Source organism: uncultured Microbacterium sp., assembly GCF_945952435.1.
In the GTDB taxonomy this organism is placed as follows: Bacteria; Actinomycetota; Actinomycetes; order Actinomycetales; family Microbacteriaceae; genus Microbacterium.
In genome coordinates this window covers 57,092-99,747 of the sequence record NZ_CAMFHZ010000012.1, presented here as the reverse complement: position 1 = coordinate 99,747, position 42,656 = coordinate 57,092, and the positions used below count along the sequence as shown (strand labels likewise).

Sequence of the window (42,656 nt, the reverse complement as noted above, 5' to 3'; positions counted from 1 at the left end):
GTTATTTGGCATTTGACAAGTGCACGCTGTTGAGTTCTCAAGGATCGGATGCTCCCGACCCCTGGTCTCGCGACCAGGCCCTTCGGGGCAACTTCTCTATCTTACCCGTCCCGATCCAGGATGTCAAGTCGACATGCCGTGAGGAACGAATCCGGATTTGTTTCCTCGTTTCCGAGGCAACTTCTCTAGCTTAGCCCTCCCGGCCAGACTGTCAAATCGACGATTCCGGCGGGCGGACACCCCGAGCGCACGCGCTCGCCCTTCGCAGGGAGAACCTGCAAAGAAGGAAACCTCGTTCCGAGGAAGCAAGGAGGGTGTTTGTTCGCCGCTTGGGGAGTCAGGCCTTCCGGCCCTTCGCTCTACCGCTTGGGGCGAACAAGTAATAAGTTACGCGGATCCCCGGGATCAGGCAAATCACCCCCACCCCCGGGCGTGTCGCGCGGCGCTCTCTCAGGGACTCCCTGCCGCTCGCCGGGGTCGCGCGCGTACGATGCGGGCATGACAGCGGCAACGGCACGATCAACGCTGGCGCGGTTCCAGGCGGCGCTGGGCGAAGATCCCGCGGCGAGCGCGGACCTCTCCTTCTCCGAGGTGCCTCTTCCCGCCCGGCTCCCCGTCGGCGAGCTCGCATGGGCCGGGGTGCAGGCGGCCTCCCTCGCCCTTGCGGCGCTCTCCGGATCCGCCCCGGTCCCCCTCGACCCGTCCCGGATCGCCGCGGCCTACCGCAGCGAACGGCATCTGCGCATCGACGGCGGAGCCCCGGCCGCCTGGTCCCCTCTGTCGGGGTTCTGGAGGACCTCGGACGGCTGGGTGCGCACGCACGGCAACTATCCCGCCCACGCACGGGCGCTGCGGCGCGCCCTCGCGCTGCACGACGGCGACGTCGACGCCGTCCGTGCGCGTCTGGCCGGGCTCGACACGGACACCGCGGTCGCGGCGATCGCCCTCCAGGGCGGCCTGTGCGTCCCCGTCCGGGAGGAGCGCGCGGGCGACGACTCAACCCTCCGCGTGGATCCGGTCGTCCGATGGGATCGAGCGACGGCGTCGCCGAGGCGCACGCTGCCCGAGTCCCGGCCGGACGCGCCGCTCGCCGGGGTGCGGATCCTGGACCTCACGCGCGTCATCGCCGGCCCCGTCTGCACCCGCACCCTCGCCCTGGCCGGGGCCGAGGTGCTGCGCATCGACCCGCCGCACCTCGCGGAGTTCCCCTGGCAGCACCTGGACACGGGGCACGGCAAGCGCAGCGCCGTGCTCGACGCAGGATCGCAGCGCGACCGGCTGGACGCGCTGCTGTCCTCGGCGGACGTGGTCGTCCTCGGCTACCGTCCCGACGGTCTCGCGAAGCTCGGCCTTTCTCCGGCCGCGCTGCTCGACGCGTACCCCCATCTGGTCGTCGCCCGGCTCTCGGCCTGGGGCGTCGACGATCGTCGCGGCTTCGACAGTCTCGTGCAGGCGGCGTCCGGGATCGCCCTGATCGAGCGCGCGTCCGGCGACGAGACGCCCGGCGCTCTTCCCGCCCAGGCGCTCGACCACACCGCCGGCTACCTGCTGGCCGCCGCGATCGCGACCGCGCTGCGGCGCCGCGCGGACGAGGGAGGAGGCTGGATCGTCGAGACGTCGCTGCGCCGCGTCGCCGCGGAACTGCTCTCCCTCCCCCGCGCCGACGAGGGGCTCGTCGCCGCGCCACCCGCGGAGCCGGAGACGCAGGAGTTCGACGTCGACGGCGTCACGGTCCGCACGGTCGTCCCCGCCGTCGCCTGGGCCGACGGCCCTGCGCTCTTCGCCCCTCCCCGGACGTGGGGGACCGATCAGGCCGCCTGGCGCTGAGGGCCGCGGAAACGGGCGATCGACAGAACGATCGCGAGGACGAGCGTGAGCGCGGCCCACACGCCGCACGCGAGAGGCAGCGTCCGGTACGCGAGGTGCTGAACCGTGAAGTCCGTCGTGATCGGACCGTAGACGGCGAGCCCGATAAGCACGGCGATCACGAGCGTCGCCGGCAACGACAGCCACCACACCACCCGGAGCGGAAGCGGCGCAGGAGTCACCGGCGAGGGCGTGCGAGCGCGGAGCCAGACGATCCCCGCGACCGCCAGGACGATCAGCCCGCCGATGCTCGACCCGTGCTGCAGCCACTTGTACCCCGGCAGCGGACCCCAGGCGCGATCCAGCGCGGGGATCAGCGCCGTGCCCAGGCGCCCCTCATGCGTGAACACGTCCCAGAGGAGGTGACTCGCAACCCCCAGCGCGAGCGCGAGGACGAGCAGCAGCACCCGCCCGGTCGATCCGAACGTCTCCCGCAGTACGGCGGCGGGTCCGCGCCCCCACTCCGCCGGAAGCCGCGCACCGAGGGCGCGCGGCGCGAGCAGCGGGCACGCGGGGCGCAGCACCATGCGCCAGACGAGCAGGAGTGCGAGCGCGAGCGCCGTGGTGAGCGGGATCGCCCGCGCGTCGTGCGTGAGGCCGTAGTCCACCACGAGTCCGCGGGTGAACAACGGCAGGTCCGGGGTCATCGCCCCGACGGCGACCGCCGCCGGAACCAGCGGGGTCCGCGCGAACGGAAGCGCGACGACCGCATGGCTCGGAGTGAACGGCATGACACCGACCCTACGGCCCGTCCGCCGGGGATCCGCCGCGCGAGGTGACGGGGCGGCGACGCATCACCCGTCGCCGCCCCGTCAGCTCCCGCAGGAGTCTGGAGGCCTCAGCGAGCGGCGAGCGGCCGGTCGGGCTCCGCCTCGCCTCCTGCGGGGACGGCCTCGGAGTCGACCGCGGGAGCGACGATGAGGTCGAGCGGCATGGTCCTCGTGTCGAGGTACGGGTTCTCGTCCTGATGGGCGACGAGCGCCTTCGCCTCCTGCTCGGTCTCGACCGTCGGGAAGGAGCCGAGAAGAGGACGCTTCGCCGTCTCGCGCATCGTCAGCAGTGCCACCCCGCCGAGAGCGGCGAAGAACATGATGTAGAACGCCGGCATGTAGGTGTTCCCCGTGAGCTGGATCAGCGCCTGGCTGAAGAGCGGGGTCGTGCCGCCGAACAGCGACACGGACACGTTGAACGCGAGGGCCATCGCCCCGAACCGCGAGGCGGTGGGGAAGAGCGCCGGCAGCGCGGAGGCGGAGATCGCCGCGAAGAAGGCGACCGGGATCGCGACCATCGCGAGAGCGACGAGCACCGCCCACTCCTGCCCGATCTGCATCACCGCGAAGGCCGGCACCATGAGCACCATCGTCGCGGCGACCGCGATCGCGTAGACCGGCTTGCGCCCGATCCGGTCGGAGAGCTTGCCGATCACGGGGAGGAACGCGCTCATGATGAGAAGGACCGGGACGGTCGCGATCGCCGCCATGACGTTCGAGACGCCCACCTCGGTCTCCAAGTACGTCGGCATGTAGCTCGTGAGGGCATACCCGGCGGTCTGCGTGGCGGCGACCAGGGCGACGCCGATCAGCACCTCGCGCCAGTGGTGACGCAGGATGCCGACCAGGCCGTGCCGCGCGTACGGATCGTCGGCGTCCGTCGGCGTCGCCTCGGAGGTCTGCTCGGCCTCGTAGGCCGGCGTCTCGGGGATCTTGGCACGGAACCAGATCGCGACCACGCCGAGGGGGATCGCGATCAGGAACGGGATCCGCCAGCCGAACTCCACCATCGCGTCCTCCCCGGCCACGGACTGCGTGATCCAGGTGGTCAGACCGACCACCGTCGCGCCCGCGGCGAAGCCCACGTACGAGCCGACGTCGAGGAAGGACGACCAGTAGCCGCGCGATCGGTCCGGCGAGAACTCGGACACGTACGTGGTCGCGCCGGCGTACTCTCCGCCCGTCGAGAAGCCCTGCACCATCTTCAGGAAGTACAGCGGGATGATCGCCCACAGCCCGATCGACGCCGAGGTCGGCAGCACGCCGATGAGCGCGGTCGCGATCGCCATCATCGTCATCGTCAGGAAGAGGACCTTCTGCCGGCCGATCCGGTCGCCGAGCGGCCCGAGCACGAGCCCGCCGATCGGACGGACGAGGAACGAGATCGCGAATCCGAGCAGGGTCACCAGGAGTCCGAGACCGCCCGGCAGGCTTCCGGTGAAGACCGCGCTCAGGGTGACGGCCAGGTAGCCGTACACGCCGAAGTCGAACCACTCCATGAAGTTGCCGACGACGGTTCCCGTGATCGCGGTGCGCAGGCGCGACTTCTTGACGACGATGACGTCGTCGACGCGCATGCGCCGGGTCCGTCGCCGCTTCTCTGATCTGCTCATGAGGCTCACTCCTCGAGCGATGTCGCGCCCTCACCGGCGGCGAAGGCGCTCACGCTCAGCCGGGTCAGCGAACGAGGATACGCCCGAGGCGGTGCGGAGGAAGGGGGGTTGCGCTCCTGTGGTAAAGCGCCCTCTGCCGCGGATCCGCGGTCCCGGAGGCCCGCCCTCGCCGTGCCGACACGCCCGAGGTCGTCCGGGCGTGTCGGCGGGAGGCTCAGGCGGGAAGCAGTCCCGCGAGCGTCTTCTTGCCGCGACGGAGCACGGATACGCCGCCCGGGAGGCCGAGCGGGACGATCGCGTCGTCCGTCTCGACCCGGGCGCCGTCGATCGAGACACCGCCCTGGGCGATCGCCCTGCGCGCCTCCGAGGCGCTCGAGACGAGCCCGGTGGCGACGAGCGCGTCGACCACGGAGGATCCGGCGACGACCGCGGCGTGCGGGAGCTCCTCGAGCGCCGAGCGCAACGTCGTGGCGTCGAGCGCGGCGAGATCGCCCTGGCCGAACAGCGCGTCGGAGGCGGCGATCACGGCGGCCGCCGCGTCGACACCGTGCACCGTGGCGACGACCTCGAGCGCGAGACGCTTCTGCGCGGCCCGACGGAAGGGCTCCGCCTCGACGAGTGCGGCGTACTCCTCGATCTCGGCGCGCGACAGGAAGGTGAACACCTTCAGCCGTTCGACGACGTCGGCGTCGGCGGTGCCGAGCCAGAACTGGTACATCCGGTACGGGCTGCACATTTCGGCGTCGAGCCAGATCGCGTTGCCCTCGCTCTTGCCGAACTTGGTGCCGTCGCTGTTGGTGATGAGCGGCGTGCCGATCGCGTGCGCCGAGACGCCCTCCACGCGGTGGATGAGGTCCGTGCCGCTGGTGAGGTTGCCCCACTGGTCGGATCCGCCCGTCTGCAGCACGCAGTCGTACTGGCGGTAGAGCTCCAGGAAGTCCATGCCCTGCAGGATCTGGTAGCTGAACTCGGTGTAGCTGATGCCGGCGTCCGAGTTCAGGCGAGCCGCGACCGCGTCCTTCTTCAGCATGGTCCCGACGCGGTAGTGCTTGCCGATCTCACGGAGGAAGTCGATCGCCGACAGCGGTGCGGTCCAGTCCAGGTTGTTCACCAGGCGCGCCGCGTTGTCCCCCTCGAAGCTGAGGTAGCGCTCGACCTGACTGCGCAGCCGGCCGACCCACTCGCTGACCGTCTCGGGGGTGTTCAGCGTGCGCTCCGCCGTGGGGCGGGGATCGCCGATGAGACCGGTCGATCCTCCGACGAGGCCGAGCGGCTTGTGCCCGGCCAGCTGGATGCGTCGCAGCGTGAGCAGCTGCACGAGATTGCCCAGGTGCAGGCTGGGCGCGGTCGGGTCGAAGCCGCAGTAATACGTGATCGGATCCCCGGCGAGAAGGGCGCGCAACGCCTCCTGGTCGGTGGACACGTGGACGAGACCGCGCCAGACCAGCTCGTCCCACACGTTCTCGAACGTGGGGTCGATGGCCGGCGGAGCCGTCGTCAGTTCAGGGTTCGACACCGCAAAAGGCTATCAGCGAGGGGACGCCCCCTTCCCTGTGCCCACAGGCCGCAGAACGGGGGCATCCCCGCGTCCGGGTAGGCTGAGCGGGTGCTGGGAACGCGCGCGGGTCGCACGTACCGGGGCCTCGTCGGCGCCCTGGTCGCGACGTTCGTCGCCTCCGTGTCCCACTCGGTCGCCGATGGCGCACCGGCGCCCCTCATCGGGATCGTGCTCGCGCTGCTCGTCGCCGCTCCGGTGTGCATCGCCCTCGCCGGGCGACGGCTCTCCTGGATCCGCCTCTCCGCCGCGGTGCTGCTGAGCCAGTTCGCGTTCCACGGCCTGCTGCTCGTCGGCCTCGGATCCGGATCGGGATCCTTCTCCGCGTCCGGCGGGCATCTGCACGGTGCCGCGCTGGTGCAGGCGTTCGGCGCGACGTCCGTGGACGGCTCGGGTATGGACCACGCACAACCCGCGATGTGGGTCGCGCACGGGGTCGCGGCGATATTGACGGTGCTCGCCCTCGGGCGGGGCGAGCAGGCCGTGCGCACGCTGCTCGCACTGGCGGGGCGGCGCGTCTTCGCGCTCGTCCTGGACTGGCGCCCGATCCCGGCGCACCGCGCCCGGCTCATCTCGCGGACGGCTCCTCGCGCCTTCCGCTCCCGTTTCGCGCTGACGGTCGTGCAGCGGAGGGGACCGCCGCTCGCGGCATGATCCCCGCTCCGCGCCCCGCGCGGAGGACGCACCGACGGCGCCCGCCGCACGGTGCCCTCACACGACCTCAGAAAGACATCTCATGCGAAACACCACCCTCTCCCGCGTCCTCACCGGAATCGCCGCGGGCGCCGTGCTCGCCCTCGCCGTCCCGCTGGCCGCGTCCGCGCACGTCACCGCGACGCCCAACCAGGCCTCCGCCGGATCGTGGACCTACGTCACCTTCCGGGTGCCGAACGAGTCCTCGACCGCCAGCACGGTGAAGCTCGACATCCACCTCCCCTCCGACACCCCGTTCACCAGCGTGAGCTATCAGCCGACCGCGGGCTGGACCGGCACCGCCACGAAGACGACGCTGCCGAAGCCGATCACGGTCGAGGGCAACACGATCAGCGAGGCGACGACCGAGGTCACGTTCACGGCCGACGCGGGCGGAGTCGCCCCCGGCCAGTTCCAGACGTTCACGCTCTCCCTCGGTCCGGTGCCTGACACCGGTCACATCGTGATCCCCGCCACCCAGACCTACTCCGACGGGAAGGTCGTGGAGTGGTCGGCGACTCCCGAAGAGGTGAAGAAGGACGACACGCTCGAACCGGCGCCCGTGCTGTGGGTCAACGACGCACCGCCCGCCGATCACCACGGCGGCGCGGCGGCGACGGCGACCCCGGCCGCGGACGCGCACGACCACGACACCGCCTCCGCGGGCGGATCGGAAGGTCTCGCCCTCGGTCTCAGCATCGCCGCGCTCGTGATCGCCGCGGGCGGGGCGCTGCTCGGCGCGCTCGCCCTCGGTCGCAAGCGGCGCGACGCGTGAGCATCCGCGGTCGGCTGCTCGCCGCGCTCGCCGCGGGAGGCCTCGGCGCCGTGCTGGCGGTGGCGGGAGCCTCTGCGGCGAGCGCGCACGACACCCTGGAGCAGACGGATCCGGCGTCGGGGGCGACCGTGAAGACGCTCAGCGCCGTCACCCTCACCTTCAACGCGGATCCGCTCGGCACCGACGGCGCCACCGTCGTCCAGGTCGTCGGCCCGGACCGGAAGTACTACGAGACCGCGTGCCCCGACCTCAACGGCACCGACGTGGTCTCTCCCGCGGCCCTCGGCCCGAGCGGGACCTACGAGGTGCTGTGGCGGGTCGTGTCGTCGGACGGCCACCCGATCTCCGGCAGCTACACGTTCTCGTACGCCCCGGACGGGTCCGCCTCGCCCGCGGCCCACGGCTCCGCGACCCCGAAGTGCGGGCCGAAGGCGGCGTCGAGCACTGCGCCCGACGCCGCGGCGCCGGCGGAGGGCGCCGACCCCGGCGTGTGGATCGGGCTCGGCATCGGAGCCGTCGTGCTCGTCGGCGTCGGCGTCGGCGCGTGGGCCCTGGCCCGCGGCCGGCGGGAGTAAACCCGGGAGCGAAAACGCGGATCGGTCGGAGCGCGGTGCATCCTCGGGAGCACCGCGCTCCGTCGTTCCGCTCTCGGCCGACACCGTGATCCGTCCGCCCAGCCCAGACCAGATCCACAGCCGCCACCGTCTCCGCGGCGCCGGCGACGTGCACGAGGAATCCGCACCGGGCCGGCCTCCGCAGATCAGGGCCCCGATCAGCGGCATTCGCAGGATTCGCCGTGGGAACGGCTTGCGGATCGTGGTGAAGGTCGCGAGGATTATCCACATTGACCGGATTAACCGAGATCTACCGAGGGGCCGCGATGCAGAACCCTTTCCGCCCGACCGCAGGGGCGACCCCGCCGATCGTCGTCAGCCGCGAAGGGCTCCTCCAGGAGTTCGAGTACGGGTTGCGCATCGGATCCGGTGCTCCCGGGCTGCTCACCATCTTCACGGGGGCCAGGGGCGTCGGAAAGACGGTCATGCTCGGCGCCGCGGAGGATCTCGCGCGCGCCCAGGGGTGGGTGGTGATCTCGGAGACGGCGACGCCCGGCTTCACGGCACGCATCGGCGAGGCGATGCGCGCCGCGGAGACCGAGCTCGGCGACGGACCGGTCCACCGGCGGATCGTGGGCATCACCGCCGCCGGCTTCGGAGTGACAACTCAGCTGACGCCGCAGCAGCAGATCGGCTGGCGCGAGCTCGGGCAACGGCTGCTGGCTCTGCTCGCCCAGCAGCACACGGGCCTGCTCATCACCGTCGACGAGATCCACGCCGCCGAGCGGACCGAGCTCGCGGCGCTCGCCGCGAACATCCAGCACTTCATCCGCGAGGGGCTCCCGATCGCCCTGATCGTCGCCGGCCTCCCGGCCGCCGTCTCCGATCTCCTCAACGAGGGCGTCGCCACCTTCCTGCGCCGAGCGGACCGGATCGACCTGCACTCCGCATCGATCGAGGAGACCGCGCAGTCCTACTCCGACCTCTTCGCCCAGGGCGGCCATCCGATCTCGCCCGAGCTGGCGCGACGCGCCGCCGAGGGCACCGGCGGCTACCCGTTCCTCATACAGCTCGTGGGCTACAGCCTGTGGCGGGAGGCGGAGTCCAGGGACGAGCCGATCGATGAGAGCGCCGTGGCGGAGGCCGTCGCCGCGGCACGCCGCCGTAACGAGCAGACAGTCATCGGCGCCGCGCTCGCGGTGGTCTCCGCACGGGACATGGACTTCCTCCTCGCGATGACCGTCGACGAGGACATCACCGATGTCGGCGACATCGGGCGCCGGATGACGGCCACCCCGAGCCTGGTGGGCAAGTACCGCGCGCGCCTCATCGACGCCGGCCTCGTCGAGTCCGCCGGCTACGGTCGCGTCGCCTTCGCGATCCCGGGCCTGCGGGAGTATCTGCGGGCGCAGTCCCGGCGCTGACGGCCGCGGGGCGGGATGTCCGCGAACGTCCCGCCCCGCAGCTCTGATGGATCCCTCTACGCGGAGAAGTCCTCCGGCACCTCGAGCGGGCGACGTCGGAAGTACGCGTCCCTCGCCTTGCGGTAGAAGAGGATCATCGGGACCACGCCGATCACGAGCAGCCCGATGCCGAGGTAGTTCACGACGGGCTCGTTGTTCGGGATCGACGCGAAGAAGATGTACATCATGAATACCGCCCCGGCGGCGGGCCACAGGCCGATGAAGAAGAAGTTCTTCACCGAGCGGAAGATCACGCGGCGGAATCCCACGACGACCGCCAGGCCCGCGAGCGAGTAGTAGAACGCGATCTGCAGTCCGATCGACGAGACCGCCCAGCCGAGGATCTGGCCAACGCTGTCGCCGAAGACGTTCGCGAGCACGAACAGCAGCAGCGAGACGGCGACCACGACGAGCGTCGCGAAGACCGGGGTCTTCCACCGGCGGTTGATCTTGCCGAAGGCGAAGGGGATCGTGCGGTCCCGACCCATCGCGAACAGCGTGCGGCTCACCTGAACGAGCGTCGTCTCGAGCGTCGCGATCGTGGAGAGCGCGACGGCGATGATGAGGATCTTCCCCCCGATACCGGGCATGATCGCGTCGCCGAGCACCGTGAGGACGTTGGCGCTGTTCTCCTCGATCGTCTTGCCCGGCAGCATGACGAGCGTCGTGGTCGTGTAGACCTCGAACAGGATGAAGACGATCACGATGCCGAGGATGCCGGCGAGTCCTGTCGTCTTGTGCGCGTTCTTCGTCTCCTCGCCGAGATTGGCGGTGACGTCCCAGCCCCAGTAGTAGAACGCGGCGATGAGCGCGGCGGCCACGAACACGCCCGCCCCGGTGAGATGCCCGAATCCGAACCAGTCCCACGAGAACGTCTCGCCGTGATGGTAGGTGGTGATCGCCCGCGGGATCGCGATGACGGCGAACACGACGAGGATGCCGACCTCGACGACCGACATGATCCACTGCGCCCGCTCGGTCGTATGCACGCCGAAGATCACCGCGGCGGCCATCACGAGGAACCAGAGTGATCCGACGAACGTGACCAGGAGCGTGTCGCCCGCGAGCTTCGGCGCGAACAGCGACACGGTCATCTGGCCGGCGGGGAGGGCGCCGGCGACCATGAACACCGTGGCCGAGATGACCAGCGCCCAGCCCGCGAAGAAGCCGAGCAGGGGATGCAGGCCGCGCGCGACCCAGGAGAACGACGCCCCGGCGTGGCTGTCCACGCGGGCGAGATGGCTGAAGGCGAAGGCGATCCCGAGCATCGGGATGCCGCACCACAGCAGCGCCGCCGGGGCGCCGACGCCGGCCGCGCCGATCAGGAGGGCCGTGCTGGCAGCGATCGAGTAGGCGGGCGCGCTGCCGGCGACCGCCATGAGCGTCGAGCCCGCCTTGCTCACGCCGCCCGCCTGCAGCGCGTGCTCCTGGTACTCGATCGCCCTCTGGAGAGACGTGTCCGTCTCGCGCGCATCGAAAGTCATTCGTGCCCCTGTCTCATCGTTCGGGTAGGTGGGGATGACAGACGGAAAGTAGCACCGGCGAACACCCCCTGCATAGGGCGGATTCCGATGAATCCCGGATGAGTTCGAACATGAGCGCATCCGGATGAATCCTCCCTATTTCGTGGAGATGGCTCCTACCCGTCCTGCCTTTCGTCGGCAAACCACGAGAACACGACGGATTCCGCAGGGGGCTTTCGAGCCCTCCAGAGTCGTCTTTCCGAGCTCCGAGGGATGGTCGGGACGGGCGTCGCAGCCGCGCGCCGACGCGTCCCGAGAGCCCTTCCCCCGTTCCTCCGACGGCGCACATGACGTCTCCCGCGGGCCGACATTGCCCGCACGTTAACGTCACCTTAGGCTTGTTCCGGATACTGCAATCGAATTGCACCATACGCAACAAGGAGCGGCGTCGATGAACCTTCTGCCCCAGCCCGCGCACCTCCGATCCGGCCGGGGCGGGTTCCCGTTGACCGCGACGACGGAGATCCACGCCGACGCGGCCCTGGAGGACGCGGCCCGACGGCTGCAGGAGCGTCTGCGTGCGACCTCGGGACTCCCGCTCCCGATCCGACCCGCGGCGTCCCTCCCGGACCGGGACGGCGCCGACGCGGCGCACGCCGGGACAGCGCCTGCTCGGACAACGCAGGGCGGGATCCGGTTCGTCGTGGACGCGACCCTCGGCGGCGAGGCTTACACGCTCGACGTGGACTCCGAGGGGATCCGCATCGGGGCGGGCGGCCCCCGCGGCGCCCAGTGGGCGGCGCAGACCCTCCTCCAGCTGCTGCCCGATGCCGTGCACCGGCGGGCGGGCGCGCCCGCCGCCGGAGGATCCTCCCCGCTCGTGGTGCCGTCCGTGCGGATCGAGGACGCCCCGCGCTTCGGCTGGCGCGGCCTCATGCTCGATGTCGTCCGGCACTTCTTCCCCGTGCGCGAGGTGCTGCGCCTGATCGACCTGCTCGCGATGCACCGGCTCAACGTGCTGCAGCTGCACCTCACCGACGACCAGGGCTGGCGGGTCGAGATCCATCGTCACCCGCGGCTCACCGAGGTCGGCGGCTGGCGTTCGTCCTCGCAGCTCGGCGCGGGACCGGACGCGACGGACGACGGACGACCCCACGGGGGCTTCTACACGCAGGACGATCTCCGCGAGATCGTCGCGTACGCCGCCGCACGCGGAGTGAGCGTCGTTCCCGAGATCGAGCTTCCCGGGCATGTGCAGGCCGCGATCGCCGCCTATCCGGAGCTCGGACTCGCTGCGGAGCCGCTCTCCCCGTGGACGCGCTGGGGGATCAATCCGCACGCGCTCAACGTCGAGGAGTCGACGATCGCCTTCTTCTGCGACGTGCTGGACGAGATCATCGAGATCTTCCCCTCCCCCGTGATCGGGATCGGCGGCGACGAGTGCCGCAAGGACGAGTGGCGCGCCGATGCGCGCACGCAGGAGCGCATGCGGGAGCTCGGTCTCGCCACGGAGGACGAGCTGCAGAGCTGGTTCATCGCGCGGATCGACGCCCACGTGCGCTCGCGGGGCCGCACCCTCTACGGTTTCGACGAGATCCTGGAGGGCGGCCTCCTCGACCGGCCGACCGTGGCGTCCTGGCGCGGCAGCACGGGCGCCGTGCTCGCCGCGCGACGCGGATCCGACGTGGTCATGTGCCCCGAGGACACCGTCTACCTCGACTACCGCCAGTCCGACGCTCCGGACGAGCCGATCCCCGTCGGCGTCGTCACGACGGTCGCCGACGTGCGGGCCTTCGATCCGATCCCCGCGGCCCTCGAGGAGGAGCACCGCGAGCGGATCCTCGGCGGGCAGGGGAACCTGTGGACCGAGCACGTCGACTCGGCCCGTCGGATCGACTACCAGGTGTTCCCGCGTGCCTGCGCTCTCGCCGAGGCGCTCTGGAGCGGTCAGGAGGACGCCGACGTGGCCTCGTTCCCGGAACGGCTGCGGGCGCATCTGCGCCGCCTGGACGCCGCGGGCGTCGAGTACCGGCCGGCCGACGGGCCGCGCCCGTGGCAGCGCATCCCCGGCGTTCCCGGCAAGCCCTTCGACCGCGCGGCACGGGCGGCCCACATCGCGGAGATCACCGCGAACCTCGTCTGATCCGGCGTCGGACCGTCCGTCTCAGCCGCGAGCGGCGACGACGAAGGCTCTGGCCCGGGCGGACACCCGCTCCCAGTCGTTCGCGGCGACGTCGGCGGCGGAGACGACGCTCGATCCTGCGGTCACCGCGAGGGCTCCCGCGCGGCGGTACTCGGCCGCGTTGCCGTCGTGCAGTCCGCCCGATGCCACCAGGGGCATGTCCGGGAACGGCCCGGACAGGTGCCGGAAGTACGCGGCCCCCACGGTCTCCGCGGGGAAGATCTTCACGGCCGCCGCGCCCAGCCGCACGGCGGCGAGCGCCTCCGTCGGCGTCAGCGCACCCATCACGACGGGCACGTCGTGCGCGCCGGCGATGGCCGCCACCTCGTCCACCACGCCCGGCGTGACGAGGAACGAGGCCCCCGCCGCGATCGCGTCCCTGGCCTGCGCCGCCGTGGTCACCGTGCCCGCGCCGACGCGGACGCCTGCCACCTCGGATCCCGCCTCGATGAGCGCGGTCACCCGCGGCGTCGTGAACGCGAACTCCACGACGCGGATCCCGCCCGCGGCGAGCGCGTGCAGGAGCGGGAGCGGATCCGGGATCGAGGCCAGGCGCGGAAGGGCGAGAGCCCCGTCCTCGCGCAGCAGGTCCATCACTCCGGCGGTCATGCGTGCTCCTCTCGCGCGGCGGTCGCTGCCGCCGTCGTTCCGCCCGCGCGCAGGCAGGTCCCGGTCAGGCTGTCGGTGCGCACGCCGTCGCGCAGGGCACGCGCACCGGCCACCCACACGCCCGCGATGCCCTCGGCGGCCTGCCGCGGCTGCGCGAAGGTCGCGCGGTCCTGGATCCGATCCGGATCGAAGAGCACGAGGTCGGCGGCGTACCCCTCGCGGATCAGGCCCCGATCCGCGAGCCGCAGCCGGCGGGCCGGGGTCGCGCTGAGGTGCCGGACCGCCTCTTCGAGCGTGAGCACCCCCTGCTCCCGCACGTAGCGGGCGAGGTAGCGGGGGAACGTGCCCCAGGATCGGGGATGCGGGCGGTCCCCGACGAGGATCCCGTCGCTGCCGCCCGTGTGCACCGGGTGGCGCATGATCGCCTGGACGTTCTCCTCGTGGCCGATGTGCATGAGCACCCCCGTCGCGAAATCGTCCGCGAGGAGGATGCGGATCATCGCATCGACCGGCGCCTCGCCCGTCCCAGCGGCGATCTCCGCGATCGTGCGACCGACGAGGGCGGACAGCGCGGGATCGCCCACCCCGGAGACCTGGATCGTGGTCCAGTCGGCCGGCTCGCCATGGAACCCGTCGCAACCGTCGACGTCGAGGGCCTGCACGAGCGCGTCCCGTTCCTCGCCGGAGAGCAGTCGTTCCCGCAGCGCGTCGAGCCCGCCGGCCGCGATCCAGCTCGGCAGCAGCGCGACCAGCGTCGTCGCCCCGGGCAGATACGGATAGGTGTCCATCGTGAGGTCGACGCCCTCGGCGAGCGCGGCGTCGATCATGTCGAGGAACCGTGGAGCGGCGCCCGCGTTCGGCGCGAAGTTCAGGGTCGCGTGGGCGAGGTGCAGTCCGCAGCCGGTCTCCCGGGCGATGCCGATGACCTCCGCGTAGGCGTCGAGCGCTCCGCGTCCGTACGAGCGCGTGTGCGGGGCGTAGAACCCGCCGTGCGCGGCCACGACCTCGCAGAGGGCCGTGAGCTCGGCCGTGTCAGCGTACATCCCTGGCACGTAGGTGAGCCCGCTGGACAGGCCGACCGCACCGGCGGCGAGGGAGTCGTCGAGGATCCCGCGCATCCGGTCGATCTCCGCCGCGGTCGCGGGACGGTTCCCCGACCCGACCGTGAGCAGGCGCAGGTTGCCCTGGGGCACGAGCACGGCCGTGTTCGTGGCGGTGCCCCGGCCGAGCCGATCGAGGTAGCCGGCCATGTCTCGCCAGTCGACGTCGAGGTCGGCATGGCCGTTCCATCCCGCGATCTGCCGGCGGATCCCGCCGAGCACGGCGTCGTCGACCGGTGCATAGCCGATCCCGTCCTGGCCGATGACCTCGGTCGTGACGCCCTGCGCCACCTTCGCCAGATGCACGGGATCGGCGAGCACGGCGAGATCGGAGTGGGCGTGCATGTCGATGAAGCCCGGCGCGAGGACGAGGCCCTCCGCCGGAACCTCCTGCGCGACGTCCGCGGCCGCGACGGCGAGCGACCCCGCGGGCGCGATCCGCTCGATCCGGTCCCCGCGCACGAGGACGTCCGCGGTGCGTCGCGGGTCGCCGGTGCCGTCGACGACCGTGGCAGAGCGGAAGAGCGTGTCCGGCATGCTCAGAACCAGGTCTCGACCGCGTCCACGACGCGGGGATCGGCGGCGTCCGCGTCCGCGACGACCGGGATCAGGCGCCACTTGTCCAGGGCGGTGCAGGGGTGGGACAGACCGAGGCGCACGACATCGCCCACCCGCAGGCGCTCCGCGTCCCCGGAGGCCACGACGTCGTCGCCGAGGCGGAGGAAGAGGTGCTGGTCATTGAGGGCGGTCACCGTGCTTCCACGCAGGGCGGCGGCGTTCTCGGAGCGTCCGGCGATGCGCTGCGCGACGGGCAGCCCCTCGTCGAACGACGCGTCGCGCCGGCCCGCGTCGAGCAGCGCGAGCCCGGGCTCCGGGCGCGACAGCACGCGGGCCCAGAGGTGCATGGCGGAGCGGAAGGGCGCGGATCCGACCACGCGGCCCATGGGCGAGATCCCCGCGTAGAACCCGTCGTCGTGGATCTGGAAGGCCCCGGATCGCACCACGACGTCGGCATCGGCGCACCGCGGCGGCAGCACGACGCCGACGCGGTCGAAGTAGGCGCTTCCCCCGGCCGTGACGACCGGAGTCCTCCCCTCCGGATAGAGACCGGCGTCCGCGATTTCCCGGTGCAGGGCGGAGAGGTCGGCGAGGTAGCCGTCGACGCGGGCGACCGAGGCGGGCTCGCGGTCGTGCGCGAGCGCCCCCTCGTACCCTCCGACGCCCGCGAGCACGAGCGCCGGCGCGGCGGCGATCGCCTCGGCGACGGCCCGGGCGGTCGCGCGGTCCCTGGCGCCCGTCCGGCCGCCCGTTCCGCCGAGCTCGACGAGCACGGGAAGCGGCCGATCCGGCTCGCCGAGCGCGGCCGACATCGCCTGCACGGTGGCGACGTCGTCCGCCCAGCACAGGATCTCGGCCTCGGGATCCGCGGCGAGGGAGGCGGCGATGCCCTGCAGCGCGACCGGGTCGACCATTTCGTTGGCGATGAGGATCCGGCGCACGCCGTTCGCCCGCGCGGCCTGCGCCTGCCAGGCGGTCGCGAAGGTGAGCCCCCAGACGCCGGCGTCGATCAGCTCGTTCCACAGCACCGGGGACATGGTCGTCTTTCCGTGCGGCGCGAGGAGCACGCCGGCCTCCTCCGCCCAGGCGGTCATGGCCTCGACGTTGTGGGCCAGGGCCGAGGCGTCGAGCGTGAGCAGGGGCGTCGCGAAGTCCGAGCGCACCGGCTCGCCGTCGAGGAAGTCCTCGAGCGTCCGCCCGTAGGCGGCCGGAGGGAACGACTTGTCGCGTGCGGAGAGCTCGCGGCGGGACGACGACGGGGCAGCACTCGATGAAGCATCCACGCATCCATCTTGACACGTGTTGCGCTGGTTGCAATCTCGGTTGCATCGGGTTGCAGCCCTGATCTACGCTTCAGAGCATGGCCCCGTCTGCAACCGCGCGATCGACCCCGACCGCCGTGACGTTCGGCGAGGCCCTCGTCGTGCTCGTCCAGGACCGGCCGGGCGCCCTCGAGCGCTCCCCCGGCTTCACCCGCTCGCTCGGTGGCGCGGAGACCAACGTCGCCGTCGGCCTCGCGGCGCTCGGCGTCCCCGTCACCGCGATCACCCGCGTGGGCGACGACGGGTTCGGTCGGTTCATCCGGGAGGAGCTCGACCGTCTCGGCGTCGACACGCGCGCGATCGCCGTCGACCCGGCGCACCGCACCGGCGTCTACGTGAAGGAGGTCGGTGGGGACGGATCCGCACCCACCGACCTCGGCGCAGGGCGCAGCCGCATGCACTACTACCGGACCGGATCCGCGGGCGCCCACCTGCGTCCCGCCGTCCTCGACGAGCCGGCCGTGGCCGCGGCGCTCGCGGAGGCGTCGCTCGTGCACACGACGGGCATCACTCCTGCGCTCTCCGACGACGCGGCCGCCGCACAGCGCGCGCTCGTCTCGGCGATGCGCGGGCGGGTGCCGATCTCGTTCGACCTGAACTGGCGCCCCGCGCTGTGGTCCGACCGCGAAGAGCACGGGCGAACCCTGCTGAGCGGCTTCCTGCGCAGCGCCGACATCGCGTTGACGGGTCTGGACGAGGCGGAGGAGGTGTTCGGGATCCGCACCGCGGAGGAACTGCGTCGCGCCTTCCCCGAGCCGCGCCGTCTGATCGTGAAGGACAACGGCGGAGCGGTCGTGGCCTTCGACGGCGAGGATCGCGTCGTCGTGCCGACCCCCGCGCGCGTGGACGTCGTCGAGGCGATCGGCGCCGGCGACGCCTTCGCCTCGGGGCTGCTCGCGGGGATCCTCGACGGGCTGCCGCTCGACGAGGCCGTGGAGGGCGGACACCGCGCCGCCGCGCGCGCCCTGGCCTCCACGACCGACCACGTCGCCGCGGGAGCAGACCGATGAACCAGACCGTGACCCGCGCCCTCGACCTGCTCGCCGCCCTGCAGGGAGATGCGCAGACCCTCGACCAGTGCGCGGAGCGCCTCGGCGTGCACAAGTCGACCGTTCTGCGCCTGCTGCAGACGCTCGAGGCCCAGCGCTTCGTCACCCACGACGCGCAGCACCGCTATCGGCTCGGCAGCCGCCTGTTCGAGCTCGCCGGCGCCGCCCTCGCCCAGCGCGACGTGAGGGAGGTCGCCCGCCCGCACCTGGAGCGCCTCAACGAGCAGACGGGGCAGACCGTGCATCTCGCGGCCTACGAATCGGGCGACGTCGTCTACATCGACAAGCTCGAGGCGCGCAGCGGGATCCGGATGTACTCCCGCGTGGGGCTGCGTGCGCCGCTGCACTGCACGGCCGTCGCGAAGGTGCTGCTCGCCGACCTCCCCCTCGCAGCCCGCCGAGAGATCGCCGAGGGCATCGACTACGAGCCGTTCACGGATCGCACGATCCGCACGCCCGCCGAGTTCCTGGCCGAGCTGGACAGGGTCCGCGCCGACGGCTTCGCCCGGGACAGCGCCGAGCACGAGACGTTCATCAACTGCATCGCGGCGCCCATCCGGGACGGCGCCGGCACGGTCGTCGCCGCCGCGTCGGTCTCGGTGCCGACCCTGTCGCTGCCCGCGCACGAGGTGCTGGCCCTCCTGCCGCAGCTCATGACGGCGACGGGCGGGGCGTCCGCAGACCTGGGCTGGGCAGAGCGTCCGGCCGCCGACCGAGAGGATCGACCATGACCGACAAGACCCGCATCTCCACCACCGACGCCCCGCCGCCCGCGCACGTGTTCTCGCAGGGCGTGCGCAAGGGTCCGATCGTGCAGGTCTCCGGCCAGGGCCCTGTCGACCCGGCGACCAGCGAGTACCTGCACCGGGGCGACGTCGCCGCGCAGACGACCCGCACGCTCGAGAACGTGCGGGCGATCGTCGAGGCGTCCGGCGCGTCCTTCGACGACGTGGTCATGCTGCGCGTGTACCTCACGAAGCGCGAGGACTTCCCGATCATGAACGAGGCCTACGGCGCCTTCGTGACCGCGCACACGCCGAGCGGCGTGCTCCCGGCGCGTACGACGGTCTTCACGGGCCTTCCCCGGGAGGAGATGCTCGTCGAGATCGACGCGCTCGCCGTCGTCTGAGCCCGCACGCCTCAGAGCTCGATCTGCGAGCCCATGACGATCACGCGGTCGCGCGGCAGGCCGAAGTGGTCGCTCGCGTCCGAGGTGATGTGCGACGCGGCGAGGAAGAGCCGCTTCCGCCAGCGGGCCATGCCACCGGCCCGGCCCTCCCGCAGCTCGATCTTCGAGAGGAAGTACGTGGCGCGGTCCAGATCGATCCAGCCCTGCGTCTTCTCCGGCGGGATCGAGCGGAGCGCGCGGGGCAGGTCCGGCTTCTCCGCGTAGCCGAACCGCGCCTCGACGGCGATGATCCCGTCCGTGGGATCGCCGAGATCGTCGACCACGCACCGCTGCGCCGCGGAGACCCGTGGGACGTTCTGCACGTCGACGGACAGGATGATCACGCGCGCGTGCCGGACGTGGTTGTGCTCGACGTTCGCACGCAGCGCGAGCGGCGTCGTACGCCCGCGCGGGTTGAGGAAGATCGCGGTGCCCGGCACGCGGTCGACCAGCTTCGGGTGGGTGCGCAGGTTCGCCACGAAGTCGGTGAGCGACCCCTCCGCCTCGGTGCGACGGGCGGTGATGAGCTGCCGTCCGCGCTGCCAGGTCGTCATCACGGTGAACGCCAGGAGCCCGATCGCGAGCGGCAGCCACGCGCCGTGCACGAACTTGGTCAGGTTCACGACGAAGAAGAGCAGATCGACCGTGAGCAGCACCGCGGCGCCGATCGCGAGGATCCAGATCGGCGTGCCCCAGCGTCGCCGTGCGAGGTAGAAGAACAGGATCGTCGTGATCGTGATGGTGCCGGTCACCGCCATCCCGTACGCGAACGCGAGCGAGGCCGAGCTGCGGAACGCGAACACGAGGGTGATCACCGAGACCATGAGCAACCAGTTGATCCACGGGACGTAGATCTGCCCGTGCGATTCGGCCGACGTGTGGGTGACGCGGAGCCGCGGGAGGTAGCCGAGCCCCGAGGCCTGGGCGGCGACCGAGAACGCACCGGAGATCACGGCTTGTGAGGCGATGACCGTCGCCGCGGTCGCCAGGACCACGAGCGCGATCCGCCCCCACTCGGGGGCGAGCAGGAAGAACGGGGCGGACATGTTGGCGTGGTCCTCGAGGAGCAGAGCGCCCTGCCCGAGGTAGGTGAGCGCGCACGCCGGGAAGACGACGAACAGCCAGGCGAGGGAGATCGGCTTGCGTCCGAAATGCCCCATATCCGCGTAGAGCGCCTCCGCGCCGGTCACCGACAGCACGACCGCGGCGAGCGCGAAGAAGGCGATGTCGAAGTGGCCGACCATGAACCCCAGCGCGTAGGTCGGGGACAGCGCCAGCAGGATCTGCGGCTGATGGGCGATCCCGCCGATCCCGAGCACGCCGACGACGACGAACCAGACCGCCATGACGGGTCCGAACAGCCGCCCCACGACGCCGCTGCCGAGCTTCTGGATGAGGAAGAGGGCGAGCAGGATCGTCGCAGTGATCGGCACGATCCAGTCCGCGAGCTCCGGATCGACCGTCTTGAGCCCCTCGACCGCCGAGAGCACCGAGACGGCCGGCGTGATCATGCTGTCGCCGAGGAACAGCGCGGCGCCCAGCACGGCGAGGCCCGAGAGCACCGCGACCGTGCGCGTGCGTCCCGCCGGTGCCCAGCGCCGGACGAGCGTGAGCAGCGCCATGATGCCGCCCTCGCCGTCGTTGTCCATCCGCATGGCGAGCAGCACGTAGGTCACCGTCACGATGAGGATGACCGACCACACGATGAGCGAGACCACGCCGTACAGGTTCTCGGTGGTGAGCGGCACCGGATGCGGATCGTGCGGGTCGAAGACCGTCTGCAGGGTGTAGATCGGGCTGGTGCCGATGTCGCCGAACACGACGCCGAGCGCTCCGACGATGAGGGCGAGCCGGAGCGGATGCGGGGCGGCGGCGCGAGTGGTCACAGTCGAAGACTAGGGCGCGGATCCCGCACGATCGCGGCGCCCTCACGGAATCCTCACGCCCGTTCCGGACGGAATCCTCACGCTCGCGGGCGGTGGCCGCTGCCCTCCCCGCCGGTCTACGCTGGCGCTGATCGGCCCTCGAGGGACAGGCGGCAGCGGTGAGCGACTATCTGGACGGCTGGAACGACTTCGACGTCGCGATGGTCGGCGCGACCTCCGCGCTCGCGGGCCTCGTGATCGTCGCGGCGAGCGTCAACATCGAGGTCATCATCCAGGCCCGCTTCCTCACCGCACGTCTCGCCTCCGGGATCGTCGGCCTCGCGCTGGCCCTGACCGGATCGGCGCTGGGCCTGGTCCCGCATCTCGCGCCCGCCGCGTACGGCGCGATCATGATCGTCGCGGGTGCGATCGGCGGCGCGGTCGGCGGCGTCGCGACGCGCGCCATCTACGCGAACCCCAGCCCCGAGAACAGGCTGAGGCCGGTGAAGGCGGCGATCGGGTTCGTCGCGCCGCTCGCGTACCTCGTCGGCGGGATCCTGCTCCTGGCCGGACAGCCGAGCGCCCTCGGCTGGTTCGCCGCCGGGGCGATCGGCGCGATCGCGGCGTCCCTGCTCATCTCCTGGATCGCGCTGGTCGAGGTGCTGCGCTGATCGGGCATACGTCGGGCACGGCACGACCGCGGCATCGTCGCGGCTCAGTCGAACTCGGCGGCGACGGCGTTGCGGTGGTACTCGAAGATGATGCTCGTGCGGGTGGACGCGACGCTCTGCCTCGTCGAGAGCTGATCGAGCACGAAGGCGCGGACGGCGGAGGATCCGCTCACCGCGAGGTGGACGAGGAAGTCGTCCGTGCCCCCGACGAAGAAGATCTGGATCACGTCGGGGTGGTTGCCGATCTCCCGCGCGAACTCGCGGATGCTCCCCTCGCGCTGCCCTCCGCGCAGGGTGACGCCGATGATCGCCTGGAGGCCACGGCCTAGACGGGCCTGATCTACGGCCGCGTGGAAGCCGGTGATGACGCCGTCGTCGACCAGCCCGCGCAGTCGTGCATGCGTCGTGGAGGGAGCCACCCCCAGGGACTCCGCGAGAGCCGCGTTCGTCGCGCGCCCGTCGGCCGAGAGCTCCTCGATGAGCCTGCGGTCCAGCCGATCGATCTGTTCCGGCATCCGAATCTCCTTCGCCTCCGGGCCCTTTGCGCGGTCCGTCGATGAACATTCTCCTCCACGAGCGAAGCAGGGGAAAGGATCTGCGCTGCTCTCGGCGCGCAAGGAGGGAATCTGCGAATCTGAGCGCACATCGATGAAGGAGTCGTGAATGCGCGTCGCAGTGCCCGCAGAAGTCAAGAACAACGAGAACCGCGTCGCGCTGACGCCCGCCGGCGCCGATGCGCTGGTCCAGCGCGGCCACGAGGTGCTCATCCAGAGCGGTGCCGGCCTCGGGGCCGGATTCGCCGACGAGGACTACCGCGCCGTGGGTGCGGAGATCGTCGACGGCGCGGAGGAGACCTGGGCGCGCGCCGAGCTGCTCGTCAAGGTGAAGGAGCCGATCGCGTCGGAGTACGGGTACCTCCGTCCCGATCTGACCCTCTTCACCTACCTGCACCTGGCGGCCGACCGGCCGCTCACCGACGCGCTCGTCGCCGCCGGCACGACGGCCGTCGCCTATGAGACTGTGCAGCTTCCGGATCGGTCGCTCCCGCTCCTCGCCCCGATGAGCGAAGTCGCCGGACGGCTCTCGATCGTCGTCGGCGCCGCCACGCTGCTGAGCGCCGCGGGCGGACGCGGCGTGATGCTCGGCGGCGTCCCGGCCACGCGCAAGGCCAAGGTCGTCGTGATCGGCGGGGGCGTCGCCGGCGAGCACGCGGCGGCCAACGCGCTCGGCCTGGGCGCCGACGTGACGGTGATCGACATCTCCCTGCCGCGACTGCGCGCTCTCGAGGTGCGCTTCGACGGCGCGATCCAGACCCGCGTCTCGACCCGCTACGAGATCGCGGAGCAGCTGCGCGACGCGGATCTCGTCATCGGCTCCGTGCTGATCCCCGGTGCCGCGGCGCCCAAGCTCGTGACCGACGACATGGTCGCGACGATGAAGCCCGGATCCGTGCTCGTCGACATCGCGATCGACCAGGGCGGCTGCTTCGAGGGCTCCCACCCCACGACGCACGATCAGCCCACGTTCCCGGTGCACCAGTCCCTGTACTACTGCGTGGCGAACATGCCGGGCGCGGTGCCGCACACCTCCACGCAGGCGCTCAGCAACGCGACGCTCCCCTACGTCCTGAGGATCGCCGCCGAGGGCTGGGACGCGGCGGCCGCCGCCGACCCGGCGCTGGCAGCGGGCCTGAACGTGCGCGACGGGGTCGTGGTCAACGCGGGCGTGCGGGCCGCGTTCGGCCTCTGACGGCTCGACCGTCGCAGCGGTCCCCCTGACACGCGAAGGCCCCGGATCCGCTCTCGGATCCGGGGCTTTCGCCGTCGCGCTCGGCGCGCTCAGCCGGCGGTGCAGACCGCCTGCAGCTTCTTGGACTCATCCGTGAGCTTGGTCATCGCGGCCTGGCTCTTGGTGGTGATCTCCTGGGCCTTGGTCTGGGCCTCCTCGACCTTCTGCATCGCGTTCGGGTCGGAGGCGTCGAGGTTCTTCAGATCGGGCATCTCGAAGCCGTCGAAGACCTTGACGAAGCTCTTGTACTCGTCCGCGAACGCGGTGAGCGGCTCCTTGACCTTCTCGTTCGTGACCTTCTTCTCCGCGGAGGACAGACCGTCCAGGACCGGCTGGAAGAGCGCCGCGAAATCGACCTTGTCGCCCTGCGCCGCCTGCTGCAGCGAGGAGTTCAGGTCGCTCGACGCGCTCGACGACGCCTTCGAGATCTCCTGCTGGGCGATCTTGCAGGCGTCAGCGACGCTCTGTCCGCCGGCGGAGCAGGCGCTCATGGTGGCGGCGACGACGAGCGCCGCCGCGGCGCCGCCGATTCGGGTCAGGGTGATGTTTTTCATGGACTCTCCGGTCTCCTGTCAACGAGGTGAGCACGTCCCCGGATCGCCGTCCGGCGAGGAGGCACGCCCTCCGACCCTATGCGTCAGCCGTGAACGCAGCGAAAACGAGCGGGGCGGCCGGACGGATCGTGACCGCATCGAGACGGCGTAGATCGCCCTGTGCGAAAGCGCGTCCTCGTGCCAGGATGCCGGGAGAGGCACGGCAGACCGCGACGACCGGCAGGATCGACCCGGAACGAGGAATCTCATGGGGGACACCGCATCGCACGCAGCGGGGTGGCCGCGACTGCGCGTCGACGACTGGACGCCCACGCGCGAGACGCTGCATCTGTGGCTGCAGATCGTCGGCAAGATCGAGATGGCGTCGACGCCCCTGCTCAACCACTGGTGGAACGTCACGTACGAGGTCACTCCGCGCGGACTGCGCACGCGTTCGCTCCTGCGCCGCGGCGCGGAGGCGTTCGAGGCCGAGTTCGACTTCGCCGACAGCGTCCTCGTGCTGCGGTCCAGCACGGGCGCGAGCGAGACGGTCGCCCTGCGCCCCCGCTCGGTCGCCGACTTCTTCTCCGCCGTGGAGCACGCCTGCCGCACGCTCGGGATCGAGTGCGCGATCTGGGCCGCACCCAACGAGCTCGAGACGGCCATCCCCTTCGCCGAGGACACCGCGGACCGCCCGTACGATCCGCACGCCGTCCGCCTCTTCTGGCGGCAGCTCCTGCAGATCGACGCGGTGTTCGAGCAGTGGCGCGCGGGCTTCGCGGGCAAGGCCAGCCCCGTCCAGCTCTTCTGGGGCTCGATGGATCTTTCCAGCACCCGGTACTCCGGGCGGGGTGCGCCACCCGACACCTCCTCGCCGGCGCACTGCCCTCCCTGGGTCATGGTCGAGGCGGAGAGCAGGGAGAACGTGGCCGCCGGGTTCTGGCCCGGCGGCAGCGACGAAGGCTCGTTCTACGTCTACGCGTACCCGGCACCGCCGACGTACGCCGAGGGCACGCTGACGGCCGGATCGTTCGATCACACCCTCGGCGAGTACATCCTCCCCTACCGCGACGTGCGCACGGCCGCCGATCCCGAGGCGACCCTGCTCGGGTTCCTGCAGGAGTGCTATGCCCGCGCGGCGGATCTGGCGCACTGGGACCGGGCGCTCCTCGACGTCGACCCGGATCGCCTCGCCGCGCACCTCGGACGGGCGAGCGCGCGCGGCCCGCAGGCCTAGCGGCGCACGCCGCTCCCCTCGTCCGTGACCGTCACCGTGATGAGGCGCTTCGTGGCGCGGGTCTGCGCGACGTACAGGTCCCGGAGGCCCGCCTCGCCCGCGCGTCGGATGCCGTCGGGGTCGACGATGATCACGGTGTCGAACTCCAGACCCCGCGCGTCCGGCGCCGCGACGACGGTCGCCCCGGTGCCGTCGAGTTCGGCCTCCAGCGACGGCGTGCGCGGGGCGGAGGCGATCACCCCGACGAGCTCGTCCGGGTGATCGTCGCGGGTGGAGGCGATCAGCGGCACCAGCGCGGAGGAGAGGTCGTTCCGTGATGCGGCGACGACGATCGGCTGCTCGCCGTTCCGGATCGAGCGCGAGGGACGCTGCCCCGGGGCGATGCGCGCGAGCAGCGGTCCCGCCTCCTGAAGGATCTCCGCGGTGGTGCGGTAGTTGACGGTCAGCGTGCGACGGACGACGTCGCCGTCGGCGGCGAAAGGAGCGAGCGCCTCGCTCCAGTCCCGGATGGTCGTGGTCGGGCCGGCCTGCGCGAGGTCTCCCACGACCGTCATGGAACGTGAGGGGCAGCGGCGCGTCAGCATCCGCCACTGCATCTCGGAGAGCTGCTGGGCCTCGTCGACCACGATGTGGCCGAAGGTGAGCTCGGGAGGCCCGTCGATCAGCGCACGCGCCTCGTCCAGCAGGGCGAGATCGGCCGGGCTCCACCCGTCGCCGGCGGAATCCGCGACCTCCGCGATCCGCCGTTCGGACACGTCGGGAAGCGCCTCGGCGAGGGCGACGGGATCGGAGAGGAGCCCCCGGACCGCGTCCTCGGCGCGGAGCCTCGGCCAGACGGACCCGATGGTTCGGTCGATGCCGGGGTCGTCGACGAGCTCCTCCCGGATCCGATCCCAGTCGATCTCCAGCCCCTCCGACGCCTCGGCCCCGTGCTCCGACGCGAACCCGCCGCCGAACATGCGATCGAGGTCGACGCCGTGGAACTCCCTGAGCTCGGCTTCGAAGTCCGCGAGCTCGCGCGCGGTCTGCTGCTCCAGGACGTTCACGAGCTCCTCGACGATGCGCTCCGCGAACAGCGCCCTGGCAGGGTTGTGTCCGACGCCGCCCTGCAGAGCGCCCCGCCGGGCCGTTTCGACGAGCTCCGGCTCGAGGGTGACCGTGCCATGAGCGGTCTCCAGGGAGAGCGACGCGTGGCGGGGCTGCCGGGACTCCACCCAGAGAGCGAGCCCGTGCGCAAGTTCCGCGCGCCCCTTGATGCGCGCCAGGGCGTCAGGCTCGCACCGCGTGGTTGCCGCTCCGACCAGATCGGGCAGCGTCGCCATCCGCACGCCGTTCTCGCCGAGCGACGGCAGCACATCGGCGATGTAGTCGAGGAAACGCGGGTTCGGGCCGAACACGAGCACTCCCCGGTGAGCGACCGCGGGGAACGCATAGAGCACGTACGCCGCGCGGTGGAGGGCGACGATCGTCTTGCCCGTTCCCGGGCCGCCTTCGACGACCATGACCCCGAGATGCGACGATCGGACGATCTCGTCCTGCTCCGCCTGCAGCGTCGCAGCGGCCTGCCGCATCCGCCCGGTCCGCGCGCTGCTCAGCGCCATGAGCAGCGGTCCGTCACCGACCACATCCTCCTCGCCGGGAGCGGCACCGTCGAGGATCTCGTCGCTGACATCCACGACCGCGCCTCCGCGCGCCCTCACGTGACGCCGCCGATGCAGCCCCATCGGCGTCGCGATCGTCGCCGCGTAGAACGGCCGCGCGGCCTCCGCGCGCCAATCCACCAGCAACGGATCGCCCGCCTCCGTGCGCAGACCGATCCGCCCGATGTGCAACGACGAGCCGTCGCTCCCCGAGTCGATGCGTCCGAAGCACAGCGCCTGTTCCGAGGAACGCAGCTGGCCGATCCGGTCCGTCAGACGCCGGACCTCGTCATCCCGGACCGCGAGATCCTGCGGCTCGGAGGTTTCCGCGATCAGAGCCCGCGCGCGCGCAGCGACGCTGCGGGCCAGCTCCGCGTCTCGTCGCGAGGACATCGCGTCCATCCTCCGCTGTTCCTCGGAGATCTGTCGTTCTCTGCCGGTACCCATGCCTGTTCCCTCCGCGGCGCTCGTCGCCGAGCGTCAACTCTGCGGCCTGGACCGGGCGAAGACAACGTTGACTTTTCCGCGGATTCTTGGCCTCCCCGCGGACCAGGGAAGGGGGTGCGCACGCGCACGTTCCGGGCACGAAACCGCGCGATCCGCAAGACGGCGCGTGTCGTGGACGCCCTCTCCTGCGGGCCCCGGCTCCGGCGGGCGTCGCGGGATCAGGCGCGTCTGCGCGAGGTCAGTCGCACCGCCAGCGCCGCCACCAGGATCGCGCCCGCGACGACGAACGCCGTCACGGCTACGGGCGTGGATGCGAGCGTTCCCGTCGCGCGGGCGATGCCGATCCAGAAGCAGCCCCAGGCCGTGGCGATCGCGGGGGCGAGCCGTCCCCGATCCCACACGGCGAGCGCGACGGCGATCACGCCGGCCACGCACAGCACGAGCACTCCCCAGACGCCGGGATCGATCCCGGCTCCGGTGAATCCCGCGCGGACGAGCACCGCGGTCGCGTCGGCGACCGTGGCGATGAGCACCCAGCCGAGGTACAGCCCCATCGTGCCGTCGATGACGAGGGCATCGATCCATCCGCTGCGGCGACGGGACCGGAGGCGCGCGAGGATCGTCACGAGCACGGCGAGCAGGACGGCGATGACCACGAGCGAGAGCGGGAGGGATCCGGCCTGGACGACGAGGATCCAGGCGGCGTTCAGGAGGGCCGATCCGAGCACCCACCAGCCGATCGAGCGATGCACGGCCCGCGATGCCTGTCGAGGCAGTGCCTGCCGCACGGCGTACGCGATCAGCCCGAGGTAGATGACCGACCAGATGGAGAACGCGGGCACCGCCGGGGCGAGCAGCGTCGCGTCGGGACCGAAGGCGCCGTCCGCCGCGTTCTGGATCGGCGTCCCGCCGGCGGCGCCGGATCCGAGGAAGGCACCGACGATCGCCACGGCGGTGCCGACGACGACGGCGACCTGACGGACTCGATCTGCGGGGCGGGGACGGTCCAGGAGAGTCATTTGTCTAGCCTAGTTAGCAATCCTCGCGGCTCAACGGGTTGACGGCCGGCGCGGGGCCCGCTACGCCACAGGCACAGCCGCGACATCTACGACCGCTGACCGCCGACGACGCGGGCTTGTGCCGCGGATCAGCCAGACCTCGTCCTCGAAAGCAGAGAACCCCTGAGCTATCAGGGGTTCTCATGGCGGTGACGGTGGGATTTGAACCCACGGTAGGGGGTTACCCTACACAACTTTTCGAGAGTTGCACCTTCGGCCGCTCGGACACGTCACCGCGGACAAGCTTAGACGACCGCGGCACCGAGTGCGAATCGTGCGGTGCCCGTCCTCGCGGAGTTCAGAACGGCTCGGCACCCGCGGCGAGCGCGGCGAGGTTGCGCAGCGAGGCCGTGATCCCCGTGCGGTGGTCGGCGGCCGGTATCCCGTCCGGCACGTTCTCCGCGCGGATCGAGACGAATGAGCCACCCGGGGCAGGGGCGACGGCCCAGGTCATGCGCATGGTCCCCGAGAAGAGCGGATTGTCGGAGACGAACTCCACGTCCTGCACGACGCGGATCCCGGGGACGAGTTCGACGAACACGCCCTGGACCACGTCCTCCGCGCCCGCGGTCTTGCCGTGCTCGGAGGGATCCCGATAGGCGAGGGTGAGCCGCAACCGCCCGCCGGGACGGGCGTCGAAGACGGCGATGCGGCCCGTCATGCCGTCGGGCGGGAGCCAGCGCACCACGACTTCTGGGACGACGAACGCGGTGTAGATCCGCTCCGGCGCGGCGGCGATATGCATGCCGACCTCATCCGTGCGCGTCATACGATCACGCTACGTCGGATCCCCTGACCCGTTCAAAGGGGTTGCGCCCGAGGGCAGAGCGTGCTCCCCTTCGCTCACCACCGCCCCGCGCTCGAGCAGGATCGTGCGATCCACCGACCCCTCGGGCGGGGCGACGTGCGAGATGAGGATGACGGTCTGCGATCCCGCCGCGGCAAGCAGATCGTTCAGGAGGACGTCCGCGGCGTCCGGGTCGACGCCCGCCGTGGGCTCGTCGAGCACGAGCACCGGGAATCCCCGCAGCAGCGCCCGGGCCAGGGCGAGCCGCTGCGCCTGGCCGCCCGACACGAGCGCGCCTCTTTCGCCGACGCGCGCGTCGAGCCCCCCGCGTTCCTCGGCCCAGACGCCGAGCCCCACGCGCTCCAGCACCGCCCGCAGCTCGGCATCGCTCGCGTCCTCGCGTGCGAACAGCAGGTTCTGCCGGATGTCCTCGTCGAAGAGCATCGGCGCCTGCTCGCAGAGCCCCACATGCCGGCGCAGCACGGGCCCGGCGATCACCCCCGCATCCGCATCGCCGATCCGATACGTGCCGTCGAAGTTGAGGAACCCGACCAGCACGGCGGCGAGCGTGGACTTGCCGGCACCGCTGGCGCCCGTGAGGAGGACGCGCTCCCCCGGCGCCACGGTGAGATCGACGCCCGTCAGCGCAGGTGCCGCCGCCACGGGCCAGGACGCCGTGACGTCCTCCAGCGTCACGGCACCGGCCAGCGTCGCGGCACCGCCGCCGATCCCGGCCGCATCGCCGGTCGCGCTCCCCCGATCCCCGCGGATCTCGGCCGGAAGACGCGCCGGCAAGACGGCATGGATCCGCTCTGCCCCCGCGCGGACGGACCGCCAGGCAGACGCCGCCTGTGGCACGGTCTGGAACACGTCGAACACGGCCATCGGCAGTAGCACGGCGACCGCGAACCAGGCGGCGTCCGCCGCACCTCCCGGCTGTCCCGGCGCGGCGACCGCGAGCGCCCAGACCGAGGCGGCGCCGGCAGCGAAGGACACGATCCCGCCGGAGAGCGATTGCGCGAGGGCCGCCCTGCCGCTTGTGCGGCGGAGGGCGTCGTCGGCGGCGCGGATGCGATCCCGGGCGAGCCCTTCGGCGCCGTAGGCCTGCAGTTCGTCGAGAGCCGTGAACTCGTCCACGAGCGCGGCGCCGAGGGCGGCACGGTCGGCGCTCAGCGCGCGTTCCGCACGGCCCCCGACGATTCCGCCGACGAGGATCGCCGCAACCGTCGCGAGAATCAGGCAGACGGCGAGCGCGAGGGCGGCGGCGGGCGAGACCAGGGCGAGCACGACGACGGCGGCGAGCGCGACCACCCCGCCGGTGAGCAGGGGCTGCACGACGCGCAGCGGCAGGTCCTGCAGCCGCTCGACGTCGTCGACGAGTGCGGTCAGGACGGATCCGCGATCCGTCTCCCCCAGCCCCGCGGGAGCAAGGGGCGTGAGCCGGCGCACGACCGCCGCTCGCAGCACGGCGAGCCGAGCGAGGGCCGCGTCGTGACCGAGGAGACGTTCGAGGTAGCGGCCGACCGCGCGGGTGACGGCGAAGAAGCGCACCCCGACGATCGCGACGGAGAGCGGCACGAGGTTGTCCACGAGGGACGCGGTGACGATGAGCCATCCGCTCGTGAGGAGCAGACCGACGGCGGCCGCTGCGGACACGATCCCCGCGAGCACGCCGGGCAGGAACCGGCGCCAGCGCGGCATCGCGAACCGGAGGATCCCTGCGGCGGAGTCGGGCAGGGCGGGTATCGACGGCTCGTCGACGATCGGTGCGCCGTTCTCGTGTGCGCCGAGGGGGGACCCCGCGCCCGACGCCGACCGGCGAGGAGCCTCGTCCCTCTCGACGGCGGGCTCGCCGCGACCCGTGTCGGCCTCGACGTCGCCCGCCCGCGAGGACAGCGCCGCCGCCCCGCTCGGCCCGGCCGCGGAGGCATCGCCGATCCGGACGACCTGATCGGCGATGGCCCGTGCCGACGGGCGGTGCGAGACGAGCAGCACCGTGGCGCCGTCGTCGGCGGCGCGGCGCACTGCCGCCCAGAGACGCTCCTCGGTCGCCGCATCGAGCGCGCTCGACGGCTCGTCCAGCGCGAGTACCCGGGCACCGGCTCCGAGCCGGTACAGAGCCCGCGCGACCGCCACGCGCTGCGCCTGCCCGCCGGACAGCCCTGCGCCCTGGACGCCAAGCGGGTGCGCCGGATCCAGCTCGTCTGCCGCGGCGTCGTGCAGCGCCGCGCGCACGCGCCGCGCGTCGGGCGCGGAGTCTCCCAGCGCGACGTTCTCCGCGATCGTGCCGCGCACGAGACCCGGACGCTGTCCGGCCCAGGCCAACGCCCGCCGCGGATCCGCGGCGCCGGTGACGCGCACCGCGCCGTCATACGTCGCCGTGCCGCGGAGCGCCGCGAGAAGGCTCGACTTGCCGGATCCGCTCGATCCCTCCAGCAGGGTGACCGTGCCCGGCGCGGCCGCGAACGAGACCGCGGGCAGGGTGCGGTCGCCGCGATGCACGGCGACGGCGTCGAAGTGGACGTGCACTCCTGCGCCGTGCGCCGCGTCGTCGCCCTCCGACGCTCCGGCGAGGTCGGGGTCCCCGGCGCCTCCGACCGGCGCGGACACCGTCGGCGGACGATCCGCATCCGCATCCGCATCCGCATCCGCATCCGCATCCGCGAGGATCTCGAAGACGTCCTCGGTCGCGGCCACGCCCTCCGCCGCCGCGTGGAACTGCACGCCGACCTGACGCAGCGGCAGGAACGCCTCCGGCGCCAGCAGCAGCACGAACAATCCCACGCCCAGGCTCAGCTCGCCGCCCAGCAGTCGAAGACCGACCGACACGGCGATGATCGCGACGGCGAGCGAGGAGAGCAGTTCGAGCGCGAATCCGGAGAGGAACGAGTACCGCAGCACGCGCATCGTCTCGCGGCGGTACTGGTCCGCCGTGTCGCGCATCCGCGCCGCGGCCCGCCGCTCCCGGCCGAACAGGCGCAGTGTCGCGAGCCCCTGCACCGTGTCGGCGAAGCGTGCCGCGAGCATCTGCAGCACCTGCAGCTGACGGCGCTGGACACCTCGGGTGGCGATGCCGATCAGGATGAGGAACAGGGGGATCATCGGCAGGGTAACCAGCGCCGCGAGGCCGCTCGGCCAGTCCTGCCACCACATCACGACCACGATCGCGGGCGTCGCGATCGCGGTGAGCACGAGTTGCGGGATGTACCGGGAGAAGTAGGGGTCGAGCGCGTCGAGGCCGTGCCCGACCGTGACGGCGATCGCCGTGCGGTTCCGGCCGTCCAGCCAGGAGGGCCCCCGGCGCGCGATCGCCGCGATCACGGCCGCCCGCAGCTGCCGGCCGGTCTGCGCCGCCGCACGGGATCCCCACCCCTCCGCCAGCCAGAGCAGGAGCGCTCGGATCAGCACGACGCCGCCGAGCCAGGGCAGCACCGGCAGCGGCGAGCGCCCGTCGGCCACCGCGGCGATCCCCGCGGCGACCAGTCCGGCGAACGCGATCGTGACCGCGGTCTGCGCGAGGGCGATCGCTGCGGACAGCCCGAGGAACGCCCTCGCCGCGGGCGCCCAGCGCAGCAGCCGCGGATCGATCGGCTTCATCGCGTCACCGCCCCGGACCCGTCGAGCGAGCACCCCCGCAGGCGGAGCCCACCCCCGGCATCATCGAGCGAGCACCCCCGCAGGCGGAGCCCACCCCCGGGGTCGTTGAGCGAGCACCCCCGCCCACGGAGCCCACCCCCGGGGTCGTTGAGCGAGCACCGCCGCAGGCGGAGCGAGACGAAACGCGCCTCCGCCCGGATCGCCGCTCCCGGTCGCGCTCCGCACGTCCTCGCGCGACAGCCCCGGACCGCGATCGCGCCGCACGCCCGACGGTCGGATCCAACGACGTCACGCGTGCGCCGGCGCGGCTTCGATCGTCGATCGGCGCACCCTCTTGCGGAACACCCAGTAGGTCCAGGCCTGGTACGCCAGCACGAGCGGCATGGCGACCAGAGCGGTCCAGCTCATGATCTGCAGCGTGTACGGCGTGCTCGACGCGTTCTGGATCGTGAGCGAGTTCGCGGCATCGATCGTCGACGGCAGCACGTTCGGGAACAGCGCGGAGAACAGCATGAGCACGGCGCTGAGGATCACGACGACCCCGGTCGCGAACGCCCAGCCGTCACGGCCGCGCCGTGAGAGCAGCGCGGAGGCGATCAGGGCGACCGCGGCCACCGCGCCGAACAGGATCACGCCGGCCAGCAGCGACGGTCGGCCTGCCGCGATCGCGATCGTCCAGACGACGGTCGCCGCCGCGACGACGATGGTGGGGATCGCGGTCCGCCGTGCGAGACGGCGCGCGCCCTCGTGCACCGGCCCGTCCGTCTTAAGGGCGACGAAGTGCACTCCGTGCAGGAAGAAGAGCAGCAGCGTGGTGACGCCCACGAGCAGCCCGTAGGGGTTCAGCAGGTCGAACACGGTTCCCCGGAAGACGTGACGCTCGTCGAGCGCGACGCCCTGCACGATGTTGCCGAAGGCGACGCCCCAGAGGAGGGCGGGTACGGCGGATCCGATCACGATCATCGCGTCGAAGCGGCGCTTCCAGCGTGGATCGTCCCGCTGGTGCCGGTACTCGAACGAGACCCCGCGCAGGATCAAGGCGAGCAGGATCAGCAGCAGCGGCAGGTAGAACCCGCTGAACAGGGAGGCGTACCACTCGGGGAACGAGGCGAACAGGCAGGCGCCCGCGACGATCACCCAGGTCTCGTTGAGGTCCCAGATCGGGCCGATCGTGTTGATGACCTGTCGGCGCGACACCTCGTCCTTCCCGAGGAAGGGCAGCGACATGCCGACGCCGAAGTCGAAGCCGTCGAGGACGAAGTAGCCCACGAAGAACAGGGCGACGATCCAGAACCAGAGCGTGGCGAGATCCATGTCCGTGCCTTCCTCAGTAGACGACCGACGCGACCGGCGCGTCCTCGTCGTGGGTCTCGGTGGTGTCGGGCCCCTTCTTGGCGGCCTTCACGATGAGTCCGATCTCGACGACGGCGAGCGCCGCGTAGATCGCGGTGAAGGCGATCAGCGAGATGAGCACTTCGACCCCGCTCACCCCCGGCGAGACGCCGTTCTTCGTCGTCATCAGGCTGAACACGATCCAGGGCTGCCGCCCCATCTCGGTGAAGACCCAGCCGACGATGTTGGCGCCCAGAGAGAGCGGGAAGGAGTAGATCGCGATGTTCCACATCCAGCGCGCCGGCGGCTTGGCGGCACCCTTGCGGGTGATCCAGAGCCCGACGAGGGCGATGAGGGCGTGCAGCATGCCGAGGCCGATCATCCACCGGAACGCCCAGTACGTCACCCACAGGACGGGAGCGAAGTCGGTGAGCCCCGTGGAGGAGAACTGCTGGGCGTACTGCGCATTGAGGTCGTTGATCCCCTCGACGCAGCCGTTGAGATCGTGGGTGGACAGGAACGCGAGCAGGTAGGGCACACGGAGGGACCAGATCTCGCCCGTGCCGTCGGGGGTTCCGATCGAGAACAGCGAGAACGAGGCGTCGGCGCCGCACGAGGAGTTGAACATCGCCTCCGCGGCGGCCATCTTCATCGGCTGCGTGCTCACCATCGCGAGGCCGAGCTGATCGCCGGTCAGGACCACGCCCGCCGTGGCGACGAGGATCCCCCAGAGCCCGAACTTCAGGGACTTCCGCATCGTGTCGACGTGCTGACCACGCGCGAGGTGCCACGCGGAGACCGAGATCACGACGCCCGTCGCGAGCATGAACGCGCCGAAGATCGTGTGCGGGAATGCCGCCAGCGCGACCTTGTTCGTCAGCAGGGCACCGAAATCGGTGAGCTCGGCGCGGTTCGTCGCGGCGTTGTAGGTGTAGCCCACCGGGTTCTGCATGAACGCGTTGGCGGCGATGATGAAGTACGCCGACAGGATCGTGCCGATCGCGGTGCCCCAGATCGTGAGCAGGTGCACGCGCTTCGGCAACCGGTCCCACCCGAAGATCCAGAGTCCGATGAACGTCGCCTCGAGGAAGAACGCGAGCAGCCCCTCGAAGGCGAGCGGTGCGCCGAACACGTCGCCGACGAAGCGCGAGTAGTCCGACCAGTTCATGCCGAACTGGAACTCCTGCACGATGCCGGTGACGACGCCCATCGCGAAGTTGATGAGGAAGATCTTCCCGAAGAAGCGCGTCAGGTGCAGGTACTCGATCTTCGCGGTGCGGACCCAGGCCGTCTGGAAGATCGCGGTGACCGTCACCATGCCGATCGTGAGCGGCACGAACAGGTAGTGGTAGACGGTCGTCAGGCCGAACTGCCAGCGGGAGAGGACGAGCGGGTCGAGCCATTCCATGCGGATCTCCTCAGCGGTCCAGGTCGAGGGCGAGGTCGAGGTCGACGGTGCATTCCTCCGGATGGGCGGCCGAGCGCACGCAGCGCGCGGTGAGCGGGCCACCGGCAGCCGCGAGCACCCCCTGCATGAGGCCCAGATGGACCTGGCACAGCACGGGGCGATGCTCCGGTCGGGATGCGGCATGAGGGCAGGGCGTGAGCTCGACCGTGAGGCGGCTCTCGTCCACGATCGGTTCGAAGCCGCTCTCCTCCAGGTGTTCGACGAGCGCGTCCAGCTGGGAGACGGCCTCGGGGGCGAGGCCGGATTGCGGCGTGTGCAGCGCACGGCGCACCAGATCGCCTCGACGCGCGGCGTCGTCCGCCTTGCGTCGCGCGATCGGGCTGGACGCGCCCGCGGCGGCGTAGAGCGCGCGGGGCCGGCCGCGGACGGTGCGGTGCTCGGTCGTCTGGATCACGGAGCCGCCCTCGATGAGGCGTTGCAGATGCTCCCGGATCGTGTTGGGGTGCAGCCCGGTCTCGGCGCAGAGCTCGGCGATCGTCCGCTCCGGGCGCGTCTTCGAGGCGCTCGCCTCGAAGAGCAGGTGCAGGATGCGCACCCGGGAGTAGCTGGAGATCGGCCCGCAGACGGGCGCGGCACTGGACATGACTTCATCGTCGCATCGTGCCGGGTCACAGGAACACCCTCCGGCCGTGAATAATCCCCGGTGCGATAGGACCTTCGGATGGACACCATTCGGCAACGGGATCGCCCGAGCGCCCCGCGGCCGGTCAGGCGTTCCCGTGCGCGAGGGCGAGCTCCGAGATCGCGGCGACCGCGGCGCGCACGTCTCCGGGAGCACCGCCCGCGCGCCCCGCGACGAGCCCCGCGACGAAGGCGCTGAACGGCGCGGCGGGGCGGGCCACCCCGTTCGCGACGTCGCGGGCGAGATCCAGGATCAGCGCGATCGGCAGATCCTCCTCGGCGAGGCCGAAGCGTTCGCGGAGCTCCGCCGCCCAGGCGTCGAGGGCTTCGGGCGGAAGCGTCCTGTTCTTGTCGGCGTTCTCGGTCATGCTCTCTCCTCGCTGTCGATCCGGTTCTCGGTCCGGCTCTCCGGAATAGCCCTCATTCCGCCCGCCTCCTGGTGTGCGGAACGGGCGCGCTCCAAGTCCTCCGGGGTGTCGATGTCGTCCGTGCTGCCATCCTCGTCCACGATCCAGCGGACGGCGAGCCCTTCGAGCAGCGCTCGGCACGACATCCCGTCCAGCGTGTCCCGATCGACGCGCGCGCGGGCGAGCGCCCGGACGAGCGCGGACGTGCGGTAGGCGCCGGAGAGCCACTGCGCCTGCGTGCCCGCGCGCGGCACGACCGCCTGCACCTCGTCGGCGACCGATGCGGTCTCCTCCTGCAACCGGGCGACGAGCCGGTCCGGATGCACGAGGTCCCCGGCCAGGAGCAGCACCCACGCCGATCCGTCCAGCGCGCCGCTCCCGACCGCGGCCGCGACCGCCGCGACCGGGCCGCCGAAGGGCGGTTCCTCCCGTACCCGGATCACGTCGGCGTCGTCCAGGCGGGGGCCGACCGCGACGATCGGCACGACCCGTGCCACGGTCAGCGCCCCGACGATCCGCGCGAGCAGCGTCTCGCCACCGAGCGTCAGCAGCGGCTTGACCGTACCGCCGAGACGCCGTGCGCGACCTCCGACGAGCACCACGGCCGCCGTCCCCGCCATCGCGCTCAGCCCAGCTCCAGCACGTCGAGCACGTCGCCCTCGCGCACCTCGTCGACATCCGCGGGCACGATGGCGTAGGCGGTGGCGCCGCCGAGGCCCACGGAGAGATGCGATCCGGATCCGCCGCGCGCGGCCGGAACCACCCGCCCGTCGGCGTCCACCACCGCCGGAAGGTACTGACGCCGCCCGGGCGGGGTGCGCCAGGCCGCGCCCGCCGGCAGCCGTCGCAGGATCCGCTGCTCCGGGCGGCCCAGGAGGCGCAGGAGCGCCGGGCGCACGAACACCTCGAACGAGACCGCCGAGCTGACGGGGTTGCCCGGGAGGCCGAAGAGCAGCATGCCTTCGGCCGTGGCCCCGAAGCCCTGCGGCTTCCCGGGCTGCATCGCGACGGGGCCGAACTCCATCGCGCCCGCCAGGCTCTGGCGCACCGGTTCGTAGGCGCCGGCGCTCACCCCGCCGGAGAAGATCACGACGTCCGCTCCGCGCGCGGCCGCGAGCGCGACGACCTCGGCCGGGCCGTCGCCCTCATCGCCGACGACCGTGCGGAGGACGACCTCGGCCCCCGCCTCGGTCGCGAGCGCGGCGAGCAGGATCGAGTTCGATTCCGGGATCTGGCCGCGTTCGAGCGGCGTCCCGGGCGGGACGAGCTCGGATCCGGTCGCGGCGACGACGACGCGCGGACGACGGGCGACCACGACCTCGGCGATCCCCACCGAGGCCAGGGCGGAGAGCTGACGCGCGCCCAGAAGAGTGCCGGCCTCCTGCACGACGGCGCCGACCGCGGCATCGGCCCCCGCGCGACGCACGTTCGTCCCCGGGGACGCGGGAGCGCGGAGCACCACGGCGGTCCGCATCGAGTCCGCGAGACCGCCTGCCGTGTCCTCGAAGGGCACGACCGCGTCGGCCTGGGTGGGGATCGCGGCCCCGGTCATGATCCGGATCGCCGTGCCGGGGTCGAGCGGAGGATCCGCGGGGCTGCCGGCGGGCAGGTCCCCGGCCACGCGCAGAGTCACCGGCGCACCGGGGGTCGCGGTCGCGACGTCGGCGTAGCGCACGGCGAAGCCGTCCATCGCGGAGTTGTCGAACACCGGGACGGCGTTCCGCGCGCGGGCGTCGGCGGCCAGCACCCGCCCCGCCGCGTCCGCGAGCGGCACGGTCTCCGGGTCGCGGGGCCGCACCGCCGCGAGCACGCGGGCGACCTGCTCCTCGACCGTGCGATACCCGGGTGCGGGGCTCATGAGGCGCTCGCTTCCGGCCGCGGACGGTAGAAGAGGAGGAGCTGCCCGATCCCGCCGACGGCCCCGAGCACCACCGCGATCGCGAACGCCCCCCATCCGGACAGCGCCGCCGCGAGCGGTGTGTGCGCGAAGAGGAGGTGGTCGATGCTGATCCGTCCCGGCCCGAGGAGCGCGATGGCGATCGGCACGACGGCGAGGACGAGGTTGTACTCCCAGCCGCTGGTGGTGACGAAGAAGCCGTTCTTCCCCGTGGCGGTGCGGACGGCGACGATCATCAGCGCCACGACGCCGGCGGCGGGAAGCGGCGTGAGCACGCCCGCCGCGAGGCCCAGTCCCGCCAGTACCTCGACGGTGGCGGCCGCACGCGCGTTGAGCAGGCCCGGTCGCATGCCGATGCGGTCGAACCAGGCCGCACGTCCGTGGATCCCGCCCTTGCCCAGGAACTTGTCCAGCCCGTGCACGGCGATCACCAGGCCGATGAGGAGTCTCAGGATGAGGACGGCGACGTCCGGGGTCCAGCCGCTGGAGATCATTCCTCGACACTACGGCAGGTCCGTCTCCGCCGACCGCCGGTACGGTGCCGACGGTTTCGGCGCCGAAGGGTTCGGTGCCGATGATTGCCGACGCCCGGCGCCGACGTCGGCGGCCCCCACTAGCCTGATCCCATGGCCTCCCGCAAACCCTCGCCCCCCGCGTACGTGTGCAGCGAGTGCGGCTGGACCACGGCGAAATGGGTGGGCCGTTGCGGGGAATGCCAGCAGTGGGGCACGGTCGTCGAGCAGAGCGCGCAGAGCGGGATCGTCCGTCGCGTCGAGACCACGGCGCCCGCCCGATCGGCGCGCCCGATCACGGCGCTCACGTCGCGGGAGTCGCCGCGGCGCACGAGCGGCGTGGGTGAGTTCGACCGGGTGCTGGGCGGCGGAATCGTCCCGGGCGCCGCGATCCTGCTGAGCGGCGAGCCCGGCGTCGGCAAGTCCACGCTGCTGCTCGAAGTGGCGGCGGCAGGAGCCCGCTCCGGGCGCCGCGTGCTGTACGCGAGTGGCGAGGAGTCGACCGCACAGGTGCGCCTCCGCGCGGAGCGCACGGGTGCCCTGCACGACGAGCTCTACCTCGCGGCCGAGAACGATCTGGGCACGATCCTCGGGCACATCGACGAGGTGCGGCCCGAGCTCGTGATCGTCGATTCCGTGCAGACCGTGGCCTCCGCGCAGTCCGATGGGGCGGCGGGGCAACCGGCGCAGGTGCGGGAGGTCGCCGCCGCGCTCATCCGCGTCGCCAAGGAGCGAGATCTGCCGATCGTCATCGTCGGCCACGTCACCAAGGACGGCCAGGTCGCCGGACCGCGGATCCTCGAGCACCTCGTCGACGTCGTCTGCCACTTCGAAGGCGATCGGCAGACCTCCCTGCGCTTCGTCCGCGCGCTGAAGAATCGTTTCGGGCCGACGGACGAGGTCGGCTGCTTCGAGATGACCGGATCGGGCATCGCAGAAGTGCCTGACCCGTCGAGCATGTTCCTCTCCCGGGGGCGTCCCGAGCCAGGGACGTGCGTCGCGATCGCGCTCGAGGGCAGGAGGGCGATGCCCGTCGAAGTGCAGGCGCTCACGATCCCGACACAGGCGCCGAATCCGCGCCGCATCGTGAACGGACTGGAGTCGTCGCGCGTGGCGATGGTCCTCGCCGTGCTCGAACGTCGCGTCGGCATCAAGACCAGCGACAAGGACGTGTACGTCTCGACCGTCGGCGGCGTGCGCTTCACCGAGCCCGCTGCCGATCTCGCGATCGCGATCGCCGTCGCCGGGTCGATCTCGGACCGCGCGGTGCCCCGCACGCTCGCGGCGATCGGCGAGCTGAGTCTCGCCGGCGAGGTGCGTCCGGTCACGCAGGTCGCGCAGCGACGCTCCGAGGCCGCACGGCTCGGCTACGAGCATGTCGTCGACGACCGGGTGGGACGGCTCCGCGACGCTCTCGCCGAAGTGAGGACGCACGCGGCGCCCAGGCCCCGGGAGGACGCAGGGATCCCGGCGTTCTGACGGATCCGCGGATCAGGCCTCGAGGGCGCGCAGCAGCTCCTCGGGAGGTGCCTGCATGGGATGGGGTCCCGCGATGTCGAGGAACACCGTGGTGATCACGTCGCGATGCGTCCGGAGGAAGGACAGCAGCCACGTCGGCGAGTAGATGCCGACACCCGGCGGCAGGTTGGCCGGCTTGTTCGCGGCGTCGCTGAACAGCAGGAGCGCGACGTCACCGGTCTCCGGATCGCGATAGGTCCAGACCTCGCCGCTGTCGAGAGGGTTGTCGCGGGCGCCGGGTCGGATCAGCGGAACGACCGTGTTGCCGTTGCGCAGAGCGAGCGCGACCGCGGCCATGTCCTGCTTCTCGAGCGCCTGGGCGAGCGCCTCGGAACGGAACTCCTCGCGGGCGGGCGCTTTCTTCCTCGACTTCTTCGCGGCCATCGCTCCAGCATAGAAGAGGGCCTTCATCGCCAACGCTTGGGGACGGCTGGCGAGAAGGCCCTCGATGCCTTCGGGGACGGATGACGATGCGCTGGGGACGCTGAATATGTCGAAGCCACTGGGGATGGCTGTCCGTCCGAGATTTCGAAGACTTCCCAATGGTATCCCAAAGGTGACCCTTACAGCGACGATTCCCGTCAATCGAGCAGAAACTGCACCGGTTTCGCACTTTCGAAGCCGCCGATCGAGACCGTCAGCTGATACGACGCTCCCCCGCCGGGGGCGCGCTGGCGGTCCGTCGCGCCGCAGGTGTCGGTGCTCGACCGCGTGCGATCCCAGACGACGGGCGCCGAGCTCGTGATGGTCGCGCCCGCCTTGATGGTCTGGATCGCGTCGCTCGGGTTCTCTTGGCAGTCCGTCGACCGCCACCAGGTGTCGCTTCCGCTCGTGATCGTGAACACCTGCTTGGTGGTGCCGACGTTCATCGTGCAGTCCTCGGACCCGGTGTTCGTCAGCGAGATCGACAGCTTCGGCTGCTGGTCGGAGGAGTACGAGTCCTGGTCGGTGACGGCCTTGACCTGCACGTCCTTCGCGGTGCAGGGCACAGGCCCGGCGTCCGCGGTGCTCGTCGGCGCGGGGGACGCCGAAGGGCTGCTCGGAACGGTCGTCGGAGGGGTCGTGGGCGTCGCGGTCGGCGATGCGGACCGGGTGACCGCCGGCTTCGGATCCGATCCGCCGTTCGCGCGGGCGATGAGGAACCAGACCAGGGCGAACAGGAGTGCCAGCACGACGATCAGCCCGCCGAGCACGACGATGCGTCGACGACGGTAGACGGCGGCGGACTGGCGCGGGGTCATTCCCCCAGGGTACGGGGTCCGTGAGACCCGACCGGATCAGAGCCGCTTGAGCATCCGTGTGTTGCCGAGCGTGTTGGGCTTCACGTGCGCGAGATCGAGGAACTCGGCGACACCCTCGTCCCCGCTGCGCAGGAGCTGCGTGTAGACGTCCGGGTCGACGACCTGCTCGCCGATGGGCGAGAAGCCGCGGCGCTCGAAGAACGGCACCTCGAACGTGAGGCAGAACAGGCGGCTGAGGCCCAGGCCGACGGCGTTCTCCTCCAGGCGCTCGACGATCGCCCGCCCGACCCCGTGATGCTTCCACTCGTCCTGCACGAGCAGAGTGCGCACCTCGCCCAGGTCCTCCCACATGACGTGCAGCGCGCCGCAGCCGATGAGCTGCCCCCCCGCCTCCGCGACCTCGAACTCCTGCACCGCCCCGTAGAGGACGGCGATGTCCTTGCCCAGCAGGATCCTTCGCTCGACGAGCGGCTCCAGCAGTGCGTAGATGCCCTGGACGTCGGCAGCCCGTGCGGGCCGGACGAGATAGTCGCTCATCCGTCCAGCTTAGAACGCACCCCTGAACTGGCCGTGAGACACAGGGAGTCGCGCCGATGCCGAGGATCTGATAAAGTGATTCGTTGCGCGCCTGGCTTGCCGACGTCTCTTCGGCGCCGCGCGACACATCCACTCGGCCGAGCGGCCCCGGAGTTCTTCGACGGGGCACCGGCGAACCGCACAGACGCGCGTTCGCACGCCCATGCCGATCCGAACCCACGACGGATGCGTCCGTCTGCTTTGCCCTGAGAAAGATCATGAACATCACCTGGAGACAGGCCGACCACGACGTGTTCGTCGCGACGCGGGACGGCGAGTACGCCGGCTTCGTCGCCGTCGACGGCGCGAGCCACACCCTGCACGACCGGCACAGCCGTCGGATCGGCAGCTACCCCTCGCTCTCGGCGGCGCGTAGTGCGCTCGAGAGCACCGGAGCGTCCCCTGCGCCCGTCATCGACCGCCGCGGACCCCGCTCCGCACGATCCCGTCGACGTCCCCCGCGGAAACGCTGACATCCGACGCGCCCGACGTCGGGCCGCGGACGCAGAAAGGGCGGTGCGCCGAAGCGCACCGCCCTTTCTGCGTCGTCGCGGATCAGACCGCGCCGGATCCCGCCGCCAGGTCGGGCGTCGAGGAGATCGCTCCGCCGGTGTTCACACCGACCGAGACCTTCTCGCCGCGCGGACCCGTCGTGAAGACGAACGCGCCGTCCTCGGCGTCCACGTGGACGTGGTCTCCGGGGTTGAGCTCGCCGTGCAGG

39 protein-coding genes and 1 tRNA gene (1 of these 40 cut by a window edge) are annotated in these 42,656 nt (G+C 71.6%); 14 read left to right on the top strand and 26 right to left on the bottom strand.

Going from position 1 to position 42,656, the window contains the following annotated elements:
* Nucleotides 1-498: 498 nt before the first annotated feature.
* Nucleotides 499-1,827 carry a CoA transferase gene (locus Q0P88_RS08415; protein ID WP_295013033.1) on the top strand — a complete coding sequence of 443 codons (1,329 nt, stop codon included), beginning with the start codon at nucleotides 499-501 and terminating at the stop codon, nucleotides 1,825-1,827.
* On the opposite strand, the gene Q0P88_RS08410 is transcribed toward Q0P88_RS08415, so the two are convergent.
* The 3 genes from Q0P88_RS08410 to tyrS all read right to left on the bottom strand — a co-directional run bounded on the left by Q0P88_RS08410 (nucleotide 1,809) and on the right by tyrS (nucleotide 5,765).
* Nucleotides 1,809-2,597, bottom strand: coding sequence for a DUF4184 family protein (locus Q0P88_RS08410; RefSeq protein WP_295013030.1), 789 nt, complete (start codon nucleotides 2,595-2,597; stop codon nucleotides 1,809-1,811). The genes Q0P88_RS08415 and Q0P88_RS08410 overlap by 19 nt on opposite strands.
* 107 nt (nucleotides 2,598-2,704) lie before the next feature.
* Nucleotides 2,705-4,249, bottom strand: coding sequence for an MFS transporter (locus Q0P88_RS08405; RefSeq protein ID WP_295013029.1), 1,545 nt, complete (start codon nucleotides 4,247-4,249; stop codon nucleotides 2,705-2,707).
* Between the two features lie 214 nt (nucleotides 4,250-4,463).
* Nucleotides 4,464-5,765: a tyrosine--tRNA ligase gene (gene tyrS, locus Q0P88_RS08400; protein WP_295013027.1), complete on the bottom strand. Its 1,302-nt coding sequence runs from the start codon at nucleotides 5,763-5,765 to the stop codon at nucleotides 4,464-4,466.
* 90 nt (nucleotides 5,766-5,855) lie between these two features.
* On the opposite strand from tyrS, the gene Q0P88_RS08395 reads away from it, so the two are divergent.
* The 4 genes from Q0P88_RS08395 to Q0P88_RS08380 all read left to right on the top strand — a co-directional run bounded on the left by Q0P88_RS08395 (nucleotide 5,856) and on the right by Q0P88_RS08380 (nucleotide 9,250).
* Nucleotides 5,856-6,458 (top strand): hypothetical protein, encoded by a 603-nt coding sequence (locus tag Q0P88_RS08395; RefSeq protein WP_295013025.1) that lies wholly within the window; start codon nucleotides 5,856-5,858, stop codon nucleotides 6,456-6,458.
* Nucleotides 6,459-6,540: 82 nt separating this feature from the next.
* Nucleotides 6,541-7,272, top strand: coding sequence for a YcnI family protein (locus Q0P88_RS08390; protein ID WP_295013023.1), 732 nt, complete (start codon nucleotides 6,541-6,543; stop codon nucleotides 7,270-7,272).
* Nucleotides 7,269-7,847: a copper resistance CopC family protein gene (locus tag Q0P88_RS08385; RefSeq protein WP_295013021.1), complete on the top strand. Its 579-nt coding sequence runs from the start codon at nucleotides 7,269-7,271 to the stop codon at nucleotides 7,845-7,847. The genes Q0P88_RS08390 and Q0P88_RS08385 overlap by 4 nt, the downstream gene beginning before the upstream one ends.
* 305 nt (nucleotides 7,848-8,152) lie before the next feature.
* Nucleotides 8,153-9,250 carry an ATP-binding protein gene (locus tag Q0P88_RS08380; RefSeq protein ID WP_295013019.1) on the top strand — a complete coding sequence of 366 codons (1,098 nt, stop codon included), beginning with the start codon at nucleotides 8,153-8,155 and terminating at the stop codon, nucleotides 9,248-9,250.
* A 56-nt stretch (nucleotides 9,251-9,306) separates the two neighbouring features.
* On the opposite strand, the gene Q0P88_RS08375 is transcribed toward Q0P88_RS08380, so the two are convergent.
* Nucleotides 9,307-10,773 (bottom strand): APC family permease, encoded by a 1,467-nt coding sequence (locus tag Q0P88_RS08375; RefSeq protein WP_295013017.1) that lies wholly within the window; start codon nucleotides 10,771-10,773, stop codon nucleotides 9,307-9,309.
* Nucleotides 10,774-11,203: 430 nt separating this feature from the next.
* Between Q0P88_RS08375 and Q0P88_RS08370 the strand changes: the two genes are divergently transcribed.
* Nucleotides 11,204-12,895, top strand: a complete 1,692-nt coding sequence (locus Q0P88_RS08370) for a beta-N-acetylhexosaminidase (RefSeq protein WP_295013015.1) — start codon at nucleotides 11,204-11,206, stop codon at nucleotides 12,893-12,895.
* Between the two features lie 21 nt (nucleotides 12,896-12,916).
* Here the strand turns inward: Q0P88_RS08370 and Q0P88_RS08365 are convergent, their stop codons facing one another.
* Genes Q0P88_RS08365 through Q0P88_RS08355 form a run of 3 tightly spaced genes read right to left on the bottom strand, consistent with a single transcriptional unit; the run spans nucleotide 12,917 to nucleotide 16,484 of the window.
* A complete protein-coding gene (locus Q0P88_RS08365) occupies nucleotides 12,917-13,543 on the bottom strand; it encodes a bifunctional 4-hydroxy-2-oxoglutarate aldolase/2-dehydro-3-deoxy-phosphogluconate aldolase (protein ID WP_295013014.1) in 627 nt (208 codons plus the stop codon).
* Nucleotides 13,540-15,180: an amidohydrolase family protein gene (locus tag Q0P88_RS08360; RefSeq protein WP_295013012.1), complete on the bottom strand. Its 1,641-nt coding sequence runs from the start codon at nucleotides 15,178-15,180 to the stop codon at nucleotides 13,540-13,542. The genes Q0P88_RS08365 and Q0P88_RS08360 overlap by 4 nt, the downstream gene beginning before the upstream one ends.
* 2 nt (nucleotides 15,181-15,182) lie before the next feature.
* On the bottom strand, nucleotides 15,183-16,484 hold the full coding sequence (locus Q0P88_RS08355; RefSeq protein WP_295013010.1) for an alanine racemase: 1,302 nt from the start codon (nucleotides 16,482-16,484) through the stop codon (nucleotides 15,183-15,185).
* Between the two features lie 77 nt (nucleotides 16,485-16,561).
* On the opposite strand from Q0P88_RS08355, the gene Q0P88_RS08350 reads away from it, so the two are divergent.
* Genes Q0P88_RS08350 through Q0P88_RS08340 form a run of 3 tightly spaced genes read left to right on the top strand, consistent with a single transcriptional unit; the run spans nucleotide 16,562 to nucleotide 18,701 of the window.
* The gene (locus Q0P88_RS08350; protein WP_295013008.1) at nucleotides 16,562-17,533 is read left to right on the top strand and encodes a sugar kinase; all 972 of its coding nucleotides are present in this window, start codon (nucleotides 16,562-16,564) and stop codon (nucleotides 17,531-17,533) included.
* Nucleotides 17,530-18,303: an IclR family transcriptional regulator gene (locus Q0P88_RS08345; protein WP_295013006.1), complete on the top strand. Its 774-nt coding sequence runs from the start codon at nucleotides 17,530-17,532 to the stop codon at nucleotides 18,301-18,303. Before Q0P88_RS08350 ends, Q0P88_RS08345 begins: the two co-directional genes overlap by 4 nt.
* A complete protein-coding gene (locus Q0P88_RS08340; protein ID WP_295013004.1) occupies nucleotides 18,300-18,701 on the top strand; it encodes a RidA family protein in 402 nt (133 codons plus the stop codon). The genes Q0P88_RS08345 and Q0P88_RS08340 overlap by 4 nt, the downstream gene beginning before the upstream one ends.
* A gap of 11 nt (nucleotides 18,702-18,712) precedes the next feature.
* On the opposite strand, the gene Q0P88_RS08335 is transcribed toward Q0P88_RS08340, so the two are convergent.
* The gene (locus Q0P88_RS08335; protein WP_295013002.1) at nucleotides 18,713-20,626 is read right to left on the bottom strand and encodes a potassium transporter Kup; all 1,914 of its coding nucleotides are present in this window, start codon (nucleotides 20,624-20,626) and stop codon (nucleotides 18,713-18,715) included.
* Between the two features lie 158 nt (nucleotides 20,627-20,784).
* On the opposite strand from Q0P88_RS08335, the gene Q0P88_RS08330 reads away from it, so the two are divergent.
* The gene (locus tag Q0P88_RS08330; protein ID WP_295013000.1) at nucleotides 20,785-21,276 is read left to right on the top strand and encodes a hypothetical protein; all 492 of its coding nucleotides are present in this window, start codon (nucleotides 20,785-20,787) and stop codon (nucleotides 21,274-21,276) included.
* Between the two features lie 44 nt (nucleotides 21,277-21,320).
* Here the strand turns inward: Q0P88_RS08330 and Q0P88_RS08325 are convergent, their stop codons facing one another.
* Nucleotides 21,321-21,791: an Lrp/AsnC family transcriptional regulator gene (locus Q0P88_RS08325; RefSeq protein WP_295012997.1), complete on the bottom strand. Its 471-nt coding sequence runs from the start codon at nucleotides 21,789-21,791 to the stop codon at nucleotides 21,321-21,323.
* 148 nt (nucleotides 21,792-21,939) lie between these two features.
* On the opposite strand from Q0P88_RS08325, the gene ald reads away from it, so the two are divergent.
* On the top strand, nucleotides 21,940-23,025 hold the full coding sequence (ald, locus tag Q0P88_RS08320) for an alanine dehydrogenase (RefSeq protein ID WP_295012995.1): 1,086 nt from the start codon (nucleotides 21,940-21,942) through the stop codon (nucleotides 23,023-23,025).
* An 89-nt stretch (nucleotides 23,026-23,114) separates the two neighbouring features.
* Here ald and Q0P88_RS08315 read toward each other — a convergent pair whose 3' ends face one another.
* The gene (locus Q0P88_RS08315; RefSeq protein ID WP_295012993.1) at nucleotides 23,115-23,618 is read right to left on the bottom strand and encodes a hypothetical protein; all 504 of its coding nucleotides are present in this window, start codon (nucleotides 23,616-23,618) and stop codon (nucleotides 23,115-23,117) included.
* Nucleotides 23,619-23,865: 247 nt separating this feature from the next.
* Between Q0P88_RS08315 and Q0P88_RS08310 the strand changes: the two genes are divergently transcribed.
* Nucleotides 23,866-24,834 (top strand): DUF5996 family protein, encoded by a 969-nt coding sequence (locus Q0P88_RS08310; protein WP_295012991.1) that lies wholly within the window; start codon nucleotides 23,866-23,868, stop codon nucleotides 24,832-24,834.
* Here the strand turns inward: Q0P88_RS08310 and Q0P88_RS08305 are convergent.
* The 12 genes from Q0P88_RS08305 to Q0P88_RS08250 form a co-directional block, all read right to left on the bottom strand.
* A complete protein-coding gene (locus Q0P88_RS08305; protein WP_295012989.1) occupies nucleotides 24,831-26,867 on the bottom strand; it encodes an AAA family ATPase in 2,037 nt (678 codons plus the stop codon). The genes Q0P88_RS08310 and Q0P88_RS08305 overlap by 4 nt on opposite strands.
* A 272-nt stretch (nucleotides 26,868-27,139) precedes the next feature.
* Nucleotides 27,140-27,940, bottom strand: a complete 801-nt coding sequence (locus Q0P88_RS08300) for a tryptophan-rich sensory protein (RefSeq protein ID WP_295012987.1) — start codon at nucleotides 27,938-27,940, stop codon at nucleotides 27,140-27,142.
* Nucleotides 27,941-28,123: 183 nt separating this feature from the next.
* Nucleotides 28,124-28,214 (bottom strand) — tRNA-Ser (locus tag Q0P88_RS08295).
* Nucleotides 28,215-28,277: 63 nt separating this feature from the next.
* Nucleotides 28,278-28,748 (bottom strand): SRPBCC domain-containing protein, encoded by a 471-nt coding sequence (locus Q0P88_RS08290; protein ID WP_295012985.1) that lies wholly within the window; start codon nucleotides 28,746-28,748, stop codon nucleotides 28,278-28,280.
* Between the two features lie 9 nt (nucleotides 28,749-28,757).
* Nucleotides 28,758-32,363 (bottom strand): thiol reductant ABC exporter subunit CydD, encoded by a 3,606-nt coding sequence (gene cydD, locus Q0P88_RS08285; protein WP_295012983.1) that lies wholly within the window; start codon nucleotides 32,361-32,363, stop codon nucleotides 28,758-28,760.
* Nucleotides 32,364-32,651: 288 nt separating this feature from the next.
* Nucleotides 32,652-33,677 (bottom strand): cytochrome d ubiquinol oxidase subunit II, encoded by a 1,026-nt coding sequence (gene cydB, locus Q0P88_RS08280; RefSeq protein WP_295012981.1) that lies wholly within the window; start codon nucleotides 33,675-33,677, stop codon nucleotides 32,652-32,654.
* Between the two features lie 13 nt (nucleotides 33,678-33,690).
* Nucleotides 33,691-35,103 (bottom strand): cytochrome ubiquinol oxidase subunit I, encoded by a 1,413-nt coding sequence (locus Q0P88_RS08275; protein ID WP_295012979.1) that lies wholly within the window; start codon nucleotides 35,101-35,103, stop codon nucleotides 33,691-33,693.
* Nucleotides 35,104-35,113: 10 nt separating this feature from the next.
* Complete coding sequence (locus Q0P88_RS08270; RefSeq protein ID WP_295012977.1) at nucleotides 35,114-35,746, bottom strand: metalloregulator ArsR/SmtB family transcription factor; 633 nt, start codon at nucleotides 35,744-35,746, stop codon at nucleotides 35,114-35,116.
* A gap of 124 nt (nucleotides 35,747-35,870) precedes the next feature.
* Complete coding sequence (locus tag Q0P88_RS08265) at nucleotides 35,871-36,152, bottom strand: DUF6457 domain-containing protein (RefSeq protein ID WP_295012975.1); 282 nt, start codon at nucleotides 36,150-36,152, stop codon at nucleotides 35,871-35,873.
* Nucleotides 36,149-36,811, bottom strand: coding sequence for a molybdenum cofactor guanylyltransferase (locus Q0P88_RS08260; RefSeq protein ID WP_295012973.1), 663 nt, complete (start codon nucleotides 36,809-36,811; stop codon nucleotides 36,149-36,151). Before Q0P88_RS08260 ends, Q0P88_RS08265 begins: the two co-directional genes overlap by 4 nt.
* 5 nt (nucleotides 36,812-36,816) lie before the next feature.
* The gene (gene glp, locus Q0P88_RS08255) at nucleotides 36,817-38,049 is read right to left on the bottom strand and encodes a gephyrin-like molybdotransferase Glp (RefSeq protein ID WP_295012971.1); all 1,233 of its coding nucleotides are present in this window, start codon (nucleotides 38,047-38,049) and stop codon (nucleotides 36,817-36,819) included.
* Nucleotides 38,046-38,582, bottom strand: coding sequence for a DoxX family protein (locus Q0P88_RS08250; RefSeq protein WP_295012969.1), 537 nt, complete (start codon nucleotides 38,580-38,582; stop codon nucleotides 38,046-38,048). Before Q0P88_RS08250 ends, glp begins: the two co-directional genes overlap by 4 nt.
* A 132-nt stretch (nucleotides 38,583-38,714) precedes the next feature.
* Between Q0P88_RS08250 and radA the strand changes: the two genes are divergently transcribed.
* A complete protein-coding gene (gene radA, locus Q0P88_RS08245; RefSeq protein WP_295012968.1) occupies nucleotides 38,715-40,079 on the top strand; it encodes a DNA repair protein RadA in 1,365 nt (454 codons plus the stop codon).
* A 12-nt stretch (nucleotides 40,080-40,091) separates the two neighbouring features.
* Here the strand turns inward: radA and Q0P88_RS08240 are convergent, their stop codons facing one another.
* The 3 genes from Q0P88_RS08240 to Q0P88_RS08230 all read right to left on the bottom strand — a co-directional run bounded on the left by Q0P88_RS08240 (nucleotide 40,092) and on the right by Q0P88_RS08230 (nucleotide 41,896).
* Nucleotides 40,092-40,502 carry a dehydrogenase gene (locus tag Q0P88_RS08240; protein ID WP_295012966.1) on the bottom strand — a complete coding sequence of 137 codons (411 nt, stop codon included), beginning with the start codon at nucleotides 40,500-40,502 and terminating at the stop codon, nucleotides 40,092-40,094.
* Nucleotides 40,503-40,699: 197 nt separating this feature from the next.
* Entirely contained in the window at nucleotides 40,700-41,359 is a 660-nt protein-coding gene (locus tag Q0P88_RS08235; RefSeq protein ID WP_295012963.1) for a hypothetical protein, read from the bottom strand.
* A 36-nt stretch (nucleotides 41,360-41,395) separates the two neighbouring features.
* On the bottom strand, nucleotides 41,396-41,896 hold the full coding sequence (locus Q0P88_RS08230) for an amino-acid N-acetyltransferase (protein WP_295012962.1): 501 nt from the start codon (nucleotides 41,894-41,896) through the stop codon (nucleotides 41,396-41,398).
* Between the two features lie 257 nt (nucleotides 41,897-42,153).
* Here Q0P88_RS08230 and Q0P88_RS08225 point away from each other — a divergent pair, with 257 nt between their 5' ends.
* The gene (locus Q0P88_RS08225; RefSeq protein WP_295012960.1) at nucleotides 42,154-42,408 is read left to right on the top strand and encodes a hypothetical protein; all 255 of its coding nucleotides are present in this window, start codon (nucleotides 42,154-42,156) and stop codon (nucleotides 42,406-42,408) included.
* An 82-nt stretch (nucleotides 42,409-42,490) separates the two neighbouring features.
* Here Q0P88_RS08225 and Q0P88_RS08220 read toward each other — a convergent pair whose 3' ends face one another.
* A protein-coding gene (locus Q0P88_RS08220) for an ATP-dependent Clp protease ATP-binding subunit (RefSeq protein ID WP_295012958.1) crosses the window boundary here: on the bottom strand, nucleotides 42,491-42,656 show its 3' end. The gene runs 2,369 nt beyond the window's last position; only the last 166 of its 2,535 coding nucleotides appear in the window; the start codon falls outside the window, past its right edge; it ends in the stop codon at nucleotides 42,491-42,493.

What these genes read in the sequence shown, in the direction of transcription:
- Q0P88_RS08265 (WP_295012975.1), bottom strand. Translation starts at nt 36,152, where the DNA reads ATGACCGAGAACGCCGACAAGAACAGGACGCTTCCGCCCGAAGCCCTC.
- Q0P88_RS08225 (WP_295012960.1), top strand. Translation starts at nt 42,154, where the DNA reads ATGAACATCACCTGGAGACAGGCCGACCACGACGTGTTCGTCGCGACG.
- Q0P88_RS08380 (WP_295013019.1), top strand. Translation starts at nt 8,153, where the DNA reads ATGCAGAACCCTTTCCGCCCGACCGCAGGGGCGACCCCGCCGATCGTC.
- Q0P88_RS08415 (WP_295013033.1), top strand. Translation starts at nt 499, where the DNA reads ATGACAGCGGCAACGGCACGATCAACGCTGGCGCGGTTCCAGGCGGCG.
- Q0P88_RS08310 (WP_295012991.1), top strand. Translation starts at nt 23,866, where the DNA reads ATGGGGGACACCGCATCGCACGCAGCGGGGTGGCCGCGACTGCGCGTC.
- cydD (WP_295012983.1), bottom strand. Translation starts at nt 32,363, where the DNA reads ATGAAGCCGATCGATCCGCGGCTGCTGCGCTGGGCGCCCGCGGCGAGG.
- ald (WP_295012995.1), top strand. Translation starts at nt 21,940, where the DNA reads ATGCGCGTCGCAGTGCCCGCAGAAGTCAAGAACAACGAGAACCGCGTC.
- Q0P88_RS08235 (WP_295012963.1), bottom strand. Translation starts at nt 41,359, where the DNA reads ATGACCCCGCGCCAGTCCGCCGCCGTCTACCGTCGTCGACGCATCGTC.
- Q0P88_RS08275 (WP_295012979.1), bottom strand. Translation starts at nt 35,103, where the DNA reads ATGGAATGGCTCGACCCGCTCGTCCTCTCCCGCTGGCAGTTCGGCCTG.
- Q0P88_RS08390 (WP_295013023.1), top strand. Translation starts at nt 6,541, where the DNA reads ATGCGAAACACCACCCTCTCCCGCGTCCTCACCGGAATCGCCGCGGGC.
- Q0P88_RS08350 (WP_295013008.1), top strand. Translation starts at nt 16,562, where the DNA reads ATGGCCCCGTCTGCAACCGCGCGATCGACCCCGACCGCCGTGACGTTC.
- Q0P88_RS08230 (WP_295012962.1), bottom strand. Translation starts at nt 41,896, where the DNA reads ATGAGCGACTATCTCGTCCGGCCCGCACGGGCTGCCGACGTCCAGGGC.
- Q0P88_RS08305 (WP_295012989.1), bottom strand. Translation starts at nt 26,867, where the DNA reads ATGTCCTCGCGACGAGACGCGGAGCTGGCCCGCAGCGTCGCTGCGCGC.
- Q0P88_RS08345 (WP_295013006.1), top strand. Translation starts at nt 17,530, where the DNA reads ATGAACCAGACCGTGACCCGCGCCCTCGACCTGCTCGCCGCCCTGCAG.
- Q0P88_RS08340 (WP_295013004.1), top strand. Translation starts at nt 18,300, where the DNA reads ATGACCGACAAGACCCGCATCTCCACCACCGACGCCCCGCCGCCCGCG.
- Q0P88_RS08410 (WP_295013030.1), bottom strand. Translation starts at nt 2,597, where the DNA reads ATGCCGTTCACTCCGAGCCATGCGGTCGTCGCGCTTCCGTTCGCGCGG.
- Q0P88_RS08405 (WP_295013029.1), bottom strand. Translation starts at nt 4,249, where the DNA reads ATGAGCAGATCAGAGAAGCGGCGACGGACCCGGCGCATGCGCGTCGAC.
- Q0P88_RS08260 (WP_295012973.1), bottom strand. Translation starts at nt 36,811, where the DNA reads ATGGCGGGGACGGCGGCCGTGGTGCTCGTCGGAGGTCGCGCACGGCGT.
- Q0P88_RS08250 (WP_295012969.1), bottom strand. Translation starts at nt 38,582, where the DNA reads ATGATCTCCAGCGGCTGGACCCCGGACGTCGCCGTCCTCATCCTGAGA.
- Q0P88_RS08270 (WP_295012977.1), bottom strand. Translation starts at nt 35,746, where the DNA reads ATGTCCAGTGCCGCGCCCGTCTGCGGGCCGATCTCCAGCTACTCCCGG.
- cydB (WP_295012981.1), bottom strand. Translation starts at nt 33,677, where the DNA reads ATGGATCTCGCCACGCTCTGGTTCTGGATCGTCGCCCTGTTCTTCGTG.
- Q0P88_RS08365 (WP_295013014.1), bottom strand. Translation starts at nt 13,543, where the DNA reads ATGACCGCCGGAGTGATGGACCTGCTGCGCGAGGACGGGGCTCTCGCC.
- Q0P88_RS08315 (WP_295012993.1), bottom strand. Translation starts at nt 23,618, where the DNA reads ATGAAAAACATCACCCTGACCCGAATCGGCGGCGCCGCGGCGGCGCTC.
- radA (WP_295012968.1), top strand. Translation starts at nt 38,715, where the DNA reads ATGGCCTCCCGCAAACCCTCGCCCCCCGCGTACGTGTGCAGCGAGTGC.
- Q0P88_RS08325 (WP_295012997.1), bottom strand. Translation starts at nt 21,791, where the DNA reads ATGCCGGAACAGATCGATCGGCTGGACCGCAGGCTCATCGAGGAGCTC.
- glp (WP_295012971.1), bottom strand. Translation starts at nt 38,049, where the DNA reads ATGAGCCCCGCACCCGGGTATCGCACGGTCGAGGAGCAGGTCGCCCGC.
- Q0P88_RS08240 (WP_295012966.1), bottom strand. Translation starts at nt 40,502, where the DNA reads ATGGCCGCGAAGAAGTCGAGGAAGAAAGCGCCCGCCCGCGAGGAGTTC.
- Q0P88_RS08300 (WP_295012987.1), bottom strand. Translation starts at nt 27,940, where the DNA reads ATGACTCTCCTGGACCGTCCCCGCCCCGCAGATCGAGTCCGTCAGGTC.
- Q0P88_RS08375 (WP_295013017.1), bottom strand. Translation starts at nt 10,773, where the DNA reads ATGACTTTCGATGCGCGCGAGACGGACACGTCTCTCCAGAGGGCGATC.
- Q0P88_RS08290 (WP_295012985.1), bottom strand. Translation starts at nt 28,748, where the DNA reads ATGACGCGCACGGATGAGGTCGGCATGCATATCGCCGCCGCGCCGGAG.
- Q0P88_RS08370 (WP_295013015.1), top strand. Translation starts at nt 11,204, where the DNA reads ATGAACCTTCTGCCCCAGCCCGCGCACCTCCGATCCGGCCGGGGCGGG.
- Q0P88_RS08360 (WP_295013012.1), bottom strand. Translation starts at nt 15,180, where the DNA reads ATGCCGGACACGCTCTTCCGCTCTGCCACGGTCGTCGACGGCACCGGC.